This is a genomic window from Streptodolium elevatio (assembly GCF_053592165.1).
In genome coordinates, this window is record NZ_JBSFVE010000013.1 from 146,525 (window position 1) to 201,938 (window position 55,414).

Here is a 55,414-nt window from a genome sequence, read left to right on the forward strand (position 1 = left end):
AATCCCCGGTCGCGGCAAAGCGTGCCGTCCCCAGCGCTTCCCCCTGCGCCCTTTCGAGGAGTCCCCATGGCTTTGAACATCTCCACCGTCGTCCTGCTCGGCGTGATCATGTTCCTTTTCATCCGCAAAGGCGGCATGAAGATCTGGCACGCCGTCGTGTGCGTGCTGCTCGGCTTCTACGTGGCCGGCACCGCCATCGCGCCGAGCATCCGGACGAGCGGCAACAGCGTCGCGAACCTCCTGGGCAACCTCAACTTCTGAGGGCCCCGCGGCAGGCACGGGTACGCCGGGTCCCACCGGCGTACCCGGCACGCCGCCCCCCCGCGAGTACGGCCCGCCCGACCCCCCGACCCGACCCACCCGGCTTATCCGGGTCACACGACGAGGCGCAGCCGCTTCCCGGCCGTGCCGACGTCCACCCGCTCCCCCCACGACAGGACAAGGCGGTCCGCCTCGATCCCGTCGCCGAACGCCACCAGCCCCTCGGACTCGACGGTCAGCGACAGCGTCGCCGACCCGTTCAGCGTGCCGTGGGTCAGGCCGGTTGCGGTGGTGGGGGAGGCCCACGCCTCGCGTACGAACCACGCCAGTTGCTCCTGCGTGGGCGTGGGCAGCGCGGGCGCGCCCGGGCGTTCGCGCTGCACCGAGCCGCACCATCCGGTCGACCCTGTCCCGGTGCCGACCAACACCCCCGAGGACGCCTGCCGTTCGGAGCGTCCGTCGGGGGTGGTGATGCGGTAGCGGGCGGTCTGGTGCGTCGGGTGGCCGAGGAACACCTCGTTGAGTGCGGTGAGGGTACGCCCGTCGTCGGTGCGGGCCTCCGCCATCGTGCGCATCTCGCAACGCGCCCGGCCGCCTTCGACCTCGGCGAACAGCCGTACGCAGTCGTCGGCTTGATGCCGGGTCAGCAGTCCCTCGCCGCCCGGGTCGGCCTTGACCCCGATGACCGGCTGCCCGTCGAGGTACTTGGCGACGTTGGCAACCAGGCCGTCCTGGCCGACGACCACGACAACGTCGTGCTCGTCGAACAGGAAGCGGTCGAGGTCGCCGCGCTCCACGCTGCCGCGCCGCCAGTGCGCGGGCACCGAGGCCCCCGCGCGGGCCAGCGCGTCCTGGACGACGTCGGCCCCCTTCTCCAGACTCGACGAGCTGAGGCCTTTGTTCTTGAGGAAGAACCGGCCCTGGTTGACCGTGCCGTGCCGGTTGATCAGGTCCTGCAGTGCGGACTGGCGGTGTACGAACACCGCCCTGGGCACCTGGGCCATCAGGCGCGGCCCTGGTTGATCGGGTCGTCGTTGTACGGGCTCTGCGGATTCTGCGGGCTTTGCGGACTCCGTGGACTCCGCGGGCCTTGCGGGCCGAGGGCGTTCGGAGCCGCCGGGCCGTCGGGGCCGGGCGGCCGCGACCCGCCGAGCCGGGCGAGCGCTCCGCTGATGAGGTCGGGCGTGATGTTGAGCGTGCCGATGTTCGGGAACTGCTCGGCGAGTTCCTGGGCCGCGAGGGCGAGCAGCACCGCCGGATCGGCGTTCGCGTACGCCGCGACATGCGCGGCATGCGCCTCCGCCTCCGCGGCGCCGAGTACGCGCCGGTTCTCCGCCGCCGTCGCGGCGGCCAGCCGGTCGCGTTCCGCCCGCGCCTCGGATTCGATGCGGGCCGCGGCGGCCGTCTCCTCCGCGCGCCGACGGTCGTTGAGGCCCTTGCGCTCGACCAACTGCTCCTCGCGCCGGGCCAGTTCGATCTGGTTCTGGAGTTCGTTCTCGGCGATGGCCCGCTCGCGCTCGACGGCGAGCGCACGCCGCTCGAACCCGGCGGCGTCGGCGGCCTGTTGCACGCGCTCGCGGGCCGGCGCCTGGAGGGCGCGCTCCAGGTCGGCGTCGGGGCGGATCGAGGTGATGCGTACCCCCAGGACGGAGACGCCCGAGTCGCTGAGCCGCGCGTCCTCGGCCAGGCCCGTGGCCACGCGCGTGCGTACCTCGGTCAGTCCGCGCGTGACCGCCTCCGTCAGGTCGAGCCCCGCGAGGGTATCGACGGCGTGCTGCTGCGCGCTTTCGGTGAGCAGGGACGCGAGCTGGTCGAGGGGAGTGGACCGCCATTGGCCGGTGCCGGGGTCGACGCCGAAGTCCAGCCGGGTGGCGGCGACTCCGGGGTCGGTGATGCGGTAGGTCACGGTGCCCTGCACGGTCGCGTCCTGGAAGTCGCGCGTGCGGACGTGGAAGAGCACCGGCAGTTCGCGGTCGTCGATCGGGACCTCGCTGAGCGCCGCGATCAGCGGCCGGAACCAGAACGCGAGCCCGAGGCCCTCGTGGACGACCTCGCCGCGGCTCTGGTGGCGTACCCACTGGACCGGATCGGCGCGCAGGTGGCTGACGAACGGGCGGCGCTGGATGTGGACCATCGGAACTCCCCCGGGGGCGGGTGGACGGATCAGGCTGATCTCATGTCGTCATGATGACGATAACCAGGGCGCGTGTTTCTCGTCAACGAGACGAATTCGGTCGGCGGTCGGTTCCGGTCACCGGGTCCAAAGTCCCGCCCGGCCGGGACCAACGACCGGGGCAGGCGCTCAGATGTGGTGATACCCATCGGAACGGGTACGCGTCCCGCTGTCCGCCAAGACGCGCGCACCCTGCGCCGACCTGTGCGCCCGAGCCGTGGAGGAACACGTGAACACCGCAGTCGAGACGGCCAAGCCGTCGATCCCCGGTCCCGCAGGGGCCTCCCCGGGGCTCGTGGTCGTCGGTACCGACGGATCCGATCCCGGCATGCGCGCGGTCATGCGGGCCGCCGCCGAAGCGGTACGCCGCGGCGCGATGCTCCGCATCGTGCACGCGGTACGCGTCCCCACCGCCGCGCCCCCGCACCCCAAGGGCAGCCCCGAGGGCCGCGAAGTGCCCGACGCCCCCGCCCAACAGGCCGCCGCCCGCCTCGTCGAAGCCGCCGCCGCCCGCGTCCTGCACCGGCACCCGGAACTCTCCGTCGAGGGCGATGTCGGCGTCGGCCTGCCGGGCGACGTCCTCCTCGAAGCAGCCGGAGAAGCCGAGTTGATGGTCGTCTCGTCCCGGGGCCGCGGCGGGTTCGCGGACCTGCTGCTGGGCTCGGTGGCCCGCTTCCTGGCCGCCCGCACGCCCTGCCCGCTCCTCGTCGTCCGCGGCGAGCACGGCGATCCGAGCGAGGACGGCGACCTCGTCCTCGACGGGGGCAAGGTCGTCGTCGGCATCCAGGGCGAGGGCGACGCACCGACCGCCCGTGCGGCGTTCGGGGAAGCGCGGCGGTGGGGGCTGCCGGTCTTCGCGGTGCACGCGTACGCCTGGCCCGGCTACGTCGGCCTCTCCGGCCCCAGTCCCGAGGACCTCAAGGCGGTCACCGAGGCGCACGCCGTCTGCCTCGACAGTGCGCTCGGCCAGGTCCGCGGGCTCTACCCGGACGTCCTGAGCACCGAGCAGGCGGTCCTCGGCGACGCGGCCGGCACCGTCGTCGAGGCCAGCTCGGACGCCGCGGTCGCGGTCGTCGGGGTACGCCACCGCAACGGCCTTTTGCGGCACTGGGTCGGCCACGTCGCCCACGCCGTCATCGAACACGCCCGCTGCCCGGTCCTGATCGTCCCCCTGGCCTGACCGCCCCTCCCGCCGACCCGGCCACCCGCGGCCGCCGACCGGCCCACCGTCCCCCGTCGGACCCTTCCTCCGGACCTTCCGGCCCGGCCGCCCGGTCCGACTGTCCCGGTCCGGCTACCCCCGGCCCGGCCACCCCGCCCCGGCCAACCCCGGCCAGGCCCCGCCTTCCGTCTGGCCGACACCCTCCGGAGCGCATCCGCCGGTACACGTTCCCCCGGTCCTTCGCGGGAGCTTTCAATCAGTGATTGAAAACTCTCGCGAACCGTGCTGTCATGGCCGCCCATGAGCACCCGCGGCAGGACCACCGGAACCACCGGCCGAGAGCGCGTACCGAACGGTGCGACGGCCGCGACCCGGGCGCGCCTGCTGGCCGAGGCCGAGCGCCTGTTCCTCGCGCAGGGCTACGAGAAGGTCTCCGTGCGCGCCGTCAACGCCGCCGCCGGCATGAACCCGGCCGCCGTGCACTACCACTTCGGCTCCAAGGAGGCCCTGGTCGTCGCGCTGCTCCAACAGCGCCTCGGCCCGCTGTGGGCGGACGGCCTCGACGCGCTCGGCGCCCGCCGCGCGGCCGGCTGGGTGCCCGAGGCCGCCGAACTGGCGGCGATCATCGTCCGCCCGTTCGACCGGCTCGTGCGGACACCCGACGGCCCCATGCTGCTGCACCTGCTGGCGCGCGTTGTCCTCAACAACGACAAACTCCCTTGGAACGAGCCGTGGTTCGGCCACCGGCCGTGGCGCGAACTGCTCCAGCTCATGCGCCCGGACCTCGGCGCCGACGCGGTGCGCGACCGCTGGCGGCTCGCGTTCACGCTGCTGCTCCAGACGTACGGCGAACCCCTCGCGCCCGCCGACCGGCTCGGCGCCACCCCGCCGCCCGACCCCCGCCAAGTGGTCGCCTTCATCGCCGCCGGGCTCGACGCCCCCGACCCGGCGGCCGACGACCGTCCCGGCGCGCCCGGCGGCACGTCCGCCGGTGTGCCCACCGATCCGTCCACCGCCCCCGGTCCCACCCCCGATCCCGCCCCCGAAGGGTGAACGCCTTGACCACGCCCATCGACACCCCCGCCATGCGCACCCCCGCGGACGCCGCACCCGACGTCCTCGCGCCCGCCAAGCTCGGGCCACTGACGCTGCGCAACCGCATCATCAAGGCCGCCACGTTCGAGGGCGTCACGCCGGACGCACTCGTCACCGACGCGCTGATCGACTACCACGTCAAGCCCGCTGCGGGCGGCATCGGCATGACCACCGTCGCGTACTGCGCCGTCGCACCCGAGGGACGCACCGACCGGCACCAGATATGGATGCGGCCCGAAGCGGTGCCCGGCCTGCGCCGCCTCACGGACGCCGTGCACGCCCAAGGCGCCGCGGTGTCCGCCCAGATCGGCCACGCCGGCCCGGTCGCCAACGCCAAGTCGAACCGGCTGCCCGCGCTCGCGCCCGGCCGGCTCTTCAGCCCGATCAGCATGAAGACCAGCAAGGCCGCGACCGAGGAGGACATCCGCCGGGTCACCGAGGCGCACGCCAACGCGGCCCGCACCGCGGTCGAGGCCGGGTTCGACGCCGTCGAGATCCACCTCGGCCACAACTACTTCGCAAGCGCGTTCCTGAGCCCGAAGCTGAACCGCCGCAAGGACGCGTACGGCGGCGCGCTGGAGAACCGAGCCAAGGTCGCCCGCGGCGTCGTGCGCGCGGTGCGCGACGCGGTCGGCGACCGCATCGCGGTCACCGCCAAGCTCAACATGGCGGACGGCGTGCCGGGCGGCATCTGGCTCACCGAGAGCCTGCAGACCGCGAAGTGGCTGGAGGAGGACGGCGGCCTCGACGCCCTCGAACTGACCGCCGGAAGCTCGCTGTTGAACCCGATGTACCTCTTCCGCGGCGACGCGCCCATCCCGGAGTTCGCGGCCACCTTCCCGCAGCCGACGCAGCTCGGCATCAAGCTGATGGGCAAGAAGTTCTTGATCGCGTACCCGTACCAGGAGGCGTTCCTGCTGGAGTACGCCCGGCAGTTCCGCGCCGAGATGAAGCTGCCGCTGATCCTGCTCGGCGGCATCACCAACCGCGAGACGATGGACCTCGCGATGGCCGAGGGCTTCGAGTTCGTGGCGATGGGCCGGGCCATCCTGCGTGAGCCCGACCTGATCAACCGGATAGCCGCCGACGAGTCCCGACGGGCCGTCAAGTCCCTGTGCATCCACTGCAACAAGTGCATGCCGACCATCTACAGCGGTACGCGCTGTGTCGTCGTGGACCCGGAGCCGCCCCGCACTTGAGGCGCGTTACGCTCGGCTACTCGGGACCAGCGGGTCCGACGGGCGCCGGGAGCGGCTTCATCGGGAGGGGCAGCATGTCGAGGACGCCACGGGGGAGTTCGCGCCGACGTGTGCGGGTGTCCGAAGCGGCCGCGGCCGCCGCGCTGTTCGCGGTGTTCGGTCTCACCGGATGCGCCGACGGCGGAGCCGAGGACCTGGTGAAGGGCAAGAACGAGGACGAGGCCGCGGCGTCGGCCACCGCGAAGGGCGACGGAGGCAAGGGCGGCGACGCGGGCAACGGCGGCACCCGGCCCAAGGTTTCCGGCAGCCCGGCCCCCGACGGCACTGGCGACGACTCCGGCTCGGACTCCGGGTCCGACGACCAGCCGGGGGCCACGGTCACCGACAAGGCGGTGCCGGCCTCGAACGCCGTCTCGCCGATCGACGGCGTCGTCGCGTACACCGTCGAACGCACCCACGAGAAGCGGCGCGTCGTCTATGACCTCACGCCTCCCGCGGGCGGCGTGCACAATGCGCGCTGGCTCAACTGCGGCATATACCGGACCGAGCAGGACGCGAGCATGGCCGTGCACTCGATGGAGCACGGCGCGGTGTGGGTGACCTACCGGCCGGACCTGCCGAACGACCAAGTGGCGGAACTGGAGACGCTGTTGGGCGGCCCCTTCGTGCTGTTGACGCCGTACGACGGTCTCCCCGCCCCCGTGGTCGCCAGCGCGTGGGGCGTGCAGCTCGCGTTGGAGTCCCCGGCGGACCCGCGCCTGGCGCAGTTCGTGTCGTACTACCGCGAGGGGCCGCAGACGCCGGAGCCCGGAGCGCCCTGCACGGGCGGGGTCGGCAGCCCGCGGTGACGACGGCGCGGCGTGGCGCGGCGGGCCGGGTGCGGCCCGCCTCCGCCCACGCCGCGCGCCGACCGTACGCCCGCCCGGAACACCTCGGACCCGCCGGTCACCCGGCGTCGCGGTCCGGCCGACGCCTCAGGCCAGGTAGCGCGTCAGCGACTCGATGATGCAGGCGGGCTTGGTCTCACCCTCGATCTCGACGGTGATCTTGATGGTCACCTGGATTCCGCCGGGGACATCGCTCACCGCCGCGATCTCGGCGCCGCCCCGGATGCGCTGGTTCACCCGCACCGGGTTCGGGAAGCGGATCTTGTCGACGCCGTAGTTGACGCCCATCGAGATGTTCTGGACCTCGACGATCTGCGGCAGGAAGAGGTTCGACAGCGACAGCGTCAGGTAGCCGTGCGCGATCGGCGCCCCGAAGGGGCCCTCCTTGGCCTTTTCGACGTCCACGTGGATCCACTGGTGGTCCCCGGTCGCGTCCGCGAACAGGTTGATGCGGTCCTGGGTCACCTCCAGCCACTCGCTGTAGCCCAGGTGCTTGCCCAGCGAATCCTTGATCTGCTGCAGATCCGTGAACGTGGTGACGGCCATGAAATCTCCCTGACGAACGGTCTCCGGCACCCCTTGTATAGCAAGCACGGCGCATCTGACGGTCCGCCAGGTGGCGCTTGTCATACGGGAATCCGGCGCACCGACGACCCGGCACCCGGCCTCGCCCGGCCTGGGACCTGCCCGGCTCCGTCCCCACTCCCGACACCCACGGCCCGATCCGCGTACCGGGTCCGCCCGACCCCGCACGCGGATGATCACGTTCGGTCGTCGGCGACCGATGAGTTTCGGTGGTTGGGGCGGTCTGCATAGGTGGGCCGGGATGTTCACGGCGGCCCGTGACTTGCCGCGTCCCGGCCGGTCCGCACACGTGTGCGGTTCCGGGTCGGCCGCGGCCTCGGCGGGAAGTCGGCGGAAGGGGTACGACGGTGAAAGTGCGTGTCGTCGCGGGGGCGGTGGTCGTGGACATCGGCGCGTTGGTGCGCGCCGATGTCCCGGGCCTGTGCGCGCGGGTGGACGAAATGCTGGCCCGGGTGCCGGGTGCCCGCCTGGTGTGCGACGTAGGGGCGGACTGCCGGGCCGATCTCGCACTGGTCGACGCGTTGGCGCGGCTCCGGCTGCTGGCGCGGCGCCGCGACCGGGCGTACCAGATCAGGGACGCCCCGCCCGCACTCACCGACCTGCTGGGACTCGTCGGCCTGCGCGGCGCCGTACCGGTCACGGGGCCGCCGGGGTTGCCAGGGCCGCTGAACCGCGCCCCGGCGGCCTCGGACCGCGCGCTACGACTCCAGGCGGTCCGGGAGCCCGAAGAGGGGGAACAGGTGCTCGGTGTCGAGGAACGAGTTGAGGCCGACGATCCGACCCTCTGAGATCTCGATGACCTGAAGCGCCCACGGCTCGTGCAGGCCGGGCCCGGCCGGACGGTACTGGCCGAACGCGGGTGTGCCGTTGGCGGCGACCACCGGGATCATGCGCGATCCACGGCATCCGTTGCCGACGCCGAGCATCCAGGCACGGACCTCGTCCGCGCCGCGCAGCCACAGCTCGAACGGCGGCATGGACAGCGTGACGTCCTCGTGCAGCAGGGAGGCCAGGCCGTCGAGGTCGTAGCTCTCGAACGCCTTGACGTACTTGGCCAGCAGCTCCCGCTGCGCCTCGTCGTCGGGCTCCTCGAGGTCGGTCGACGCGACGTCGACCGCGGCGAGGGTGGCACGGGCGCGTTGCAGGGCGCTGTTCACGGAGGCGACCGAGGTGTCGAGCAGTTCGGCGACCTCGGACGCCTGCCACGCCAGCACCTCGCGCAGGATCAGGACGGCGCGCTGGCGGGCCGGCAGGTGGTGGAGCGCGGCGACGAACGCCAGGCGCACCGAGTCGCGCGACACCACCACGTCGGCCGGGTCGCCACCGACCAGCACCTTGTGGTCGGGAGTCGGCGCGAGCCAGGTGTTCTCCGGATGCGTCGTCAGCGTGGGGTTCTCGGCGGACCCGACCGTCGTGAAGTCGGTCGGACGCGCCTTGCGCTCCTTGCCGTTCAGCATGTCGAGGCACACGTTGGTGGCGATCCGGTACAGCCACGACCGCAGGGCCGAGCGGCCCTCGAACCGGTCGTACGCGCGCCACGCACGCACCATCGTGTCCTGGACCGCGTCCTCGGCCTCGAAAGGCGAACCGAGCATGCGGTAGCAGTAGCCGGTCAACTCCACCCGGTGCTTCTCGAGTGCGAGTTCCAGCGTCGCGGTTCCGTCGGCGTCGATCACGATTCCGAGCTTAGGACGGCCCACCGACAAACGGCCCCCGGATGTGCGATTGACAACGCGGGGGCCGCCGGACGGCAACTCAGTGCCACCGTTTCGAGGCGTTTCGCTACGCTGTGCGCTCTTCCTCCGGGACGGGCGCCCAGGCGACCCCGTTGATGTGGCTGCCTCCGCCCACGAACAGCGTGTTCCCGGTGACGTACCGAGCGTCGTCGGACGCCAGGAAGACGGCGACCCCGCCGATGTCGTCCTCCGGGTCGCCCATGCGTCCCATGGGGTTGCGGGATTCCGCCTCCGCGGCGCCGGTCGGGTTGATCTTGGCGTACGCCGCGAACGCCTCGGTCTTGGCGCCGGGGCAGATGACGTTGGCGCGGATCTGGTGCGGCGCCCACTCGCGGGCGGCGGTGCGCGTCAGCGCGCGCAGTGCCTCCTTGGCGATGTTGTACTCGGCGGTGAACTGGTGGGCGTTCACGCCGTTGAGCGAGCAGATGTTGACGATGCTGCCGCCGCCCGCGCCGCGCATGTGCGGGAACGCCTCGCGCATCGTCCACCAGCCGGACCACAGGCCCATGTGCAGCCCGTGGTCCAGGAGTTCGTCGGTCTTGTTCTCCAGGCGGTTGATGCGGCCGCCGCCCCAGGCGTTGTTGACCAGGACGTCGATGCGCCCCCACCGCTCGACCGCCGCGGTGACCAGGCCCGTCGCCTGCTCCTTGACCGTGACGTCGGCGGGGACGACGAGCACGTCCACACCGAAGTCCTTCCTGATTTCCTCGGCCGCCGCCTCCGCGGCCTGCGGCCGGATGTCGTTCACGAGGATTCGTGCGCCCTCCGCGGCCATCTTGCGCGCGATGCCGCGCCCGATTCCGGCCCCCGAACCGGTGATGACCGCGACCCTTTCCCGCAGTCGTCCCATTGACCCGCCTCCCGTGCCCAATTATTTGACTTAGTTAAGTTCCTATGACGCTGCGTCAAGATCCGCAAGTACCTTGAGGACGCGGTCGCACGGCAACCGCGAAACCCCGGGGCCGGGAGGGGTGGTCCGCGCCTGGCGACGACAGCCCGGCTCGGGAAGGTGGGGCTGCGGGCGGGCGCCATACCTTACTATCTTTAGCAGGATAGAACCGCTCGTCAGAGCCCGTCAGACGGGAACCGGGACCCACATGCGTCAGCGGCAGATGCGCCAGCCCAGGCTGGCCGAGATGGTCTCCGACGACCTGCGCGAGGAGATCCTCGCCGGACGCCTGCGCCAGGGCGAGAGCCTGCCCCGGCAGGAGGACCTGATGGCGCGGTTCAACGTCAGCGGCCCCTCGGTCCGCGAGGCGCTGCGGATCCTGGAGACCGAGGGCCTGGTGACGGTACGCCGCGGCAACGTCGGCGGCGGGACGGTGCACCTGCCGACCTCGGCGCGCGTCGCGTACACCCTCGCCCTGGTCCTGGAGGCGGAGCAGGCACCGCTCGCCGACCTCGGGTCCGCCGTCATCGAACTGGAGCCGATCTGCGCCGCGCTGTGCGCTCAACGCGCCGACCGCGCCGACTCCGTCGTCCCCGCGCTGCGCGAAGTACTCGCCGAGCAGCGGGAGATGACGGGCGACGCACCCGCCTTCAACGAGGCGGCACGGCGTTTCCACGAGGTGCTGGTGGCCGGCTGCGGCAACGCCACGCTCTCACTCGTCGTCGGCGGCCTGGAGCAGGTGTGGTCGCGGCACGAGGAGGAGTGGGTGCGCGAGGCGTCGGCGGCCGGTTCGCAACCCGCGCGCGAGGCGTTCGACGCAGGCCTGCGCGACCACGAGAAGCTGGTCGACGCCATTGAGGCGGGCGACTCGGCCCGCGCGTCCCGGATCGCCGGCCGGCACCTGGACGCGACGCAGCGCTACACGGGCCGCGAGGACGCGGCCCGCAGAGTGCGGTCCCGACTCGTGCGCTGAGGCGCGCCGGTCCGTCGGGCCGCCCGACCTGGAGGCGGATATGCGCGAGGCGGTCATCTGCGAGCCACTGCGGACACCGGTGGGACGGTACGGAGGGGCGTTCCGCGACGTCTCCGCCGCCGAGTTGGGTGCGACCGTGGCACGCGAACTGGTGCGCCGCACGGCGCTGCTCCCCGAGCAGGTCGACGACGTCATCCTCGGCCAGTGCTACCCGAACGGCGAGGCGCCCGCGATCGGCCGGGTCGTCGCACTCGACGCGGGCCTGCCGGTGGAGGTGACCGGCCTTCAGATAGACCGGCGCTGCGGATCGGGGCTCCAGGCCGTGCTGTACGCGGCGATGCAGGTGGCGGCCGGGGTGAGCGACCGCGTGCTCGCGGGCGGCGTGGAGAGCATGAGCCAGACCGCGTTCTACTCGACGCAGATGCGCTGGGGCGCGCGCGGCGACGGGATCGCGCTGCACGACGGGCTGGCCCGGGGCCGGGTCACCGCAGGGGGCCGCAACTTCCCAGTGCCGGGCGGGATGCTGGAGACGGCGGAGAACCTGCGGCGGGAGTACGGGATCGGCCGGGCGGAGCAGGACGAACTCGCATACACCTCGCACATGCGCGCCGTCGCGGCGCAGAAGTCCGGGGCGTTCGCGCACGAGATCGTGCCCGTCACCGTTCCCGGCGGCCGCAAGGGGGATGTGCTGGTCGACACCGACGAGCACCCACGGGCCGACACAACCGTCGAAACCCTCGGCCGCCTGCGGCCCGTGATGGGGCGTCAGGACGCGGAGGCCACGGTCACCGCGGGCAACGCCAGCGGACAGAACGACGGCGCCGCGCTGTGCCTGGTGACCCACCGCGACGAGGCCGAGCGGCTCGGCGTGCGCCCGTACGCCCGCCTGGTCGCCTGGGCGGTGGCCGGGGTCCCGCCCGCGACGATGGGCATCGGCCCGGTGCCGGCCACCGCGAAGGCCCTGGAGCGTGCCGGGCTGACGCTGGCGGACATCGACCTGATCGAGCTGAACGAGGCGTTCGCCCCGCAGGTTCTCGCGTGCACGCGCGAATGGGGCTTCGGCGAGGCCGACTTCGACCGGCTCAACGTGAACGGCTCGGGCATCTCGCTCGGCCACCCGGTCGGCGCCACCGGCGGGCGCATCCTGGCGACCCTGCTACACGAGATGCGGCGGCGCGACGCGCGGTATGGCCTGGAGACCATGTGCATCGGCGGCGGCCAGGGGCTGACCGCCGTCTTCGAACTGCTGTAGCACCCGGCCCGCGCTCCGGCCGGCGTCCCACCCGGCTCTCCCACCTCGGCCCTCCAACCTCGGCTCTCCGGGACCGCACTTCCGCTGCGCGCATCTGGATCATTCACGCCGCACGCGCGAGGATGCCGCCGCACGGCTCGGCATGTGCACAGTACATATGCAGGACACGGCCCCACATGCAGTACACGACTCCGCACGACTGGCACACCGCAAGGAGAAACGATGGACCCGACGCCTCGTCAGGTACGGTTCTCGGCCCTCGAGTACGGGACCCGCAACCAGCAGGGCGCCCCCCTCGACGTGGTCGCCGACCGCTGGGACCCGGACGGGCCGCCGCAAGGCACCGTGCTGCTCCTGCACGGCGGCGGGCAGGCTCGGGGCTCGTGGACCCGCTCCGCCGCCGCGCTGGCCGCCCACGGCTGGACCGCGCTGGCGCTCGACCAGCGCGGACACGGCGACAGTGACTGGGCCGCCGACGGCGACTACACGATCGACGCCTTCGTCGCGGACGCCCGCGCGGTGGCCGACGCCGTCGCCGCGGAGCAGGGCCGTCCGCCGGTCCTGGTCGGCGCGTCGCTCGGCGGCTGGGTGTCGCTGCTCGCCGAGGGCGAGGCGCCGGGGCACGCGCGGGGGCTGGTGCTGGTCGACATCACGCACCGGACGGAGCGTCAGGGAGTGGACCGCATCCGCGACTTCATGCTCGCGCACCGGTCGGGCTTCGCCTCGCTCGACGACGTGGCCGACGCGCTGCACGGCTACCAGCCGGACCGGCCCCGCCCCACCGACCCGGCCAAGCTCGCCCGCAACGTACGCCGGCACGCCGACGGCCGCTGGTACTGGCACTGGGACCCGGCCTTCATGGGGAGCCTCGGCGCCGATGGCGGCCGCGGACCCGAGGTCACCCCCGAACGCCTCGCGGACGCGGCCCGGAAGGTCGCGGTGCCGACCCTGATCGTCCGCGGCCGCCAGTCCGACGTGGTGAGCGTCGAGGCGGTACGCGAAATGCTGGCGCTGATACCGGGGTCCACGTTCGCCGACGTCGCCGACGCGGGCCACATGGTCGTCGGCGACGACAACGACGTGTTCACCGGTGCGCTGGCCGGACTCCTCGACTCCGTGGCCGCCCTGGGTTAGCATCGGCCGCGCTCTTCTATTCTTATAAAGATAGAGATCTAAGGCCCCTGGAGGCAGTCGTGCGCAAGGACGACATGATCCTCATCAGCGTGGACGACCACATCTGTGAGCCGGCCACGATGTTCGACGCCCACGTCCCCGCCCGCTACCGCGACCGGGCGCCACGCGTCGTCCTCCGCGACGACGGCGTCCAGCAGTGGATGTACGGCGACGCGCGCGGCCGCGACCTCGGCCTCAACGCGGTCGCCGGCAAGCCGCCGGAAATGTTCAACATCGACGCCAGCCGCTACGACCAGATGCGCCCCGGCTGCTATGACGTGCACGAGCGCGTGCGCGACATGAGCGCGGGCGGCCAGCTCGCGGGGCTGAACTTCCCGAACTTCACCGGGTTCTCCGGCCAGGTGCTGTGGCAGGGGCCGGACCGCACGGTGAACGAGGTGATGATCCGGGCGTACAACGACTGGCACGCCGACGAGTGGTGCGGGGCGTACCCCGACCGCTTCATTCCGTGCGGCATCCTGCCGCTGTACGACGTCGAGCACGCCGTCGCGGAGCTGCGCAGGCTCGCGGCCAAGGGCGTGCACGCCGTGACGTTCTCGGAGAACCCCGAGGCGCTGCAACTGCCCAGCATCCACACGCGCTACTGGGACCCGCTCTTCGCGGCGGCGTGCGACGAGGGCACCGTCCTGTGCCTGCACGTGGGTTCGTCGTCGCGGCGGGCGCCGTCGTCGTCGGACGCGCCGGCGAGCGTCAACATGACGCTGTCGTCCACGATGTCGACGTTCTCGCTCGTCGAACTCATCTGGGCGGACCTCTGGGAGCGCTTCCCGGACCTGCGGTTCTCGCTCACCGAGGGCGACATCGGGTGGATCCCGTACTTCCTGTGGCGCGCCGAGCACGTGCAGCGGCGGCACTCCGGCTGGACGAAGGCGACCTTCCCCGAGGGGCTTTCCGGTCCCGCCGACGTGTTCCGCAAGCACATGCTGTGCTGCTTCATCAGCGACGCGGTCGGTGTCGACCTGCTGCACCACTTCAACACCGACAACGTGTGCTGGGAGTCGGACTACCCGCACTCGGACAGCAGTTGGCCCAGCGCCCCCGAGGAGCTGGAGACGCTCTTCGCGGACCTGCCGGACGAACTCGTGGACCGCATCACGCACGGCAACGCGATGCGGCACTACCGCTTCGACCCCTTCTCGACCCGTCCGCGCGAGCGCTGCACCGTCGCCGCGCTGCGCGCCGAGGCGCAGGACGTGGACACCGTCACGCACGTCGGCCGCCGCGCCGACGACCGGGACCTGGAGAGCTGGAGCCGGCTGACCACGGGGCGCGCGCCGCAGCCGACCACCGCTCCGGCGGACGCCTCCTAGACCGGCACGGCGCGCACGGCAGGTGTGTCGGGAACGGCTCCCTGATACGACAAGCACGACAAGCACGTCAGGTACCACAGGTGCGACGGCAGAACAGGCACGACAAGCAGCACGCGCATCACCGGCAGAACAGGAAGAACAGGCAGAACGGGCAGAACAGGCACAGCAGGTACGACGGTTCGACAAGGAGCGGCACGTGAGCAACACCGACAACGCGGCAACCCCCGCGACCCCCGCCATCCGCACCGGGGCGCGACTGCGCAGCCAGGTCTGCACGACCGAGGTCATCGTGGTCCGCCCGCCGGCGGGCGGCGTCGACCTCACGTGCGGCGGGCGCCCGATGGTGGCCATCGACGCCGAGGTACGCGAAGGCCTGGCCCCGGAAACGGAGTTGGCCGGTGGAGCGCTGCTGGGCAAGCGCTACACCCTCGCGGCGGACGACACGTTCGAGGTGCTGGTCACGAAGGCCGGCGCGGGCACCCTCGCCGACGGCGGCGAACCGCTCGTGGTCAAGGAGGCCAAGGCGCTTCCCGCCAGCGACTGACCGGACCGTGCGCGCCGCCGGGGGGTGTGCACGCAACGGCGGGCTCGGCGGCGGGGGGACCGCCGCCGAGCCCGCCGATTTCCGCGGCCCCGGCCCGGGGTTCGAGGGTGGGTCGTCGTGACGTCCTAGGCGAACGGCACCCAGGCCCGCTGGCCGAGGTCGTCCAGGTCGTTGACCATCACGCCGCCGGAGGAGACGGTCCACAGCGCGTCACCGATCACCAGCGAACGCCGCATGGAGTCGGCCGACGGGTGACTGATCCGCCCCACCTCGACGAAGGAGCCGCCTTGCAGTCGAAGGACCAGCGCCTGGGTGCGGGCGGGCGCGAAGTCGGGTGCGACCGCACCGGTGCCGCCGTCGGTGGTGCTGCCCGCGGACGGCGGGGCTCCCGGCCGAGTGGTGCCGTACCCGGCCTGCAGCGGAATCACCAGGGTCCCGGTGGCCGGCCAGTACAGGAACGCGTGCGGGTCCATCTCCGCCTCGGAATTGCCCTGCGAGACGGTGAAGTTCGCGATCCGGGTCGGCGCGGCCAGGTTCGCCACGTCGAACAGCGAGACCTGGGTGCCCAGTCGGGATCCCGAGTCGGTGGCGTCCTGGCCGACGCCGATGAGCTTGCCGCCGTCCACCGGGTGCAGGTACGCCGAGTAGCCGTTGATCTTCAGCTCCCCGACCACCCTGGGTGCCGTCGGGTTCGCCAGGTCGAGGGTGTAGAGCGGGTCGGTGCGGCGGAACGTCACGACGTACCCGACGGCGCCGGTGAACCGTACGGCGTAGATGCGCTCCCCGCGCCCGAGACCGTCGACCCGGCCGACCTGGACGAGTTCGGTGCCGTTGCGCTTGAGCACCGCCACGGCGCTCTCGGTCGCCAGGATCGGCGCCATCTCCGGCGCGACGACCGTGTCCGAACCGGAGTTGCCCGAACCCGACCCCGACCCCGAACTGCCCGAGCCCGACGTGTTCGGGACGGACTTGCCCGTGCCGCCGGAGCTCCCGCTCTTCGGCTGCGCGGTGGCACCGGGCTGACGCTGCAGGGTGGTGGCGACGCGCAGGTGGTTGTCGAACTCCGACAGCGAGTACTGGTTGAGCAGTTCGCCCTCGACGTCGCCGGACGCCACGTGCCGCGGCGCCGCGGTGCCCGAGATGTCGAACTGGTAGAGCGCGGTGCGGCTCGACATCATCGGTCCGCCACCGGGCTTGGACTTGGTGGTGTAGTACGGGTGGTAGTTCGCCGCCACGTAGAGGTTGCCGGACGACGCGTACACGGTGTTGGCGTCCGCGGCGATCGTCACCGGGCTGCCGGTGCCCAGGTCGCGCGCGAGGTCGAAGGACAGGACGCTGACGGTGGACGCGCCGGAGTGGCCCGGTGCCCCCGCCTCGGTGTCCGGCCGGCTGACGTTGCCGCACTCCACGAGCCGACCGCTGTTGGTGCGGTCCCCGGTCTTGAGGGTGTAGCCGGGCAGCCAGTCGTCGACCGTGGTCTTGGCGACCGCCTTGGTGTACTTGGACTTGTAGTCGTCGCCGCCCGGGGAGTCGACGACCGGGCCGCGCGGGTACGAGCGGATGACCACGCGCGCCGTGGCGCCGATCTGACGGGCATCCACATAGGAGCCGTCGACGGCGAGTTCGCCCAGGACCCTGGGTTGGCCGGACAGGTCGACGAGGACCAGCTTCGACCGCGTGGGCGGTGCCGCGATCCGGCTCGACGAGGTGGCCTCGCCGCCGGTGGGCATGTCGTACGCCACCTTGTCGCTCGGCATGATCACCAGCGCGCGGTCGCCGGACAGCAGCATCTCGGTCGCGTACCCGCCGGGCAGCGCGAGCTTGCCGGTCTGCGCGCGGCTCGTGACGTCGACGACGCGGAGCGTTCCGTCGGCGACCGTGACCACCCGGCGCCCGTCGGTCTTGACGAGGTCGGGCTCGTCCACGCCCTGCTCGTGCACGTTGGTGCCGGAGTAGCCGGGCGCGGTGCTTCCGTCGCCCGGGGCCTTGGCCCCGCTCTCGGCGTCCTGCGGTGCGGCGCCGGGCGGCGCGGCGGGTGCCGCGGCGGACCCGTTGGCGAAGTCCTCGGCCGACCGGTCGCCGGTGAGGCCGGGACCCGGCTCGCCGGCCGCCTCCATGACCGGGGGCTGCGCGGCCCGGGCGAGCGCGCCCTTGCGGAAGTCGTCGAGCAGCGCCTCGCACGAGTCGTACGCGGAGAGCTTCAGCATCTTGGCCCGGAAGTCCGCGGCCTCGCCGGTCAGTCCGGCCGATCCCGGCGGCGGGGCGGACAGCGAGGGCTGGATCTCGGGCTCGTCCGAGCCGGAGGTGCAGGCGGTGGCGACCAGGCCGACGCTGATCGCGAGCCCGGCTATCGCGCGCCGCCGGGGGCGGCGTCCGGGCGTTGCGGTGGACCGGCCCGGGGACGCGCCCGCCGGTCCGAGGGTGCCGTCGTCGTTTCGCATGGCGGTGTGACGGGGCGGGCCGGGGATCGGTTCCCGGGTCCGGTCCAGGTGGCGGAAACCCGGCGGGATCCGCGGATCGGGCCGGCTGCGGACGGGCGTGCGGAGCACGGAGAGCAGAGGCGGAGGAGTGTGCCGTGGGTGTGAGCGGAATCGACGAGCGCGAGGAATTGCGCCGGACCGTACGGGCGTTTCTGGCCGAGCACGCGGACGAGGCGGCGCTGCGGCGGGCCATGGAGTCGACGGTCGGCCACGACCCCGACGTGTGGCGGCGGTTCGCGGGGGAGTTGGGGGTCACCGGGCTCGCGGTGCCCGAGGAGTACGGCGGAGCCGGCGGGATCGCGGAACTCGGCGTCGTGTGTGCCGAGGCGGGCCGCGTGCTGATGTGCGGCCCGTTCCTGTCGACCGCGCTCGCCGGGCAGGTCATGGTGGCCTCGGGCGACGCCGAGGCCTGTGCCGCGTACCTGCCGGGCATCGCCGCGGGGGAGACCGTCGCCACGGTGGCGGTCGCCGAGGCCGACGGGCGGTGGCGTACGTCCGCCCACACCTCCGCCCACACATCCCACACGTCCGCCGCGCGGCAGGGTGACGGTGGTTGGACGCTGTCCGGCACCAAGTGGTTCGTCACCGACGGGATGACCGCCGACCTGGTGCTCGTCGCCGCGTCGACCGACGACGGCCCGCAGGTGTTCGCGGTACGCACCGACGCGGTCGGCCTGACCCGGCGTCCGCTCGCCACCCTCGACCTGACCCGTCGTCAAGCCCGCCTGGACCTCGACGCGGTGCCCGCGCGCCGCGTCGCGGCCCCGGACGGCGCCGCACTCGTCGACCACACGCTGGACGTGGCCGCCACCCTCTTGTCGATCGAACAGGCGGCAGGGGCACGGTGGTTGCTGGAGGCCACCACCGCGTACGCGCGTGACCGCGTGCAGTTCGGCAGGCCGATCGGCTCGTTCCAGGCCGTCAAGCACAAACTCGCCGATGTGCTGGTCTCGGTGGAGTCCGCGCATTCGGCCGCCTACCGCGCGCTCGACACGTGGGCCACCGGCGACCCGGAGTTCCCGTTGGTCGCGTCGCTGGCCAAGGCGTACTGCTCGGAGGCTTACCTGCACGCCGCCCACGAGGCGGTGCAGTTGCACGGCGGCATCGGCTTCACCTGGGAGCACCCCGCCCACCTCTACCTCAAGCGCGCCCGGTCGACCCACGAACTGTTCGATCCGCCGAGCGTGCACCGCGCCCGGATGGCCGAGCTGCTCAGTGTGGAGAGCGGCCTTCCCCATTGAAGATGCAATCATTATAAAGATAGCCTTGCGGCGGTGCGTCACGCAGGAGGTAGAGCATGCCCATCACGGATGCCGCGATCGATCGACTCCGTGCGCGTATCGGTGTCCCCGAGCCGCACACGGTGCCGCCGCACTACCGGCTGCCGGGCATCGACGCGTTCCGGCACGTGGCCGAGGCGTACGGCGACGACAACCCCCTCTGGTGCGACCCGGATTACGGCGCGCAGACCCGCTGGAAGGGCCCGATCGCGCCGCCCGCCCTGGTCGGCGGGGACTCCCTGATCGGCGAGGACGAGGTCGCCGAAGTCGCCGAGGAGCAAAAGGCGTTGATGAAGGGCGACCCGCTGCGCGGCGTGCACGCCTTCTACTCCGCGAGCATGCGCGAGTGGTGGGCGCCGCTGGTGCCCAACCGCCGGGTGTTCCGCCGCAACGCGCTGGTCGGCGTACACGACAAGGCGAGCGCATTCGCCGAACGCGCCGTGCACGAGTGGACCGGTCAGGTTTTCGGCGACGAGACCGGGGCGCTGCTGAGCGGCCAGTACCGCCTGATGATCCGCACCGAGCGGTCCAAGGCCCGCGGCACCGGCCGGGAGAAGGCCGTCGAACCCGCCTCCTACACCGAGGAGGAGATCGCCGCGATCGAGGCGCAGTACGAGGCGGAGCGCCCGCGCGGCGCCGAGCCCCGCTGGTGGGAGGACGTCGAAGTCGGCGACGCCATAGGCCCATTGGTTAAAGGGCCCTTCACCGTCACGGACACGGTCTGCTGGCACGTCGGCATGGGCATGGGCATGTACGGTGTCAAACCGCTGCGCCTGGCGGCCGCCAACCGGCGCCGCATCCCGCGCTTCTACCACCGCGACCCGCAGGGCATCCCCGACGTGATGCAACGCATCCACTGGGACCCGGAGTTCGCCAAGCGCTCGGGCAACGCCACCACGTTCGACTACGGCCGGATGCGGGAGAACTGGCTCATCCACCTGTGCACCGACTGGATGGGCGACGACGCGTGGCTGTGGAAACTCGACTGCGAGTTCCGCGCGTTCAACTACACCGGCGACACCCAGTGGCTGCGCGGCACCGTGGTCCGCAAGTACCTGGCCGAAGGCGGCCGCCCGGCGGTCGACCTGGACCTCGCGGCGGTCAACCAGCGCGGCGAGACCACCACCCCCGGCCACGCCACCGTGCTGCTGCCCAGCCGCGAGCACGGCGCCGTTCGCCTGCCCGACCCGCCCGGCGGCGCCACCGACCTCACCGGCGCACTGCACGCCGCCGCCGAGCAGTTCGCCGCCCGCGACCGCGACGAGGAGACCCCGTGAACGACGCCTACCGGCCCGTCCCCGGCCTCGACACCGCCCTCGACCCGGCCACCGGGATCCTGCGTCTGACCCTCGACCGGGTCGAGAAGCGCAACGCGCTCGACGACGTCATGGTCGCCGGCCTCATCGCCGCCCTCGACGCCGCGGGCCACGACGAAGCCGTCCGAGCGGTCCTCCTGTCCGCCCAGGGCCCGCACTTCTGCACCGGCGCGGACATCGTGCAGCGCAACGCCGCCGAGGAGACGCAGGGCGAGGGCCGCAAGCCGCGGGTCGGCAGCATCCAGCGCCGCCTGCCCGCCCAGGCGCACCGGCTCATCCCCCTCGTGCTCACCGTGCAGGTTCCCGTCGTGTGCGCGGTACGCGGCTGGGCGGCCGGCATCGGCCTCGCCCTCGCCCTCGCGTCCGATGTGACCGTCGCCGCCGACGACGCGCGGTTCTGGGCACCGTTCTCGGCCCGCGGCTTCACCCCGGACAGCGGGGTCACCTGGCTGCTGCCCCGGCGGATCGGCGAGGTCCGGGCGCGCAAGATGCTGCTGCTCGGCGAACGCGTCCCGGCCGATGTCGCCGACACCTGGGGGCTCGTCGACCGAGTCGTGCCCGCCGACGACCTCGACAAGACCGCTGCCGACCTCGCCGCACAGCTCGCCGCCGGGCCGACCGTCGCTCTCGGCCTGACCAAGTGGCTTATGCACAACGGTGCTTCGGCGACCCTCGACCAACAGTTGCGGGACGAGGGATTCGCCATGGAACTCTCCTCGCGCAGCCGGGACTTCCGCGAGGGCATGGCGGCGTTCATCGGCAAACGGCCCGCGAACTTCGAGGGACGGTGACCGCGGTGGCCGACCTCGTCGACGACGACGGCAGGTTGCTCCTCCCCGACCCCGCCCGGGTCGCGGAGACGGTCGCCGCGTGGGTGGAACGGTACGTACCCGCCGCGTGGATCGCCGCCGCGCCGCGCGGCCGGGCCGCGATCCGCGAGGTCCGCTCCCGCGCCGAATACGAGGCCTGGTACCCGGTCTTCGGCCGCTCGGGCCTCGTCGCCCCCACCTGGGAGCCGGAGTACGGCGGCCTCGGTCTGACCCGCGAGCAGGCGCGTGCCGCCGACGAGGTGCTGCGCCCCTACAACCTCGGCCGGCTCAACCCCCTCGGCCTCGGCAACGCGGCACCGGCGATCTTCGCGCACGGCACCGACGAGCAGAAGCTCCGGTTCCTGCGGCCGATCGTGCGCAACGAGGAGTTCTGGTGCCAGCTGTTCAGCGAACCCGGCGCCGGATCGGACCTCGCCTCCCTCGCCACCCGCGCCGAACAGGACCCGGCGTCGGGCGACTGGCTGGTGACGGGGCAGAAGGTGTGGACGACTTGGGGCTTCCGCGCCGACTTCGGAGTGCTGCTGGCCCGTACCGACCCCGACCGCACCAAGCGCAAGGGGCTCACGTACTTCCTGCTGGACATGCGTCAGCCCGGTGTTCAGGTGCGGCCGTTGCGGACGATGACCGGTGAGTCGGAGTTCAGCGAGGTCTTCCTCGACCGGGCCCGGATCCCGGACGCGTACCGCATCGGCGCGGTCGGCGACGGCTGGAAGGTCGCCGGCGCCACGTTGTCGGGGGAGCGGCAGATGGTCTCCGGTGCGGGGTCCGGCGGGGTGGACCGCATCGGCGGGTCCGGCGTCGCGCACCTGCTCGCCCTGGCCCGCCGAATCAGCGCCGAAAGCCGCCGCGGCGGCTGGGACGACCCGGTGGTACGGCAGGAGTTGATGAAGCTCTACAGCGAGGAACGCATCCGCGCCTGGACCAACGACCGCGTCCGCGACGGCGTCAAGGCCGGACGCGCACCCGGCCCGGAGAGCTCCATCGGGAAGGTCCACCAGGGCGAGCTGAACCAGCGCATGCAGGCCATGGCCGCGCAACTTCTCGGTGCGTCGGGGCAGGCTTGGGAGACCCACGACCCCGACGCGTCTTATGAGGACACTCTCCCGCACGAGGTCAAGGGCATGCTGCGCAGCCGCGCCAACACCATCGAAGGCGGCACCTCCGAGGTCAACCGCACCATCCTGGCCGAACGTGTCCTGGGACTGCCCCGCGAACCCGATCCCTGGCTCCACACGCCCTGGCGCGAGATCCCCCGGAGCTGACCCATGACGGCTGCGACCACGGGCACCACATCGGACCGGCGCTACACGCGCTTGGTCGTGGAACGCGAAGGACCCGTCGGCTGGCTGGTCTTCGACCGGCCGGACCGGGGCAACGCCATGGACGCCGCGATGCTGGAGGAACTGGAGTATGCATGGCGGGAGTTGGACGACGACCCGGACGTACGGGTCATCGTCAACACCGGCAACGGCGCCGCGTTCCAGACCGGACTCGACGTCGCGCAGCTCGCCCGCGACCCCGCCGCGCTGCGCGAGCAGTCCCGGCGTACGAAGCGCTCCGAGCTACGCCTGACAGGCCATCACAACAAGGTCGCCAAGCCCGTCGTCGTCGCCGTCAACGGCGTGTGCGCGGGCGGCGGACTGCACTTCGTCGCCGACGCCGACGTCGTACTGGCGGCGTCCGACGCGGTGTTCCTGGACCCGCACGTCACGGTGGGGCAGGTGTCCGCGTCCGAGGCCGTCACTCTCGTACGCCGCGCCGCGTTCGAACCCGTCATGCGCATGGTGCTGACCGGCCGTCACGAACGGCTGTCGGCCCGGCGCGCGCACCAACTGGGCATCGTCGGCGAGGTGGTCGAACCGCCCGAGCGACTGCGGGACGCCGCCCGGGAGTTGGCCCTGACCATCGCCCGCAATCCACCCGAACGGCTCGCGGCGGCCAAAGCCGCGTTGTGGCGGGCGCTGGAACGACCAGGTGAGCCCCGGCCTCCGTCGGAGCCTCCGGCAGAGCTCCTGACAGAGCGTCCGACAGAGCTTCTGACGGAGCATCTGACCGAGCCGCAGACAGAATCTCCGACGGAGCCTCCGACCGAGCCGCCGGCAGATGACGCGCGAGAGACCCGCAAGGGCGACGAAGGGACGACGCGGTGACCTACCCCGATCTGGAGTACCTGAGGTTGGAGCGGCGCGGCCCCGTGGGCTGGCTGGTCAACAACCGGCCGGACCGGCTCAACGCCATGAACAGCGCGATGCGCGACGAGTTCGCGGTGGCCTGGAAGGCACTGGACGCCGACCCCGAGGTCCGGGTGATCGTGCATACCGGGGAGGGGCGCGCCTTCCAGACCGGGGTGGACGTCGCCGAGATCGCCGGGGACGGCGTCGGCATGGAGCGCTACCGGCAGTCCATGGAGGACTTCGACGTGCACTTCACCGCCTGGCACCAGGGGGTGGAGAAGCCCGTCATCACGGCGGTCAACGGGCTGTGCGCGGGCGGCGGGTTCCACTGGGTGGCGGACGCGGACATCGTGATCGCGGCATCCGACGCCCAGTTCTTTGACCCCCACGTCTCGGTCGGGCAGGTGGTGGCGATCGAGGCGATCGGGCTGCTGCGCAAGATGCCGTTCGAGGCGGTGATGCGGATGGCGCTGACGGGCCGTCACGAGCGCATGTCCGCCCGGCGCGCCTTCGAACTCGGCATGGTCGGCGAGGTGGTCGACCCGCCCGAGCGGCTGCGCGACGTGGCGCAGGAACTCGCCGAGAAGATCGCCCGGAACTCGCCCGCCGCGATGGCCGCGACCAAGCGCGCCCTGTGGGGCGCGCTCGAACTCGGCCTCACCGACGCCTGCAAGGCCGGCGCCAAGGAACTCGTCTCCATGTGGGGCCACCCGGACCAGGAGGAAGGCCCCCGCGCCTTCGCCGAGAAGCGCGAGCCGCGGTGGGCACCGCCCCTGGCCGGGAACGACGCGGAGACATGAGCGGCCGCCAAGAGGCCGCCGACCGCCCCGACTTGCCGTCCGGAGGTGCCGCGTGCGGCTGACCGACCTGCTGGCGCCGCGCGAGGACGACGCGCGTACGACGGCCGTCTACACCGACACCCGCGAGGTGACCCGGGCCGCGCTCCGTGACGCGGCGTGGGCGCTCGCGGGGGTGCTGCGCGGAGCGGGCGTACGCGAGGGGCAAGCGGTCGCGGTCATGCCCGGCGACGGCGCCGAGGCGATCGCCGCGCTGTTCGGAGTGTGGCGGGCGGGCGCGGTGTACGTCCCGCTCAATCCGCGCCTGACCGACGCCGAGGTGGAGCGCGTGCTGGCCGAGGTACGGCCCGCGCTGGTCGTCACGGACCGGGCGGGCGCCGGACGCTTCCCGGGCCACCCGGTCGTCCTGGCCGACGCCGCCCCGTCCGGCGTGCCCGGCACGGCCGATAAACCGGTCACCACCGACAGGCCCGGCACACCCGGCACACCTGGCGCGCCCGGCACACCCGGCGCGCCCGACACGGCCGAAACCGGCGGTGTGCGGGCCGCGTTCACGTGGTCCCCGCCCGTCCCGGCACGCAGCCCCGAGCCCGGCGCGGACCTGGCTCCCACGCACGACCCGGACACCGCCCTCATCCAGTTCACCTCCGGAACCACCGGACGCCCCAAACCCGTTCTGCTGCGCCACAGCGGAATCTCGGCACTCCTGGAGCCGGTTCTCGCACGCCTGGTGGGATCCGGGCGCGCCCGCCCGGCCGTACCGATGCCCAACCTCATCCCCACCTCTATGTCCCTGTGGGCGGGCATCTACAACGTGCTCTTCGCGTTTCGCGTCGGCGCTCCGGTGGTGCTCATGGAGCGGTTCGACACCACGCGGTTCGTGGCGTACGTCCGCAGGTTCGGGATCCGCTCGGTCGTGCTGCCGCCCGCCGCGATGGTGATGCTCACCGACGACGAGGCCATCGGCGACCTGGCACCCCTGCGGTACGTGCGGAGCATCACCGCACCCCTGTCGCCGTTCCAGGCCCGCCGGTTCCGCGACCGCTTCGGTGTGACCGTGCTCAACTGCTACGGCCAGACCGAGATCGGCGGCGAGATCGTCGGCTGGAACGCCGCCGACGCCCGCGAGTTCGGCGAGTCCAAACTCGGTGCGGTCGGCCGCCCGCACGACGGGGTCGCGCTGCGCATCGTGGACGCCGAGGGCGGTGAGGCCGGTACCGGTGGTTCGGGTGAGCTGTGGGTGCGGACACCCGCGATGGCATCGGGCTACGCCGACGGGGGCGGTCTCGGCGAACGCCTCACCGCCGACGGGTGGTTCCGCACCGGCGACGTCGGCCGGGTGGACCCGGAGGGCTTCCTGTGGATCGACGGGCGGGTCTCCGACATGATCAACCGCGGCGGCCTCAAGGTGTTCCCCGCGGAGGTCGCAGAAGTTCTGCGGCTGGCCCCGGGGGTCGCCGACGCGGCCGTGGTGGGGATCCCCGACGACCGCCTCGGCGAGGTGCCCTGCGCCTTCGTCGTGCCCCGGGGACCGCGCCCGCCCGACCCCGCCGAACTCGACGCATGGTGCCGGGCGCACCTCGCCCCCTTCAAGGCTCCGGTTCGGTATGTCACGGTGGACGCCCTGCCCCGCAACGAGGTCGGAAAGGTCCTCGCCGACCGGCTTGCGGCACTCGGAAGGACACACCCATGAAGCAGACCGTCGCCCATCTCGTACGGTCGGCCGCCGACCGCTACGAGGACGCCGAGGCGGTGGTGGACGGCGACGTCACGCTGACCTTCCGTCAGCTCGGGGACCAGGTCCTCGACTTCGCGCGGGCCGCGATCGCGCACGGGGTCCGTCCCGGTGACCGGGTGGCGATCTGGGCGCCCAACTCGGCGCGGTGGCTGGTCGCCGCGCTCGGCACCATCAGCGCGGGCGCCACCGTGGTGACCGTCAACACGCGCTACCGGGGCGAGGAGGCCGCCGACCTGCTCCGCCGTTCCGCGGCCGTGGCGCTTTTCGTGCACCAGGACTTCCTGGGGTACGACTACTTCGGCGCGTTGCGCGACGCCGCCGGGTCAGCTGCTTCCGGGGCAACTGACGTCGCGCCGACTGCCTCTGGGGCAAATGCCGCCGCGCCGACTGCCGCCGCGGCGGCTGAGACCGGGTCGGGTGCGCCGGCTGCGGATGCCGAGGACGCTGAAGGCACCGGGGGCACTGAAGGCACCGGGGGCACCGAGGGAACTCCCGTACCGGGCCTGCCTTTGCTGCGGTACGTCGTCGACATCTCCGGCGCCGGTCCGCGCGTGGACGGTGACGGGCCTTCGCCGTGGGACGACTTCATGGCGGCGTACGACCAGGTGCACGAGGAACAGGCACTCGGCGTCCTCGACGGCATCCGGCCGACCGACATCTCGCACATCATCTTCACCTCGGGAACCACCGGGCGCCCCAAGGGCGTTCTGCTGCACCACCGGGCGCTGGTCCGGCTGTACGCGGCGTACAGCGGCATCTGGGGCATCCAGGAGGGCGACCGCTACCTCGTCCCGCTGCCGTTCTTCCACACCGGCGGCCAGTCCGCGATCCTGTCCTGTCTGATCCGCGGGGCCACCATCCTGCCGCTGCCGGTCTTCGACCCGGCGACCGTGCTGGAGCTGGTGGACCGGCTGCGGGTGAGCGTCCTGATCGGCGCCCCCACGGTGTTCTCCGCGCTCCTGGACCACCCGGACCGGTCGCGGTACGACCTGTCTTCGCTGCGCCTCGCCGCGACCGGCGCGGCCGTCGTCCCGGTGCGCCTGGTGGAACGCTGCCTCGCCGAACTGCCGTTCACGAACTTCATCACCGCCTACGGGATGACCGAGTGCCACGGCACCGCCACGATGTGCCGCGACGACGACAGCCCGGCGACGGTGGCCGCGACGAGCGGCAGCGCGCTGCCGTCCGTCGAGGTGCGCGTCGTCGACCCCGAGGGCCACGACGTCGGGGTCGGCGAACCGGGGGAGATCTGGGTGCGCGGCTACAACGTCACGCGCGGCTACCTCGACGACCCGGAGGCCACCGCCGAGGCGATCGACCTCGACGGCTGGCTGCACACCGGCGACATCGGACACCTCGACGCGCGCGGCAACCTCGCGATCACCGACCGGCTCAAGGACATCTACATCGTGGGCGGGTTCAACGTGTCGCCCGCCGAGGTGGAGCAGGTGATGGCCCGTCATCCGGCGGTGTCGGAGGCCGCGGTCATCGGCGTGCCGGACGACCGGATGGGCGAGGTGGGGCGCGCTTACGTCATCCCGCGCCCGGGGGCCGAGGCCGACCCGGAGGAGATCGGCGCGTGGCTGCGGGCGCGGCTGGCGAACTTCAAGGTGCCGCGCAGCATTGCCGTCGTGGACGTGCTGCCGCGCAACGCCACGGGGAAGGTGCAGAAGACCGAGCTGCGGGCCGCGTACCGCGATGCGGCGGCCGACCCGGTCGCTGACCGAAACTGATCGCATTCCGGCCGTTGCTGAACAGTGTGCGGAGGCAGGCTGGGCGGAAACGGACGCAAACGTTCCGCCAAGATGGCACAGAACACACCCAAGACCCCCGGTTGGGGTCTTTCCGTACGGTCGTGGCGTCGCTAGCATCCCGAGCGTTCCCGCAACCCCGTGACGTCCCCGTCTTGGCACGGTCGTACGCCCCGGCACCAGGGGGCAGGTGACGGAAGGGCTCGCTCGGATCCCGCCGGAGGCCGGCCATGCCGTACCGCTCTGTCGTGTCGCCCCTGCACGAGGTCGTGCAGGTCCCGCCGCACCCGCGGTTACGTCCCGGCGTGCAGTTCTACCGGGGCTTCCGCATCCACGCCGGGCGACCGCGCGAACGCCTCGAACTCCCGGTCGGGTTCGCGACCCTGCTGCTCGGCTTCGACCACCGCATCACCATCGGGGCCGTCGGAGCCGGCCGGGCCGCCGACCCGGCGGGCGCGCCGCGGAGGACGTACACGTCGCTGCTGGCCGGCATACGGACGAACTCGGTCATCGGGGTGCACTCGGGGACCGTGCACGGCATCGAGGTGGTCATGCTGCCGTGGGCGGCGTACGCGATGTTCGGCGTGCCCATGCACGAACTCACCGAACGCCTCGTCGACCCCACCGACGTCGCCGGGACCATGATGCGCCGCCTCACCGACCGACTGGCCGAAATCCCCGACTGGCCCTCGCGCTTCACCGAACTCGACCGCTCCCTGCTGCGCCGCGTGGAGGACGGCCCGGGGCCCGCGCCCCGCATACTGCGGGCCTGGGACCTGCTCGTCGGCTCGGCGGGCACCATGCCGATCGCCGACCTCTCGCGTGAGCTGGACTGGAGCGAACGGCAGTTGGAGCGACGCTTTCGCGAACAGCTCGGCCTCGCACCCAAGGCCGCCGCACGCGTGCTGCGCCTGCAACACGCGATGCGACTGCTCGTCGCGGGACGCCCGCCGGCCGAAATAGCCTCGCGCGCGGGCTTCTACGACCAATCGCACCTGAACCGCGAGATCCGCACGGCGACCGGCATGACACCGGGCGTGTTCCTCAGCCGCACACTGCACGCCCCGGCGGCCGCGGCCCGGGTCGACGGGACGGTGACCACCCTCGTCCTCCAGGCGTGACCCGCGTGACTCCGCAGCGTGGCACGGCGAGTTACGCGCCCGGCCCGCCGACCAGCAGCGGGCGCAGCAGGCCCGCCGGATCGGCGCTCGACGGCAGGTCGCTCACCTGGCCGTCGCCCACCTCGACGATCCGCCGGACACCGTCCGCGCGTCGGGCGAGATCGGTCGTCACGAACGAAGCGCCGAGCGCGCGTACGGCCGCCCGTACGGCAGGCGTGTCCAGAACGTCGGGAAGCGCGTCGGCCGGGGTGTCCGGAGCATCCGGATGCGGCGTCACCAACACCGGCTCCCCGTCGACCCACCACACGCGTGCCTCGGGCCCGGTGAACTGCTCGAAGGCACGGAGCACGACGCCGCCGACCAGGAACTCGCCCTGGCCGTCCAGGAACGCGCCGACCACCGACGCCAAGTTCGCGGTGTCCGTCAGGTCGGGTACGAAGCACGCTGTGTGCCACTCGTGCTTGCGGGACTTGACCCAGTCCTTCACGATCCCGGCCCCGGGAGGCAGGGCCGCCGCCTCCGCGGCGAGCCGGGCTGCGGCCGGGAGTTCGCGGGGGAGTCCGCCGGGAGGGAGGGGGATCATCCGGCTCGCCGGGGTGTGGTCGCGGAAGTGTTCGTACCAGCCCGGGAGTTCATGGGCCGATTGATAGGCGGCAGGGGAGGTGAGCGGCCGGGCGCCGCGGGACCGCAGCGCGGCGTCGAGCGCAGCGTAGGCCTCCGACGTGACCATCCAGCCCCGGTACCGGACATCGCCGAGCCCGCGCGGTACGCGGGCGACCGCCTCGGACACGTCGCCGCGTACCGCCGCATCGTGGTCGAGGTACGCCACCGCGCAGCCGAGTTCGCGCGCCGCGGCCGCCTCGCGGGCGAAGTGCGGGTCGGCCCGCCGCGGGTTGAGCGGGTCGCAGGGCAGCAGCAGGGCGGTCGGCATTCCGCCACGATAGCCGCGGCGTCCGCCCAGCCGCGGTGCGTCCGCGGTCACGCGGTGCCCCGAGTAAGCGACAGCAACTCCCGCGCCGGACCCGTCGGGTGCGTGCCGTGCGGCCACACCGCGCGCAGCGAACGCGACAACGCCAGGCCCGCGACCTCCACCGCGACGAGACGGCCCGAGGCGATGTCGTCGGCGACCGCGAGCGAACTGAGCACCGCGGGCCCGGCACCCGAGACGGCGGCAGCCTTCAGCGCGGTGGTGGAGGCCAGTTCGAGCAGCGGGTCGGCGGCCAGCGTGCCGTGCCGGGCCAGCGCCGCGGCCAACACCTCGCGCGTCCCCGACCCGGGCTCGCGCTGCACCAAAGGCGTTGCCGCGAGTTCCGCCGCCGGGAGCGGCGAGCGGCGGCGCGCCCACCGGTGCCCGGGCGCGACCACAACGGTCAGCCGGTCGTGCGCCACCACTGCCGAGTCCAGGCCGCCCGGCGCGCGTACGCCCTCGGTGAACCCGAGGTCGGCCTCGCCGGCCAGCACGCGCGCGGCCACATCGGTCGAGTTGCCGACCCGCAGCGACACCGCGACACCGGGCAGCGCCTCGCGCAGGGCGACCAGCCAGCGCGGCAGCAGGTACTCCGCGACGGTCAGGCTCGCCTCGACGCGCAGTCGGGTGTTGTGGTCCTCGCGCAGGGCGGCCAGCCCGGTGTCGAGTTCGTCGGCGGCGTCCAGCAGCGGCCCCGCCCACTCGGTGACCAGTACACCGGCCGGGGTCAGCACCGAACCGCGCGGCGTGCGCTCGAGGAGGGGCACCCCGGCCAGGCGTTCGAGCGTACGCATGCGCGCGCTCGCGGCGGGCTGCGAGATCCCCGCCTCCGCCGCGGCGCGGCCGAGCGAGCCCAGCCGCGCCACCGCGAGCAGCAGTTCGAGTGCGGGCAGGTCGGGCATGCGGGAAGAGAGGGGCACGGCACCAGCGTATGAGACCGGTCATAAGGCCGCCTTATGACCTCATCGACGCGAGGCCGCTACCGGGGGCCACCCCGCCGGACCAGGCTGGAGCCATGAGCACGACCGCCGTGACCCGCCCCCGCCTCCTCCGCGAGCTCGACCGCCCCGCCGACGCGTTCCGCGGCATCGGCCCCAACTGGTTCGCGGCCGTCATGGGCACCGGCATCGTCGCCAACGCCGCCGCCACGCTGCCCGTGCACATCACCGGGCTGCACACCCTCGCCTTCGCGGTCTGGCTGCTCGCCGCCGCGATGCTCGCCGCCCTCGTCGCGGCGACCGCCGTGCACTGGACCCGGCACCGCGAGACGGCCCGGGGACACGCACTCAACCCGGCAATGGCCCCCTTCTACGGCGCGCCGCCGATGGCCCTGCTCACGGTGGCCGCCGGCACCGTCACCTTCGGCCCCGACCTGCTCGGCACCTCGACCGCCCTCGGCATCGGCACGGTGCTGTGGACGCTCGGCACGCTCGCCGGACTCGCCTCGACCGTGCTCGTCCCGTACCTCATGATCACCCGACACACGCTGAACCTCGAAAGCGTGTTCGCCACCTGGCTCATGCCGGTCGTGCCGCCCATGGTCTCCGCCGCCACCGGCCCCCTGCTGATCCCGCACATCGCGAACGGGCAGGCCCGCCTGGGGCTGATGCTGGCCTGCTACGCGATGTTCGGCATCAGCCTGCTCGCGACCCTCGCCCTGCTGCCACTGATCTGGACCCGGCTGCTCCTGCACCGCATCGGGCCCGCGGTCATGGTGCCGACGCTGTGGATCGTGCTGGGGCCGCTCGGCCAGTCGGTGACCGCGGCCAACACCCTCGGGTCAGTCGCGCACCTGGCCGTCCCCGCCGAACAGGCACGTGCGTTCGAGGCGTTCGCCGTCGTGTACGGCGTGCCGGTGCTCGGCTTCGCCCTCCTGTGGCTGGCCCTCGCCGCGGCGATCACGCTGCGCACGGCCCGCACCGAACTCCCGTTCGCCATGACGTGGTGGGGCTTCACCTTCCCGCTCGGCACCTGCGTCACCGGCGCCGCCGGCCTGGCCGCGCACACCGGCTCGACGGCGTTCAAGGCACTGGCCGTGGCACTGTACGCGGCACTCGTCGCCGCATGGGTCGTCGTCGGCACACTCACCGCGCGCGGCTGCCTGACCGGAAGCCTGTTCCGAGTCACCCGGCCGGTCACTGCGCCGGGTGCTTCCTCCACCGCCTCGCCCGTCGCCTCGCCTGTCGCTTCGCCTGTCGCCCGGTTTGTCGGTGAGCCGGTTGCTTCGCCCGTCGCTCCGTCCGTTGCCGCGCCTGTCAGTTAGCCGGTTGCTCCGCGTGTCGCCCCCCGTGCCCGTTTGACCTGCTGGCCGGCCGTTTCGGGGATGACCGTGCGGATCCCGCGCCGATGCAGGCCTAGGGCGCGGTGTGCCCGTCGGGGTCGGCGACGGCAGTCCCAGGGGGTTGCCGACGTTCCACACGTGAGGCGATCAACGGGCCGAGAACCCGGGTGCCTGGGCCCACACGGCCGCCGGGCCCGGGAAGTTGGTCCGAGTTGTGCACCGTGAGGGGTTCACCGCAGTGCGTGCAAACTGCGACGGCGTTGGTGTCCCGTCCGCAGGTGGTGTGCCGTATGCGCGTCGGCGGCCCGGCGGGCTCGCCGTACCAGCGGTCGCCCCAGGCCATGAGGGCCAAGAGCACCGGGTACAGGTCTTCGCCTTTCGCGGTCGCCCGGTAGTGCTCTCGGGGCGGGTGGTCCTGGTAGCGCTCCCGGGTCAGTACGCCCTCGTCGACCAGCCGCGCCAGACGGGCGGCGAGGACCTTGCGGGAGACCCCCAGGTCGTGCGCGAGGTCATCGAAGCGCGTGACCCCGGCCAGCACGTCTCGCATGATCAGCGCAGTCCACGCGTCACCGAAAAGGTCGGTGGCTCGCGCGATGGAGCAGGCCACGTCGGCCAGCGGCTTCCTGGTCATGGCAGGCAGCCTAGCCAGGTTCCCTCTGGGAACCTAGGCTGTCGCTGACGAGTTCCTTCAGGGAACTCACCTTGTCAACGGGAGGCACTGTGGCCCATCCCCCGCTCGTCGAACTCGATTCCCTCGCGCCCAACGCCATCGACGGTCGCCACATCCGTGCGGTCACGTTTCAAAAGGTCCGGATGACGTACATCGAGGATGTCCTTGCCCGGCATCCCCTCGCGCCGGGCAGCCCGGTGCTGGTGATCGGCAGTGGGCGCGGCCTCCTCGCCAGGGCCCTCGCCGGGCGCGGGTTCTCGGTGACCGCCGCGGATCCCTCGCAGCGCGCCACCGACGCCGCTCTCGCCGCGGTCGACCAACCGACACCGCCGGTGCGCTACCTGACCGCGACGGCGGATGAGCTGGCTGCGGCAGGCGACACGTACGCCCTGGTCTACGTCGCCGACACTCTGGAGGTCTCCGAAGACCTTCACGAGGTGACTTCGGCCATCGGCGCGTTGGTGCAGTCACGAGGCCTGGTGATCTATGACACGGTGAACCGCACAGGCATCGCAAAGTTGGTGTACCTGGGCGCCTTCCAGAAATTTCCTCCGACACGCATCATGCCGCCGGACCGCTACACGTCCGCGAGGCTGCGTCCGCCGAGTGCCGTAACCGCCGCACTGGCATCCGAGGGATTCCGCGACCAGGAAATTGGCGGCTTCAAGCCTGTGAGTGGGTGCGCGCTTGTTGCAGCCACCCTCGCCCGCCGCCGCGGCAAGATCGACGACGAAGAGATCGCACGACGCGTGGATTTCGTCCTTGCCCCAAGCTCCCCGCCGAAGGTGACCTACTTCGGCCACGCTCGCAAAGCCTGACTCCCGGCAGGTTGATTGGGCGGTGCACCTCGTCGCGGCGGGGGCCGGGTGCGCTGGCTGGAGGGTCGGCCATGATGGTGCCGAGTCACGGCAGCTCCGAGGAAGGCGGCTTGGCATGACCTATGGCTACATCGGCACGATGAAGACCCAGCCCGGCATGCGCGACGGCGTCGTGGCGATCCTGCTCTCCGGAGTCGAGAGTCTCCGCGAGCTCGGCTGCGAGAGCTACGTCGTCAGCATGGCCGCCGATGATCCGGACACGATCGTGGTCATGGAGGTCTGGCAATCGAAGGACCACCACGACGCATCGCTGCAGTTGCCCGAGGCGAAGGAAGCGATCGCTGCCGCCATGCCCATGCTCACCGGCGAATTCGGCGGGCGAGAGCTGGTTGTAGCGGGCGGCCTCGGCGCTGACGACTGACGGATCACGGGTGGAGCCGAAGGAAGATGGCAGCGACGTAGCGGGCGCCTGGTAGTTCGTGGCGAGTTTGCCGGTGCAACCGTTCCGGTGAAAGGCCGCGGTGCGCGCGCCGCGACCCGCCGTGGCAGGCGCCTGAGGCAGGCCACCCGAGGTCTGTGCCGTCCACCGCTCCACATGCCGGTCAGGACCCGCCGGTCAGGCCATAGGCTGACGGCCATGAAGTCCCTGGTGCCGACGCCGCCCGAGGGGTCGGCGCTGGCCGAACCGGGTACGCGTCGTGCGCTGCGCGGATACCGGCTCCGGGCCTGGTCGCTGATCCTGCTCGGCGGAGCGCTCTACGCCGCGGCCTGGATCCTGGAGCGGCAGACGGACCTGCCGCCGGTATGGACCCTCGCGACCATCCTCGCGGCGGGCTGCGCCGGGGTGTTCGGCCTCGTGACGCAAGTGCAGGCCGCGCGCATGCACCGCGTGCTGGCCCGCCACCCGTGGGTCGCCTGTGCCTGCCGCTTCCACGCGCCCGCCACGTATCCCACCGCGGGGAACCAGTCGGTCGTGGTGCTCATCGACCCCGCACGCGACGGCGCGCAGCACGTGCTCGCGGTCGTCGCCACCGCACGCCGCGCGCGCCGGCTCGCGCCGTGCGACGGCTCGAAGGTGTGGTTCGCGGGCGATCCCGCGCGCGGCGGCGTCGTCTCGCCGCCCGGCGGCGGCCACTTGCTGTGGACCCGACCGGTGCTGCTGCGCCCGTGGAGCCGCTACGTCAAGCAGCAGGCAACAGGCACCAACCCCGCCGGAGCCTGACCGACGCCGGCCCCCCCGCGCCGAGCGCACCTCTACGACCGCACCAGGCGTGCGATGGCGGCCGAGGCTTCGCGTACCTTTTCCTCGGCGTCCTCGCCGCCACCCGCGATTGCCTCCGACACGCAGCACGCCATGTGCTCGTCCAGCAGAGCGAGCGCGAACGACTGCAACGCCCGTGTCACCGCCGACACTTGGGTCAGGACGTCGATGCAATACGTGTCGTTCTCCACCATGCGCTGGAGGCCGCGTACCTGGCCCTCGATGCGGCGCAGCCGCTTGAGCACGTCGTCCTTCTGATGGCTGTATCCGGTCATCGCCCGCCCCCTCCGCCGCGCAGCCGCCGAGCCCGCCCGGGCCCGGCCGGCCCCGCCGTGACCCCAAGTGTGCCCGTCCGCCCGGGAACGCGACGACCCCGCGGCGGAACACTCCGCTGCGGGGTCGCGCGGTTTCCGGGACGGCCCGGCCGCGGCTGTCAGTACGACAGCCCGTGGCCGAACTCGTAGACCGCGTCCGTGCCGTCGCTCGGTACGTCCGAGCGCTGCGCCTCGACGTCGGCCATCGAACGGGGGAGCTGGAACGGCAGTCGGCCCTCGGGCGTCCGGCGCCCGAACAGCACGTCCAGCAGCGGGCCGTCGGCCGCGCCGTAGTTGGCCACCAGCGCCGCGGACGCCTCGGCGATCTCCGGGATGACCGCCGGGCGCTCCAGGTAGATGTCGACGACGGTCGGCACCTTGCCGCACAGTTCGAGGATGCGGGCGAGCTCCGCTTCGCCGAAGGCGAGCGAACCGGAGTGGAAGAACGCCTCGAACGGGCCGTTCGCCGGGTCCCACGGGGTGCGCGTGCGCAGGATCGCCACGTCGGCGTCCTCGGGCGCGGCGACGACGGTGCCGTACGCGGCGGCCAGCTCGGCGTCGACGCCCTCGACGTACACCTTGGTGCCCTGCGCGAGCGGCAGGACCGGGGCGTCCGTGCCGTTCTTGAGCAGGGTGACCGACCGGGCCTGCGCGACGAGGCCCAGTTCGAGCGACTCGGGGGTGCCGACGATCGCGTCCGCGGCCTCGACGTCCACGAACGGGTTCTCGAACAGGCCGAGCACGAACTTCTCGCGCAGCAGGCGGCGCACCGAGACGTCGATGCGCTCCTCGCTCACCTTGCCGTCGCGCACCAGGGCGATGACGAGGTCGGGGCAGGCCTCGCCGCCGAACTGGTCGCAGCCGGCCTCGATGACCTTCTGCACGCGCTCGGGCTCGGTCAGGTGCTCGACGCCCCAGGCGCGGGCCGGGTACGCCGTACCGAAGATCTCGGCGTCGCTGATCAGGCCCCAGTCGGTGCACACGATGCCGTCGAAGCCCAGTTCCTCGCGCAGGAGGCCGGTGATGACACCCTTGTTGAAGCCGAAGGCGACCTCTTCCAGGTCGGTCCCGACCGGCATGCCGTAGTACGGCATCATCTGCGAGGTGCCCGCCGCCAGGGCCTTCTTGAACGGCTCCAGGTGGTAGGCGAAGTTGTCGCCCGGGTAGACCTGCTCGCGCCCGTCGGCGAAGTGCGGGTCGGTGCCGTCCTTCTGCGGTCCACCGCCCGGGAAGTGCTTGGTCATCGTCGCCACCGAGTCCGGGCCCAGCTCCCCGCCCTGCGCGCCCTCGATGTACGCCGCGACCATGCGCCCGGTCAGCTCGGCGTTCTCGCCGAACGTGGCGTTGATGCGCGCCCAGCGCGGCTCGGTGGCCAGGTCGATCTGCGGGTGCAGCGCGACGCGGATGCCGACCGCGAGGTACTCGCGGCGCATGATGTCGGCGAAGTCGCGGACCAGCTTCTCGTCGCCGATCGCCGCGAGCCCGCACGTCTCCGGGAACTGCGAGAAGCCCCCGGCCAGCATCGCGGTGCCCGGGTTGTCGGTGAAGTGGTGGCGCGGGTCGGTCGAGATCGTGACCGGGATGCCCAGGCGCGTGCCCAGCGCGATCTCCTGGACCTTGTTGTGCCACGCCGCTATCTGCGTCGGGTCGGCGCCGCCCATGAGGTTGAAGTGGTTCATCCGCCGCGCCTCGACCATGTCCCGCACGGTCGGCGTGCCCATGGGCGATTCGGCGGCGTCCTCGATGAGCTTTCCGTCCTCGCCCATCACGGCGATGGTCTGGAAGAGCAGGCCCGCCTTCTCCTCCAGCGTCATGCGGCCGAGCAGGTCCTCGACGCGCTCCGCGACCGGGAGCGAGGGGTCCTCGTACGGCGCGGTGGCGCCGCCGCGGAAGGTGTTGCGGGCCGAGTCCGCGCTGGTCTGGGTCATCTTCACTGCCTCCTGGGCGGGGTCGAGCACGTGGGCGCGACGGGGACGGCCCACCCACACATCGTCCCATGAAAACCTACTGACCACTAGGTTTTAGCACGAGGCGGCACGGGGGCGCCCGGGCCACCCGTACAATCGGCGGGTTGAGTGGCGCACGACGACCGGGTGGAGGGGGCGCACACATGGTCGACGCCGTGCGCGACCTTTTCGGCTGGGCGGCCGACACGGTCACGGGCATCCTCGACGCGCTGCGCGACTGGCTGACCCACGGAGCCTGGACCGAATACCCGACTCCCGTCGTCATCACCTTGTTCATCGTCATCTGCGCGCTCTGCGTGGCCTTTTTCGTCCCCAAGACGCTGCTGGCCCCCGCCGCGGGCGCGCTGTTCGGCGCGGTCACCGGCACCGCCGTGGCGATGACCGGCACCGTCCTCGGCAGCGTCATCGCCCTGGGCGTCGGCCGCCGCATGGGCCGTGACCGGGTACGCGGCTGGATGCACCGCAAGCAGGCCCTCGCCGACCTGGACGCCCGCCTGACGCGGCACGGCGTACTGCCCGTCGTCGTGCTGCGCCTCGTGCCGGTGATGCCGGGCTTCGTGGTCAACTACGGCGCGGCCGCCACCGGGATCCGGGTACGCCACTTCGTCGTCGGCTCGGTGATAGGCCTGCTGCCGGCCACGATGGTCCAGGTCGCGGCGGGCGCATCGGTACGCAACGGGCTCTCCACGACGGTCGTCGTGATGGCCACGGTCGGCGTCCTGCTCATCGCCGTGGCGACGCTGTACTTCCGCGGCCGGGGCAAGGAACTGGCCGAAGGGCACGCGGACGGATCGCCGGACGCGATTGCCGAGACCGGCGCGCGGCCCGACACGGACTCCGCGACCGAGCGCGGGCGTGGCGACGCGCAGGTGGACGACCCGGCCGCAGTGCCGGCTGACCGCCGACCCTGAGCCGAACTGTCACGCCTGAGGCTCGTCCGGATCCGAACCCGGCGCCGACTTCCCGGGCGCACCCGAGGAAGAGTCCGCAGGCGAATCCAGGGCAGAGCCCGGGGCGGAATCCGGAGCCGCCGCGGCACCCCTGCGGCGCTGCTTGATGCGGTCGAGCGCGACCGACACGCCCGCGCCCAGGAAGACCAGGTTGAAGACGATGTTCACCATCACCACGACGCGGGCGGACTGACCCGACGGGATGATGTCGCCGTAGCCCACGGTCGCCGTCGTCACCAAGGTGAAGTAGAGCCCGTCCGTCCGGGTGACGAGCCCGCTGAACTGCCCGTCGTCCTGCGCCAACCGGTAGTAGACGGTGGCGAAGAAGACCATGCTCACCACCACGGTCAGCAGCAGCCCCTCCGCGCGGGCCGGCAGCGAACTCCGGTTGTCGCGGGTGATGAGGAACAGGATCATCACGGCGAGGCCCAGCACGCACAGCGCGAAGACCACGGCCCGGAGCACGAACGACGTGTCCTCGGTGTCGTCCGGCAGCACGTAGTACGCCACGACGACCACGACCAGTGTGACGAGCGCCCGCAGCGCCACCCACCAGCCCGACTCGGTCGTCCTCGCCCGCGCGCCCATGCTCCCTCCAAAGCCGCTTCCATGCTGTGCCCGGCGGACCGATCCCGCCACACCAGCACCACGCCACTCTCCTGTTGCGGGCCTCCGGGGCCCGGGTTTGACTGATCATCAGGACGCCACCGGGGGATTCCGCGATGCCCGTGGCATTCGAGGTACTCGAGGCATCCGGGGTATCTGCGGTACTCGCTGTACGCGCGGTTTCCGGGGCGTTCGTCATGCCCGTGATGTCCGTGATCCCGGAAGGCGGCGGAGGCACGATGGATCTGGGACCTGTCGACTACATCGTGGTCGAGTTCCCCGGCAGCAAATTCCGAGGCGAGATCGGGCCCGCCCTCGCGGCCCTGGTCAACAGCGGCACGATCCGCATCCTCGACCTCACCTTCGTGCGCAAGACGGCGGACGGCGAGACGACCCATCTGGAGCTGGACGCCCTCGACCCCGCCGACGTCGCCGCGTTCGACGACGTCGACGGCACCATCGCGGGCCTCCTGAACCAGGAGGACATCGACCTCATCGCGGCCGACCTGCCCGCCGACTCGTCGGCGGCGGTCATCGTCTTCGAGAACACCTGGGCCGCGCGCATCGCGACGGCGATCGGGCGGGCGGACGGCCGCGTCGCGGCGTTCGAGCGCATCCCCGCCGAGACCGCGGAAGCCGCCCTGATGGCCGTGGCCGCCCAGGGCGCCTGACCGGCACGGGACGCGTCGCGGCCGCCACGGCCGCAGCCGCCACGACAGGCGAGACAGGCACGACTGGCACCACAGGCACGACACGCCCGACAGGAGCGAAGCCATGCTGATGCGAGGACCCATGATGGCCCGCCGCGGCCCCGGGCTGCTGGGGGCCGCGGTACGCACCGCCGTGGTCGCGGGAACGGCCTCCGCGGTGAGCGGACGCGTACGCGAGCACCAGGCGAACCGGATGGCCGAACAGGACGCCGCGGCGCAGTACCAGGCGGAGCAGCAGCAGGCCCAGGCGTACGCTCCGCAAGGCCCTTCCGCCCCGCCGCCGCCCGCCCAGCAGTCCGCCCCGCAGTCCCCGGCCGGCGACCCCGTCGTGGACCAGCTCGAACGCCTCGCCCGGCTTCGCGACCAAGGCGTTCTCGACGACGCCGAGTTCGCGGCGCAGAAGGCCCGCATCCTCGGCGGCTGACGTGGACGCGCTGGTCTCCGGCGGCGCGTTCCCCGCGCTCATCGCCGCCTGCCACGTGGCGTGGGGCGGCGTCGGGCGCGCGATGCGCCGCGGACGCCGCCCCGTCGAGGTGCGGGTGTGCCGGCGGCCCGGTCAGCCGTCGTAACCGAGGTTGAACGTGTCCGGGTCGGGGCCCGTACGGCGGCCCCGGTCCAGGTTCGCGATCGCCTCGTTGTCGGCCTGGTCGAGGTCGAAGTCGAACACCGCGATGTTCTCCGCGATGCGCGACGGCGTGACGGACTTCGGGATCACGATCGTGCCCTGCTGTACGTGCCAGCGCAGCACCACCTGGGCGGGCGTGCGGCCGTGCTTCTCGGCGATCCCGGTGATCACCGTGTCGGTGAGCAGCGCGCCGCCCTTCGCCAGCGGGCTCCACGCCTCGGTCCGCACCCCGAACTCGTCGTGGAAGGACCGCAGTTCGCGCTGCTGGAGGTACGGGTGCAGCTCGATCTGGTTCACCGCGGGGACCACGCCGGAGCCGTCGAAGAGGCGTTCGAGGTGCGGGATCTGGAAGTTCGACACCCCGATCGCGCGGATCCGCTGGTCGGCGTACAGCTTCTCGAACGCCTGCCACGTGTCGATGTACCGGTCGGCGGCCGGCATCGGCCAGTGGATGAGGTACATGTCGACGTACTCCAGCCCGAGCTTCGCCAGGCTGTCGTCGAACGAGGCAAGCGTGGTGTCGTATCCCTGCCGGCGGTTCCACAGCTTGGTGGTCACGAACAACTCTTCGCGCGGGATGCCGGAGGCGGCGATCGCGGCGCCCACGCCGCTCTCGTTCTCGTACGCCGAGGCCGTGTCGATGCTGCGGTACCCCGCGTCCAGCGCGGCGCGCACCGCCACCTCGGTCTCGGCCGGAGGCACCTGCCATACCCCGAAGCCGAGTTGCGGGATCGACACGCCATTGTTCAGGGTGATGCTCGGAACGCTGCTCACGGGTGGTTCCTCCGGACGTTCGGACACGTGGTCTTCCGATCATGGCCAATCGACCGCGCGAACTCCGGCATCCCGCGCCGGAGAACCCCCGGCGGAAGCAATCCGCGTTCGGTCCCGGGACGACGTCGGCCCCGGTGCCTGGCAAGGCAAATGCGTTGCCAGGCACCGGGGCTGACGGTGAATCAGGTAGCAATCCCGGGAAATCCCAGAGAATCCCGGGTAACCCCGGAGAATTCCCGGGCCGGACACCGGGAGATTCAGCCGATCAGAAGGCCCATGCTCCGCGCCCGGTTCAGCCAGTCGGGGTATTCCTCCATCATCAGGTCGAACAGCGCCTCGTCCGTGAGGTTCGCGGGGTCGGTCACCGCGAAGAACGCCGCATTGTCGGTGTAGCGGCCCTGAAGGTTGTCGAGTTCCTCCAGGAACGCGAAACCGCCGGTGAGCTTTTCGATGAGTTTGTTCTGCAGCCGCTCGGACAGTTTCGGCTTCTTCTTCGGCCCGGTCTGCACGGTGGCCGACGGGTCCACCTTGTCGACCGCCTTCGGCGACGGGCCGATGCCCATGAACTGCCAGAAGATCGGCTCGTAGCTGGAGTACGTCACCTGCTCGCGCGTCAGCTGCTCGGTGCTGGTCATGCCGTCCGTGATGAACATGACGTACACCGGAACGCGGTCGGCGAGGGGCGCGTGCCGCGGGCCCGACGTCTTGAAGTAGCTCTCGCGCAGCAGCCGCATCGCCGCGGCGTAGTCGGTGCCGCCCTCCAGCGGGTAGCGCTGGAGCATCTGGTTCGTCCAGCCCTGGTACTGCTTGAGGTTCAGCGTGCCGGCCTCGTGCCCGTTCTGGCCGAACAGGAAGACGTCCACCTCGCCGTTGTCGTCGAAGCGCAGGCCGAGCGACAGCACGCGCTCGACGAGCGCCTGCACCTTGCCGGACTGGAAGAGGTTCTGCATCGACGCGGAGATGTCCAGGCACAGCGCGACGCGCGCGGTGTGCTCGCCGAGGCCGCGCTTCTCCAGGCTGACCGCGGCCTTCTTCGTCAGGTCGAGGAGCCGCCCGTGGCCCTCCTCGCCGAGACGTTTCTCCATGTTGACGAGCTTCTGCTTCTTCAGGCTGACCGCACCCGACGCCGGGGCCGCCTGCTGCGTTGCGGGCTGCTGCGGCGCGGGCGGCGCCACGACGGGCGCGGCCGGCGCCGTCGGGAGCGTGCGCACGGCCGGGTTCGGGGCCGTCTGCACCGCGGACGGCGGCATCGGCGGCGGCGTGTACCCGGCCGCCGGGGCGGCCGGTGCCTGCGGGGCCGCGGGGGGCTCCGGCTCGGCGTCCACCGCGATGCCGAAGTCGGTGGCCAGGCCGGCCAGGCCGGACGCGTACCCCTGCCCGACGGCGCGGAACTTCCACGCGCCGTTGCGCAGGTACAGCTCGCCGAACAGGAACGCGGTCTCGGTCGTGGCGTCCGCGATGTCGAACACCGCGTGCTCGCGACCGGCCTCGTCGAGCAGCTTGAGGGCCAGGCCGGGCACCTGGCCGAACGTGCCGCCGTCCGCCGACGCGCCCACGACGATGCGCACGACGTCGGCCGGCACGCGGCTCAGGTCGACTCGTATGGCGTCGGTCGCGGTGCCGTCCGCGCCGGTCTGCTTGCCGGCGTGCGCGACCGCGCCCGACGGGTGCGTGGGCTGGTTGTAGAAGATGAAGTCTTCCTCGCCGCGCACCTTGCCCGTGTCGGCCAGGAGCAGGGCGGAAACGTCGACGTCCGGCGCACCGCCGGTCCGCCAGGAGACCACCGCACGCAGCGAGGTGGTCGGGACTGGGATGTTCGCGCCTTTGGACATCGTGGTCATGCAGCACATCATGCCCGTTCGGCGGCCCTGTCGGGCGACCGGTCCCGCCATCTCGGCGTGCCTCGTCCGCACGGTCGACACCGGCCTCCTACGTGCGGCCGATGAGCCGCGGCCGACGGGCTGCCCGCCCCGGTGTGCCACCTCCGCCGCGCCACTTTTGCCGCGCTATTTCCAGCGGTCGAACGGCCGGTCGAGGACGTACCGGCCGTCCGTGCCGCGCAGCAGCACGCGCGTCTCGCCGTTGCCCGGGTTCGACAGGCACTCGAACTCCTCGACCGACCAGTGGAACCAGCGCATGCAGAACAGCCGCATCGTCAGGCCGTGGGTGACCAGCAGGACGTTGCGGTCCGGGCCGTACCGCACCGCGTGCCGGGCGAAGTCGCGGTGCATGGTTTCCAGGAACGAGCTCACCCGGTCGTACACGTCCGCGCCGCTCTCGCCGTGCGCGAAGCGGTAGTAGAAGTGCCCGTACGCGTCCCGGTCCGCCCGCTGGCGCTCCATGTCGACGAGGTCCTGGATGTTGCCCCAGTCCTGCTCGCGCAGCCGCGGCTCCTCCTTGGCGCGGGTGCGCTCGGGGTCGAGGCCCAGCAGCCGGAAGGTCTCGCGGGTGCGGCGGTACGGCGACACGAACGCCGTCACGTGCTCGGTGCCGAACAGCGCGCGGAGCTCGCGCCCGGCTTCCTCGACCTGCTCGCGCCCGCGCTCGGTGAGCTCCAGCGCGTGGTCCGGCACCCGCTCGTAGATCATCGGGTCGACGTTGCCCTGCGACTCGCCGTGCCGGACCAGGACGATGCGCTTGGGGCGCGCGGCGGTGTCGATCATGCCCGGACTCTACGGCCCCGGGCCCGCTGCGACACGCCCCCGGCACGGCTGCGACCTGCGGCGATTCCCATATTTCGCGGTTGGCCGGGTGGGTGTGCTAACGTCTTACTCGTTGCAGTTGTGGTTCCCAGCGAAATCTGTGTGCACCTGTCGAGTTGTAACGACAGGTGCATTTTTTGGTTTCGGTGGATGTTTTCGGTATCGGTGCTTGCGCCGTTTCCCGAATTCAGGGTGATCATCACAGCGACACCGGATCCGCGAGGTGCGGATTCGTGGACCTTCCCCTGAAGGAGAGAAATATGGCTACCGGTACCGTCAAGTGGTTCAACTCGGAAAAGGGCTTCGGCTTCATCGCGCAGGACGGCGGCGGCGACGACGTCTTCGCCCACTTCTCCGCCATCCAGGCGAACGGCTTCCGTGAGCTCGTCGAGGGCCAGCAGGTCGAGTTCGACGTGGTCCAGGGCCAGAAGGGCCTGCAGGCGGAGAACATCCGCACGATTGGCTGAGCCTCCCGCTCACTCACCCGCAGGGGCTCGTACCGGCGTTTCGCCGGTACGAGCCCCTGCGGCGTTGTGCCGCCTTCCCCGCAGTTGCCGCGCCGCCGTACCGCGTATGCGCTACCGGTCGCTCTCCGCGGTCTCGCTCTCCTCCGTCCCGCGCACCAGCTCGGCCAGCTCGGCGTCCACCTTGCGGGCGTGTTCCTCCGCGTCCGCGCGCGCCTTGCGCGGATCCCAGCGCCCGGCCATCAGGAACACGGTCGGCAGGAACAGCGCCTGGCACGCGATGGTGAACCACCACCACCGCTCCCACTCGTCCGGAGCCCGCTCCTGGGCCGCGAGGACGTCAGGGGCGTACTTGTCCAACGTGCGCAGGGCCTCCGCCTTCTCCTGGACCTGGAGGAGCTTCTCCAGCCCCACGGTCTGGATGGCCCTGGCCAGCAGCTCCGGCGGGATGTCCTCCTGCCGGGGGTACGCGTCCAGTTCGGCGAACAGCCCCGGGTTGGCCTGCACCGTCTCGGCCGCGGGACCCGCCTCCGCGGCGGCGGCCTGGACCTTCGCGCTGTCGTTCACCAGCGGGGTGACCGCCGTGACGATGATCGGGGTGAAGATCGCCGACACCGACACGATGACGCGCAGCGTCCAGCCCCACACCGCCAGGCCGATCGCGGTCGCCGCCGGGTTGTGCCGCTCGACCGTCTCGGTGAACGCGGCCATCCACGGCGCGAAGGTGAAGCCGCTGAACACGCCGATGCCGACCAGCAGCCAGGCGGAGTGGTAGTAGCCCGTCCCGGGGTCGTCGGTGCGCATCAGGAACAGCAGGGTGAAGAACACCGTGCCGACGCCGCCCAGGATCATGAACGGTTTTCGCACCTTGAGCAGGTCGGACACGATGCCGACGAACACCAGCGACAGCGCGTTGGCCACCCAGTACCAGTTGGCCAGGGCGTTGGTCCGCTGTTCGGAGTAGCCGAACACGGTCGCGTAGTACACGACCAGGTTGCCGACCGCCGAGTAGTAGAACATCAGGTGCAGGCCGATGCCCACGGCCGGGCCCACGATGTCCGGCCGCATCATCTGCCGCCACTGGCCCTTGAGTATCTGCTCGGTGTCCAGGCCGCGGGCCTTGGCCTCGACGAGGGCCTGGTCGCGCAGGCTCACCATCAGCTGGTCGCGTAGCGGCGGCGACAGCTCGCGAAGGCCGAAGAAGGCGATCACGAACACCCCGAGGCCCGCGTACCCGGCGAACCGGAACTGGTCCTCCCAGCCGTGGGTGTCCAGGGTGTGGCTGGTCACGATCGTCGTGGTCAGCGAGCCGATGACCGGGCCCAGCGTCCAGAAGCCCATCGCCGCGGCCCGGCCGATCTGCGGCGAGAAGTCGCGGATCAGGGCGGGGGAGGCGACCAGGACGATGCCCTCGACGAAGCTCACGATGGCCATGTAGACCATCAGTTGCGTCTTGGACTCGGCGTTGGGCACCGCGAAGACGATGAGCAGGCCCACCAGGAGCAGGCCGTACACCACGAGGTTCGCACGGCCCCAGCGGTCCGCGAGCCCGGCCAGCAGCGACGCGAAGGCACCGGCCAGGTTGCCCACCACGGAGATCATCGTGGCGAACATGTACGTCATGCCGAACTCGGAGATCAGGGACGTCGACACCGAGTACTGCACGTACAACTGGTAGTACAGGACGATGCCGGCCAGGGTCGAGATGAACAGGTAGAAGACCCGCGGGCCGGTCCCCGGATAGCGGTCGAGCTGCCGATTCCACAGTGGCCCCAGGGGATTTCGGGGCGGAGCGGCCGCCGCGGCGGGCTCGGGTTCTCTTGCGCCGGCGTCACCCCTCGGCGACGTGGTTTCGGACATGCGGCCTCCTCGGAGCGCCCGGGACATGAGCGGTGCGGATTGCCGAACTGATCGGTGCCAAATGCGTGATGCGGCATGCACGGTGCGAAGAGCGGAGGCGAGCGTAGTGCCGGGCGGTTACACGTACCAGAGGCATAGCTAACGTTCGATCGGTAATTTGCCCGGTCGGTACGTTCCGGCGCTCCGGGCGGCTCCCCGCGGACCCGGTCCCGCTATTCGGGCACCACCAGCGCGGGCCTGCGCGGGTCGTCCCAGCGCACGACGAAGTCGGCCGACTCCTCGGGGAAGCACTCCGCGCGGTAGCGGTCGTACGCCGGCAGCGTCCACCGCGCGTCGGCGTCGGTGCGGCGTTCCAGCGCGCCCGGGGACAGGCTCAGATGCACCGTCAGATCGATCGGAAGGCCACGCCCGATCAGCAGCGCACCGTCGAGCAGCAACACGCCGCCCGGCGGGAGTTCGACGTACGCGGCGCGGGTGGCCCGGTCGCGCCCGACGTCCCACAGGCTCGGTAGCACCCGCCCGTCGCCGCCCGGGCCCAGGGGATCCAGCACCTCGCGCTGCAGGCCCTTCTCGTCGAGCCACGACCAGTAGAACGAGTCGGCGTCGTGGCGCCCGTGTTCGAGCCGGACCGACGCGGGGCGCAGGAAGTCGTCGGCGGACACCCGCTGCACGGGGTGCCCGGCGGTCCGCAACGGCGCCACCATCGCATCGGCGAGGACGCCCGGCGCCGCCGCCGCGGCACCGTCGACCGCGACGCGCAGCCATCCGCCCTCCGGTACCCGGCCGGCCACCACCTCGGCGAGATACTCGGCCAGCGCCGCGGGAGTAAGGGGACGTACGCGCACACCCCCATCCTGCCCGCTCGCCCCGCCCATACGTCGAGCGGCAGGCGGCGGGGCGGCGTCGCGATGCCTCTACCGCGGCTGCCAGGTCACCGCATCGGCCCGGATTGTCCGTCGGCTTATGCTTTCGAGATGAACGATCCCTCCGCCCTCCCGCCCGCCGAGTTCGGGTTTCCCGGCGCGCTGCGCGACAAGCTCGTGGCGGCGATCCTGGCGGGGGAGAAGACGTCGACGACCGGGCTGCTCGTCGACTACGAGGTCTGCGGCGAGTCGCTGCCCGTCGTGGGTGCGCGCCGCGCCGTCGTCGACTCGGACATGCGGCCGGTGGCGGTCATCGAGGTGACCGAGGTACGCACCTTGCCGCTGCGCGACGTCGACTGGCCGCACGTCCGCGACGAGGGCGAAGGGGACGACTCCATCGCCTCGTGGCGGGCGGCCCACGAACGGTTCTGGCACAGCCCGGAGATGCGCGAGGCGCTGGGCGACCCGGGCTTCGAGGTCGACGACGAGACCGTCGTGGTGGCCGAGCGCTTCCGCCTGGTCGAACGCCTCCAGGGCCCGGACGTGTAGTGCTGTGACCGGAAGGTTCACCGCTTCCGCCACAGCACTAGAAGTTCTGCTGGTAGACGATGAAGCCGCGGTTCTGGGCGACCTTGTCGTAGAGCTTGCGGGCGGTGTCGTTGTGCGCCTGGGTGTGCCAGTACAGGCGCGCGCAGTCGTGCGCCCGCGCCCAGTCGGAGACCGCCGCGATCAGTGCGCGTGCGACGCCCTTCCCGCGTACGTCCTCCGCGGTGAACAGGTCCTGGAGGTAGCACACGTCCGCGGACGTGGTGCTCGCGTGCACGAGGAAGTGCGCGATGCCGACGAGGCGGCCGTCGAGTGTCGCGCCCAGGGCGTGGATGCGGGTGTCGGCCTGGAACCCGGACCAGGCCCGGTCGAACGCCTCCGGCGGCAACACCCTTTCGTAGAAGGTGTTGTAGCCGGTGAACAGATCTTCCCAGGCGGGCCGGTCCTCGGGTGTCAGCTTGGCGATACTGATCATGCGCTCGATCCTCGGCCCTTCGGTGGTCGGTGGTCGCGGTCCAGATCGGTTGGTTCGGTCACGTCGGGGGCGAGCCGGGTCGGTACGTCCCGCTCAGTCCGCCCAGCGCGGCGGGCGGTGTTCCCTACGGGCGCGCATGCCCTCGGCGGCCTCTTCGGAGGCGAAGAGCTTGGCGGACAGGCGTACCGTCGCGGCGCCGTCGGCGGCCACGCGTTCCGCGAGCGCGGCGTTGAGCAGCTTCTTGGTCTCGACCAGGCCCTGACGGGACGCCAGGCGCAGGCCCGCGAGCAGGTGTTCGGCTGCGGCGTCGGTGCCTTCGACGCCGTCACCGGCCAGCGTGAGCAGCCCGATGCGCGCCGCCTCGGTGCCGTCGAACTCCTCGCCGGTGAGGAAGTACCGGCCGGCGGCGCGCGGGTTCAGGCGCGGCAGAGTGCTCAGCGAGATGATCGCGGGCGCGAGGCCCAGGCGAACTTCGGAGAACGCGAACGACGTCGACGCGGGGGCCACCGCGAGGTCGCACGCGCCGACCAGGCCCAGGCCGCCGGCGCGGGCGTTGCCGCGCAGGTGGGCGAGCACCGGGACGGGCAGCTCGATGATCGCCGCGAGCAGGCCGAGCAGCCGCTGCGTACCGCGCTCCATGCCGCCCGCGGCGGCTTCCTTGAGGTCGGCGCCGGCGCAGAAGGTCGGGCCGGTGTGGGTGAGGACGACCGCGCGTACGGACGCGTCCGCGGCGACGGCGGCCAGGTGCGCGTCCAGTTCGTCCATGAGCGCCGCCGACAGCGCGTTGCGGTTGGCGGGCGAGTCGAGCGTGACGGTGGCGATCGCGGCGTCGTGGGTGCGGGTCACCAGGGGCATCGGCATACGTCCTCGGGGTGTCGGCTGGGCTTCGGCGGGCGGGTCGACAGGGGCCGGCGGGAGTCGGTGCGGGGCTGCACAGGTCGGTGCGGGCCCACGCAAGGTGGAACGGCCCGTTCGGGGCGGTCGGCGCGCAGTGGTCAGCGGCCCGCCGCGGCGAAGGCGCCGAGGGCGAGAGTGCGCAGGAGGGCGGCCATCGTGTCGGGGCCGGGGGGACGCGGCCCGCGGTGGCCGGCGGCGGCGCTGTGCGGGGTCGAGTTGAGCAGTCCGAACACGGCGTGCACGGACGCGCGGGCCTGTGCCTCGGTGGCGGGCTGTGAATCGCGCGTGAAGCCCGGGTAGGCGTCGACGACCACGCCCACCCATATCTCCACGTACGCCCGCTGGAGCCGCCGTACCTTGCGCTGGTCGGCCTCCGGCAGGCTCGCGAGGTCGCGGTCGTGCAGCACGATCAGCGCGGGCTCCGCGAGGGCGAAGTCGACGTGCCGGGTGATGAGCGCGTCCAGCCGGTCGGCCGGCGCGCCGTGCTCGTCGACGCATTCGCGGCCACCGGAGAGCAGCCGTTCGCTGATGCCGATCAGCAGCTCGGCGAGCATCGCGTCCTTGCCGCGGAAATGCCGGTAGAGGCCGGGCCCGGTGATGCCGGACGCCGCGCCGATCTCGTCGACGCTGACGCCGTGGAAGCCGCGTGCCGCGAAGAGGCGCGCGGCTTCGCGCAGGATTTGCGCGCGGCGCGGACTGGTGACCTGCTCGACCGACATGGCCCCCATGCTAGACACGGATGTGAACGATCGCTAACGTCGGGTCCATCAAGTTCTGTTAACGCTCGCTAACAGGCGGCCGGTGGCGGGACGAGGCGACACACGGAGGCGGCGGCATGCGGGCAACCCCCACGACCACCGGCGTCCGCGCGAACGGAACCGCCGCGCGCGCCGGTGCGGCGCCCTCGGCGGGGCTGGGGCCACGACTGGGCACACGCGCGGACGGACACGGCGAGGCGTACCGGGCGAACACGCTCGCCCACATGGGTGAAGTCGCGGAACTGCGGCGACGGCTCGCGACCGCGGCCCTCGGCGGCGGCGAGACCGCCCGCGCCCGGCACGTTGCTCGCGGCAAGCTGCTGCCGCGCGAGCGCGTGGACACCCTGCTCGACCCCGGCTCGCCGTTCCTGGAGGTGGCCCCGCTCGCCGCCGACGGCCTGTACGACGGGGCGGCACCCGCGGCGGGCGTCGTCGCGGGCATCGGGCGCGTGTCGGGGCGCGAGGTCATGGTCGTGGCGAACGACGCGACGGTGAAGGGCGGCACGTACTACCCGCTGACCGTGAAGAAGCACCTGCGGGCGCAGGAGATCGCGTACGAGAACCGCCTGCCGTGCGTGTATCTGGTCGACTCCGGCGGTGCCTTCCTGCCGATGCAGGACGAAGTCTTCCCGGACCGCGACCATTTCGGCCGCATCTTCTTCAACCAGGCGCGTTTGTCGGCCGCGGGCATTGCGCAGATCAGCGCGGTGCTCGGGTCCTGTACGGCCGGCGGGGCGTACGTCCCGGCGATGAGCGATCAGACCGTCATCGTGCGCAACCAGGGCACCATTTTCCTGGGCGGCCCGCCGCTGGTGAAGGCCGCGACGGGCGAGGTCGTCACCGCGGAGGAACTCGGCGGCGGCGAGGTGCACGCCCGCACGTCGGGCGTCGTCGACCACCTCGCCGAAGACGACGCGCACGCGCTGCGCATCGTGCGCGACATCGTGGCCGGGCTCGGCCCGCGCGCACCGCGGCCGTGGGACGTCGCCCCGGTGGAGGAACCGGCCGTCGACCCGGTCGGGCTGTACGGCGTCGTGCCGGCCGACAACCGCACGCCCTACGACGTGCGCGAGGTCATCGCCCGCATCGTCGACGGCTCGCGCTTCTCGGAGTTCAAGGCCGAGTACGGCGCGACGCTCGTCACCGGCTTCGCGCGCGTGCACGGCCACCCGGTCGGCATCGTCGCCAACAACGGCATCCTGTTCTCCGAATCGGCGCTGAAGGGCGCGCACTTCATCGAGCTGTGCGACCAACGGGCCATCCCGCTGCTGTTCCTGCAGAACATCACGGGCTTCATGGTCGGCCGGGCGTACGAGAACGGCGGCATCGCCAAGCACGGCGCCAAGATGGTCACCGCCGTCGCCACCACGCGGGTTCCCAAGTTGACGGTGGTGGTGGGCGGTTCGCACGGGGCGGGCAACTACTCGATGTGCGGCCGGGCGTACTCGCCGCGCTTCCTGTGGATGTGGCCGGGCGCCAAGATCTCGGTCATGGGCGGCGAACAGGCCGCCACCGTGCTGGCCACCGTCAAGCGCGACCAACTCGCCGCGCGCGGCGAGGACTGGCCCGCGGAGGACGAGGCGGCCTTCCGGCAGCCGGTGCTCGACCAGTACGAACGGCAGGGCAGCGCATACTACGCCACCGCCCGGCTGTGGGACGACGGGGTCATCGACCCGCTCGACACCCGCACCGTCGTCGGTCTCGCGCTGACCGCGTGCGCCAACGCCCCCCTCGCCGACCCCGGCTTCGGCCTCTTCCGGATGTGAGCCGCCGCATGTTCGACACGGTCCTCATCGCCAACCGGGGCGAGATCGCCCGACGCGTGGCCTCGACGCTCGCCGACAAGGGCATCCGCACGGCGGTCGTCCACACCGACGCCGACGAGGGCGCGCCGCATGTGCTGGAGGCGGACGTCGCCGTACGCGTGCCCGACTACCTCGACATCGCCGCCGTCGTCGCGGCGGCAGTGCGGGTGGGCGCCGACGCGATCCACCCGGGCTACGGATTCCTCGCCGAGAACGCGGAGTTCGCGCGTGCCGTCGAGGCCGCCGGCATCGTCTTCGTCGGACCGCCTGCGACGGCGATCGAGTTGATGGGCGACAAGATCCGCGCGAAGCAGACGGTCGCCGCGTCGGGCGTGCCCGTGGTGCCCGGCAGCAGCGGCGCGGGCCTCTCCGACGCCGAACTCGGCGACGAGGCCCGCAAGGTGGGCTTCCCGGTGCTGCTGAAGCCGTCCGCGGGCGGCGGCGGCAAGGGCATGCATCTCGTACGCGACGAACGGCAGTTGGCGGACGAGATCGCCGCAGCGCGGCGCGAGGCGGCGGGCGCGTTCGGTGACGACACCCTGCTCGTCGAACGCTGGATCGACCGGCCCCGGCACATCGAGGTCCAGGTCCTCGCCGACACCCACGGCAACGTCATCCACCTCGGCGAACGCGAATGCAGTCTCCAGCGCCGCCACCAGAAGATCGTGGAAGAAGCCCCCTCCCCGCTGCTCGACGACCGGCAGCGCGCCGCGATGGGCGCCGCGGCCGTCGAGGCGGCTCGCTCCTGCGGGTACGTCGGCGCGGGCACGGTCGAGTTCATCGTGTCGGCGGACCACCCCGACGACTACTACTTCATGGAGATGAACACCCGCCTCCAGGTCGAACACCCCGTCACGGAACTCGTCGTCGGCCTGGACCTCGTCGAGTGCCAGATCGACATCGCGGCCGACGGCGAACTCCCGTTCGCGCAGGACGAAGTGGCGCTGCGCATGCGCGGACACGCGGTGGAGGCGCGCATCTACGCCGAGGACCCGGACCGGGGCTTCCTGCCGGGCGGCGGCCGCGTCCTCGTGCTGGACGAACCCCGGCACCTCGCACGCGTCGACTCCGGGCTCGCGGAAAGGGCCGAGGTCGGCACCGGCTACGACCCCATGCTCGCCAAGGTGATCGCGCACGGGGACGACCGCGACGAGGCGCTGCGCATCCTGCGTACGGCGCTCACCGAGACGACGGTGCTCGGCGTGCACACCAACATCGGCTTCCTGGCCCGCCTGCTGGCACACCAGGACGTGGTGGCGGGCCGCCTGGACACCGGTCTGGTCGAGGCGGCGATGCCGTCGCTGCTGCGGGGGGACACGCCGCCGACGGTCGCGGTCCTGGCCGCGTTGCTCGCGCACGCGGCCTTGGAACCGGGGGCGGGGGCGGGCACGGGATCGGGGCCGGAGCCGGGCGCGTCGGACGGATGGACCGATCCGTTCTCGGTGCCCTCGGGCTGGCGCCTCGGCGAACACGCGGCCACCGTCCACCGGTTCCGCGTCGAGGGCGCCGAACCGACCACGGTGCGGGTGCACGGGCGGGGGCGGCACACGGAGGTGTCGTACGACGCGGAGGAGAGCGCGGTCGAACGTACGGCGGTGCCCGCGCACATCGTGATCGTTGGGCCCGACCAGGTGCGGCTGACGTACGACGGATTGGCCGAGACCTTCCGCTACGCCCTTGCCGACGACGGCAGTTGGTGGCTCTCACAAGGAGCGGAGACGTGGCGGGCCGCCCCCTATGACCCCGTGGCGTCGGGGGCGGGGGCAGGGGGTGTGGCGGGGGACGGCACGCTGGTGGCCCCCATGCCGGGGACCGTCACCGTCGTGAAGGCGGCCGCCGGGGAACGGGTGACGGCGGGTCAGGCGGTCGTGGTCGTCGAGGCGATGAAGATGGAGCACGCGGTGACCGCGCCCTTCGACGGCACCCTCGCGGAACTGCGGGTGGACGTGGGGTCCCGGGTCGCGCTGGACGAAGTCCTGGCGCTGGTCCACCCGGAGGAGGGCGGCGGCGCGGAGAGCGGCACCGAGGCCGGCGGCGCCGACCGGGACGACGCCGTTCGGAGCGGGGCAGTCGAAGGCGAGGACAAGTCATGAACGCTCTGCCCATGGTCGTCCCGGAGGCCGGCCTTCCGGCCCGCGTCACGATCCACGAGGTCGGGCCGCGCGACGGGCTCCAGAACGAGTCGGCGATGGTCCCCGCCCATGTGAAGGCGGAGTTCATCCGGCGGCTCGCCGGGGTCGGGCTCACCACGATCGAGGCGACGAGCTTCGTACCGCCCGCCTGGGTGCCGCAACTGGCGGACGCGGCCGAGGTGTTCGCGGAGATCGAGGACCTCGCCGCGGTGGACCTCCCCGTGCTCGTGCCGAATCAACGCGGGCTCGACCGGGCCCTGGAGCTGGGCGCGCGGCATGTCGCGGTCTTCGCCAGTGCCACCGAGACGTTCGCGCAGCGGAACCTCAACCGCGGGCTGGAGGAGGCACTCGACATGTTCGCGCCCGTCGTGGCGCGCGCGACCGCGTCGGGCGTCCGTACCCGCGGCTACCTGTCGATGTGCTTCGGCGACCCGTGGGAAGGGGCCGTCGACCCCGCGCAGGTGGTCGACGTCGGCGTACGCCTCATCCAGATGGGCTGTTGGCAACTCAGCCTCGGGGACACCATCGGCGTGGCCACGCCGGGCCAAGTGACGGACATGATCGGCCGGTTCGCGGATGCCGGTATCGACACCGACCGGCTCGCCGTGCACTTCCACGACACGTACGGCCAGGCACTCTCCAACACGCTGGCCGCGCTCCGTACGGGCGTCGCGACCGTGGACGCGTCGGCCGGCGGACTCGGCGGCTGCCCGTACGCCAAGAGCGCCACCGGCAACCTCGCCACCGAGGACCTGGTGTGGATGCTCACCGGGCTCGGCGTCGACACCGGCGTCGACCTCGGCCGCCTCGTCGCCACAAGCACGTGGATGGCCGAACACCTGGGCCGACCCAGCCCGTCCCGTACCGTCCGCGCACTCGCGGGCGATCAGCAGAGGTAGGCGACGATCATGCTCGACCACAGACTCGACGACGACCTTGAGCTCCTGCGGGCGACCGTGCGGGAGTTCGCGCGCGACGTGATCGCGCCGGTGATCGGGGACTACTACGAGCGGCACGAGTTCCCGTACCCGATCGTGCGCGAGATGGGGAAGATGGGGCTGTTCGGCCTGCCGTTCCCCGAGGAATACGGCGGCATGGGCGGCGACTATCTGGCGCTCGGCGTCGCCTTGGAAGAACTGGCGCGCGTGGACTCGTCGGTCGCCATCACCCTGGAGGCAGCGGTCTCACTGGGCGCCATGCCGATCCACAAGTACGGGACCGAGGAACAGAAGCGGCAGTGGCTGCCGAAGCTCTGCTCGGGGGAGATGCTGGGGGCCTTCGGACTCACCGAGCCCGACGGCGGGTCGGACGCCGGAGCGACACGTACGACGGCGCGCCGCGACGACGCCACCGGCGAGTGGGTCATCAACGGCAGCAAGAGCTTCATCACCAACTCCGGGACGGACGTCACGGGACTGGTGACAGTCACCGCCGTGACAGGCACGAAGCCCGACGGCGGCAAGGCGATCTCCACGATCATCGTGCCCGCCGGCACGCCGGGCATGACCGTCGCCCCGCCGTACTCCAAGGTCGGTTGGAACGCCTCCGACACCCACGAACTGTCCTTCAGCGACTGCCGCGTGCCGGGCGAGAACCTGCTCGGGGAACTCGGCCGCGGCTACGCCCAGTTCCTGGGCATCCTGGACGAGGGGCGAATCGCCATCGCCGCGCTGGCCACCGGCTTGGCGCAGGGCTGCGTCGACGAGTCGGTCCGCTACGCCGGCGAACGCAAGGCGTTCGGACGGCCGATCGGCGCCAACCAGGCCATCGCGTTCAAGCTTGCGGACATGGAACTGCGGGCGCACACAAGCCGGTTGACGTGGCGCCACGCGGCGTCCCGGATGGTCCACGGCGAGTCGTTCAAGCACGAGGCCGCGCTCGCGAAGCTGTACACGTCCGAGGCGGCGGTCGACAACGCCCGTGAGGCGACGCAGATCCACGGCGGTTACGGCTACATGAACGAGTACCCGGTGGCCCGCTTCTGGCGCGACTGCAAGATCCTCGAGATCGGCGAGGGCACGTCCGAGGTGCAGCGGATGCTCATCGCCAGGACGCTCGGCGTCGGGGAGGCCCTGACCCCGCGCTGACATCGGCCGCCTTGTCGGCCATTCCCCCACTCCCCAAGCGATCGGCTCAGGCCGCCGCCGTCTCGTGGTTGCCCCCCTCGGCCACGAGGCGGCGGAGCGAGGTCACTTCGCCGGGAGCCATCCGGGCGGCGTCGG

54 protein-coding genes are annotated in these 55,414 nt (G+C 72.0%); 34 read left to right on the forward strand and 20 right to left on the reverse strand.

All coding sequences use genetic code 11. From position 1 onward, the window contains the following. The first annotated feature begins 66 nt into the window (after positions 1-66). Positions 67-261 (forward strand): DUF2304 domain-containing protein, encoded by a 195-nt coding sequence (locus ACWD12_RS23830; RefSeq protein ID WP_358363673.1) that lies wholly within the window; start codon positions 67-69, stop codon positions 259-261. Between the two features lie 113 nt (positions 262-374). Here the strand turns inward: ACWD12_RS23830 and ACWD12_RS23835 are convergent, their stop codons facing one another. Next, positions 375-1,265: a hypothetical protein gene (locus ACWD12_RS23835; protein WP_450101225.1), complete on the reverse strand. Its 891-nt coding sequence runs from the start codon at positions 1,263-1,265 to the stop codon at positions 375-377. Beyond that, positions 1,265-2,395 (reverse strand): SPFH domain-containing protein, encoded by a 1,131-nt coding sequence (locus ACWD12_RS23840; RefSeq protein ID WP_450101226.1) that lies wholly within the window; start codon positions 2,393-2,395, stop codon positions 1,265-1,267. The genes ACWD12_RS23835 and ACWD12_RS23840 overlap by 1 nt, the downstream gene beginning before the upstream one ends. A 268-nt stretch (positions 2,396-2,663) precedes the next feature. On the opposite strand from ACWD12_RS23840, the gene ACWD12_RS23845 reads away from it, so the two are divergent. The 4 genes from ACWD12_RS23845 (at position 2,664) to ACWD12_RS23860 (ending at position 6,738) form a co-directional block, all read left to right on the forward strand. Further along, entirely contained in the window at positions 2,664-3,614 is a 951-nt protein-coding gene (locus ACWD12_RS23845; RefSeq protein ID WP_450101227.1) for a universal stress protein, read from the forward strand. Positions 3,615-3,896: 282 nt separating this feature from the next. Further along, on the forward strand, positions 3,897-4,649 hold the full coding sequence (locus ACWD12_RS23850; protein ID WP_450101228.1) for a TetR/AcrR family transcriptional regulator: 753 nt from the start codon (positions 3,897-3,899) through the stop codon (positions 4,647-4,649). Between the two features lie 32 nt (positions 4,650-4,681). After that, the gene (locus ACWD12_RS23855; protein ID WP_450101321.1) at positions 4,682-5,890 is read left to right on the forward strand and encodes an NADH:flavin oxidoreductase; all 1,209 of its coding nucleotides are present in this window, start codon (positions 4,682-4,684) and stop codon (positions 5,888-5,890) included. Between the two features lie 74 nt (positions 5,891-5,964). Beyond that, positions 5,965-6,738, forward strand: coding sequence for a DUF3105 domain-containing protein (locus tag ACWD12_RS23860; protein ID WP_450101229.1), 774 nt, complete (start codon positions 5,965-5,967; stop codon positions 6,736-6,738). Positions 6,739-6,864: 126 nt separating this feature from the next. On the opposite strand, the gene ACWD12_RS23865 is transcribed toward ACWD12_RS23860, so the two are convergent. Continuing rightward, positions 6,865-7,323, reverse strand: a complete 459-nt coding sequence (locus ACWD12_RS23865) for a MaoC family dehydratase (RefSeq protein WP_358363663.1) — start codon at positions 7,321-7,323, stop codon at positions 6,865-6,867. 386 nt (positions 7,324-7,709) lie between these two features. Here ACWD12_RS23865 and ACWD12_RS23870 point away from each other — a divergent pair, with 386 nt between their 5' ends. After that, positions 7,710-8,150, forward strand: coding sequence for an STAS domain-containing protein (locus tag ACWD12_RS23870; RefSeq protein WP_450101230.1), 441 nt, complete (start codon positions 7,710-7,712; stop codon positions 8,148-8,150). Here ACWD12_RS23870 and ACWD12_RS23875 read toward each other — a convergent pair. Together ACWD12_RS23875 and ACWD12_RS23880 are read right to left on the reverse strand one after the other, a co-directional pair. Further along, entirely contained in the window at positions 8,061-9,038 is a 978-nt protein-coding gene (locus tag ACWD12_RS23875) for a sigma-70 family RNA polymerase sigma factor (protein ID WP_450101231.1), read from the reverse strand. The genes ACWD12_RS23870 and ACWD12_RS23875 overlap by 90 nt on opposite strands. Before the next feature lie 106 nt (positions 9,039-9,144). Continuing rightward, entirely contained in the window at positions 9,145-9,948 is an 804-nt protein-coding gene (locus ACWD12_RS23880; protein ID WP_450101232.1) for an SDR family NAD(P)-dependent oxidoreductase, read from the reverse strand. Between the two features lie 247 nt (positions 9,949-10,195). Between ACWD12_RS23880 and ACWD12_RS23885 the strand changes: the two genes are divergently transcribed. The 5 genes from ACWD12_RS23885 to ACWD12_RS23905 all read left to right on the forward strand — a co-directional run bounded on the left by ACWD12_RS23885 (position 10,196) and on the right by ACWD12_RS23905 (position 15,260). Beyond that, positions 10,196-10,960, forward strand: coding sequence for a FadR/GntR family transcriptional regulator (locus tag ACWD12_RS23885; protein WP_358363655.1), 765 nt, complete (start codon positions 10,196-10,198; stop codon positions 10,958-10,960). A 40-nt stretch (positions 10,961-11,000) separates the two neighbouring features. Beyond that, a complete protein-coding gene (locus ACWD12_RS23890) occupies positions 11,001-12,212 on the forward strand; it encodes an acetyl-CoA C-acetyltransferase (RefSeq protein ID WP_450101233.1) in 1,212 nt (403 codons plus the stop codon). A gap of 222 nt (positions 12,213-12,434) precedes the next feature. Further along, positions 12,435-13,346 carry an alpha/beta fold hydrolase gene (locus tag ACWD12_RS23895; RefSeq protein ID WP_450101234.1) on the forward strand — a complete coding sequence of 304 codons (912 nt, stop codon included), beginning with the start codon at positions 12,435-12,437 and terminating at the stop codon, positions 13,344-13,346. 59 nt (positions 13,347-13,405) lie between these two features. Beyond that, positions 13,406-14,716: an amidohydrolase family protein gene (locus ACWD12_RS23900; RefSeq protein ID WP_358363650.1), complete on the forward strand. Its 1,311-nt coding sequence runs from the start codon at positions 13,406-13,408 to the stop codon at positions 14,714-14,716. 196 nt (positions 14,717-14,912) lie between these two features. Next, positions 14,913-15,260 carry a hypothetical protein gene (locus ACWD12_RS23905; RefSeq protein ID WP_358363648.1) on the forward strand — a complete coding sequence of 116 codons (348 nt, stop codon included), beginning with the start codon at positions 14,913-14,915 and terminating at the stop codon, positions 15,258-15,260. 125 nt (positions 15,261-15,385) lie between these two features. On the opposite strand, the gene ACWD12_RS23910 is transcribed toward ACWD12_RS23905, so the two are convergent. Beyond that, the gene (locus ACWD12_RS23910; RefSeq protein WP_450101235.1) at positions 15,386-17,701 is read right to left on the reverse strand and encodes a beta-propeller domain-containing protein; all 2,316 of its coding nucleotides are present in this window, start codon (positions 17,699-17,701) and stop codon (positions 15,386-15,388) included. A 134-nt stretch (positions 17,702-17,835) separates the two neighbouring features. On the opposite strand from ACWD12_RS23910, the gene ACWD12_RS23915 reads away from it, so the two are divergent. The 9 genes from ACWD12_RS23915 (at position 17,836) to ACWD12_RS23955 (ending at position 28,747) form a co-directional block, all read left to right on the forward strand. Further along, the gene (locus ACWD12_RS23915; RefSeq protein WP_450101236.1) at positions 17,836-18,981 is read left to right on the forward strand and encodes an acyl-CoA dehydrogenase family protein; all 1,146 of its coding nucleotides are present in this window, start codon (positions 17,836-17,838) and stop codon (positions 18,979-18,981) included. Positions 18,982-19,037: 56 nt separating this feature from the next. After that, a complete protein-coding gene (locus ACWD12_RS23920; protein ID WP_450101237.1) occupies positions 19,038-20,297 on the forward strand; it encodes an FAS1-like dehydratase domain-containing protein in 1,260 nt (419 codons plus the stop codon). After that, a complete protein-coding gene (locus tag ACWD12_RS23925; protein ID WP_358352166.1) occupies positions 20,294-21,127 on the forward strand; it encodes an enoyl-CoA hydratase/isomerase family protein in 834 nt (277 codons plus the stop codon). Before ACWD12_RS23920 ends, ACWD12_RS23925 begins: the two co-directional genes overlap by 4 nt. A 5-nt stretch (positions 21,128-21,132) precedes the next feature. After that, positions 21,133-22,428, forward strand: coding sequence for an acyl-CoA dehydrogenase family protein (locus tag ACWD12_RS23930; protein WP_450101238.1), 1,296 nt, complete (start codon positions 21,133-21,135; stop codon positions 22,426-22,428). 3 nt (positions 22,429-22,431) lie between these two features. Then, the gene (locus ACWD12_RS23935; RefSeq protein WP_450101239.1) at positions 22,432-23,316 is read left to right on the forward strand and encodes an enoyl-CoA hydratase/isomerase family protein; all 885 of its coding nucleotides are present in this window, start codon (positions 22,432-22,434) and stop codon (positions 23,314-23,316) included. After that, positions 23,313-24,140, forward strand: coding sequence for an enoyl-CoA hydratase/isomerase family protein (locus ACWD12_RS23940; protein ID WP_450101240.1), 828 nt, complete (start codon positions 23,313-23,315; stop codon positions 24,138-24,140). The genes ACWD12_RS23935 and ACWD12_RS23940 overlap by 4 nt, the downstream gene beginning before the upstream one ends. A gap of 52 nt (positions 24,141-24,192) precedes the next feature. After that, positions 24,193-25,830 carry a class I adenylate-forming enzyme family protein gene (locus tag ACWD12_RS23945; protein ID WP_450101241.1) on the forward strand — a complete coding sequence of 546 codons (1,638 nt, stop codon included), beginning with the start codon at positions 24,193-24,195 and terminating at the stop codon, positions 25,828-25,830. Then, positions 25,827-27,608 carry an AMP-binding protein gene (locus tag ACWD12_RS23950; RefSeq protein ID WP_450101242.1) on the forward strand — a complete coding sequence of 594 codons (1,782 nt, stop codon included), beginning with the start codon at positions 25,827-25,829 and terminating at the stop codon, positions 27,606-27,608. Before ACWD12_RS23945 ends, ACWD12_RS23950 begins: the two co-directional genes overlap by 4 nt. 248 nt (positions 27,609-27,856) lie before the next feature. Beyond that, positions 27,857-28,747: a helix-turn-helix domain-containing protein gene (locus ACWD12_RS23955; RefSeq protein WP_450101243.1), complete on the forward strand. Its 891-nt coding sequence runs from the start codon at positions 27,857-27,859 to the stop codon at positions 28,745-28,747. 31 nt (positions 28,748-28,778) lie between these two features. Here the strand turns inward: ACWD12_RS23955 and ACWD12_RS23960 are convergent, their stop codons facing one another. Together ACWD12_RS23960 and ACWD12_RS23965 are read right to left on the reverse strand one after the other, a co-directional pair. Beyond that, on the reverse strand, positions 28,779-29,678 hold the full coding sequence (locus ACWD12_RS23960) for an ATP-grasp domain-containing protein (protein WP_450101244.1): 900 nt from the start codon (positions 29,676-29,678) through the stop codon (positions 28,779-28,781). Between the two features lie 47 nt (positions 29,679-29,725). Continuing rightward, positions 29,726-30,616 carry a LysR family transcriptional regulator gene (locus ACWD12_RS23965; RefSeq protein ID WP_450101322.1) on the reverse strand — a complete coding sequence of 297 codons (891 nt, stop codon included), beginning with the start codon at positions 30,614-30,616 and terminating at the stop codon, positions 29,726-29,728. A 113-nt stretch (positions 30,617-30,729) separates the two neighbouring features. On the opposite strand from ACWD12_RS23965, the gene ACWD12_RS23970 reads away from it, so the two are divergent. Beyond that, positions 30,730-31,977, forward strand: coding sequence for a TDT family transporter (locus ACWD12_RS23970; protein ID WP_450101245.1), 1,248 nt, complete (start codon positions 30,730-30,732; stop codon positions 31,975-31,977). A gap of 91 nt (positions 31,978-32,068) precedes the next feature. On the opposite strand, the gene ACWD12_RS23975 is transcribed toward ACWD12_RS23970, so the two are convergent. Then, the gene (locus ACWD12_RS23975) at positions 32,069-32,626 is read right to left on the reverse strand and encodes a winged helix-turn-helix transcriptional regulator (protein WP_450101246.1); all 558 of its coding nucleotides are present in this window, start codon (positions 32,624-32,626) and stop codon (positions 32,069-32,071) included. 89 nt (positions 32,627-32,715) lie between these two features. On the opposite strand from ACWD12_RS23975, the gene ACWD12_RS23980 reads away from it, so the two are divergent. The 3 genes from ACWD12_RS23980 to ACWD12_RS23990 all read left to right on the forward strand — a co-directional run bounded on the left by ACWD12_RS23980 (position 32,716) and on the right by ACWD12_RS23990 (position 34,705). Next, positions 32,716-33,483, forward strand: coding sequence for a class I SAM-dependent methyltransferase (locus ACWD12_RS23980; protein ID WP_450101247.1), 768 nt, complete (start codon positions 32,716-32,718; stop codon positions 33,481-33,483). 115 nt (positions 33,484-33,598) lie between these two features. After that, the gene (locus ACWD12_RS23985) at positions 33,599-33,904 is read left to right on the forward strand and encodes a putative quinol monooxygenase (protein WP_450101248.1); all 306 of its coding nucleotides are present in this window, start codon (positions 33,599-33,601) and stop codon (positions 33,902-33,904) included. Positions 33,905-34,120: 216 nt separating this feature from the next. Next, positions 34,121-34,705, forward strand: a complete 585-nt coding sequence (locus ACWD12_RS23990; protein WP_358352189.1) for a hypothetical protein — start codon at positions 34,121-34,123, stop codon at positions 34,703-34,705. 32 nt (positions 34,706-34,737) lie between these two features. On the opposite strand, the gene ACWD12_RS23995 is transcribed toward ACWD12_RS23990, so the two are convergent. Both ACWD12_RS23995 and ACWD12_RS24000 read right to left on the reverse strand, forming a co-directional pair. Then, positions 34,738-35,181, reverse strand: a complete 444-nt coding sequence (locus tag ACWD12_RS23995) for a metal-sensitive transcriptional regulator (protein WP_450101323.1) — start codon at positions 35,179-35,181, stop codon at positions 34,738-34,740. After that, positions 35,178-36,986, reverse strand: a complete 1,809-nt coding sequence (locus tag ACWD12_RS24000; protein WP_450101249.1) for a glycoside hydrolase family 3 protein — start codon at positions 36,984-36,986, stop codon at positions 35,178-35,180. Before ACWD12_RS24000 ends, ACWD12_RS23995 begins: the two co-directional genes overlap by 4 nt. A gap of 182 nt (positions 36,987-37,168) precedes the next feature. Between ACWD12_RS24000 and ACWD12_RS24005 the strand changes: the two genes are divergently transcribed. After that, entirely contained in the window at positions 37,169-37,936 is a 768-nt protein-coding gene (locus tag ACWD12_RS24005; RefSeq protein WP_450101250.1) for a TVP38/TMEM64 family protein, read from the forward strand. Positions 37,937-37,945: 9 nt separating this feature from the next. Here the strand turns inward: ACWD12_RS24005 and ACWD12_RS24010 are convergent, their stop codons facing one another. Continuing rightward, positions 37,946-38,563 (reverse strand): potassium channel family protein, encoded by a 618-nt coding sequence (locus ACWD12_RS24010; RefSeq protein ID WP_450101251.1) that lies wholly within the window; start codon positions 38,561-38,563, stop codon positions 37,946-37,948. 257 nt (positions 38,564-38,820) lie between these two features. Here ACWD12_RS24010 and ACWD12_RS24015 point away from each other — a divergent pair, with 257 nt between their 5' ends. From ACWD12_RS24015 to ACWD12_RS24025, 3 genes are all read left to right on the forward strand, one after another. Further along, entirely contained in the window at positions 38,821-39,252 is a 432-nt protein-coding gene (locus tag ACWD12_RS24015; protein ID WP_450101252.1) for a DUF6325 family protein, read from the forward strand. A 103-nt stretch (positions 39,253-39,355) separates the two neighbouring features. Then, positions 39,356-39,715, forward strand: a complete 360-nt coding sequence (locus ACWD12_RS24020; protein ID WP_450101253.1) for an SHOCT domain-containing protein — start codon at positions 39,356-39,358, stop codon at positions 39,713-39,715. A gap of 1 nt (position 39,716) precedes the next feature. After that, entirely contained in the window at positions 39,717-39,860 is a 144-nt protein-coding gene (locus ACWD12_RS24025; RefSeq protein WP_450101254.1) for a hypothetical protein, read from the forward strand. Here ACWD12_RS24025 and ACWD12_RS24030 read toward each other — a convergent pair. The 3 genes from ACWD12_RS24030 to ACWD12_RS24040 all read right to left on the reverse strand — a co-directional run bounded on the left by ACWD12_RS24030 (position 39,848) and on the right by ACWD12_RS24040 (position 43,353). Then, positions 39,848-40,690 carry an aldo/keto reductase gene (locus tag ACWD12_RS24030; RefSeq protein ID WP_450101255.1) on the reverse strand — a complete coding sequence of 281 codons (843 nt, stop codon included), beginning with the start codon at positions 40,688-40,690 and terminating at the stop codon, positions 39,848-39,850. The two genes, ACWD12_RS24025 and ACWD12_RS24030, sit on opposite strands and share 13 nt — an antisense overlap. A 257-nt stretch (positions 40,691-40,947) precedes the next feature. After that, positions 40,948-42,531 carry a VWA domain-containing protein gene (locus ACWD12_RS24035; RefSeq protein WP_358352202.1) on the reverse strand — a complete coding sequence of 528 codons (1,584 nt, stop codon included), beginning with the start codon at positions 42,529-42,531 and terminating at the stop codon, positions 40,948-40,950. Between the two features lie 165 nt (positions 42,532-42,696). Next, complete coding sequence (locus ACWD12_RS24040; RefSeq protein ID WP_450101256.1) at positions 42,697-43,353, reverse strand: histidine phosphatase family protein; 657 nt, start codon at positions 43,351-43,353, stop codon at positions 42,697-42,699. A 299-nt stretch (positions 43,354-43,652) separates the two neighbouring features. Between ACWD12_RS24040 and ACWD12_RS24045 the strand changes: the two genes are divergently transcribed. Then, positions 43,653-43,859, forward strand: a complete 207-nt coding sequence (locus ACWD12_RS24045; RefSeq protein WP_358352206.1) for a cold-shock protein — start codon at positions 43,653-43,655, stop codon at positions 43,857-43,859. Between the two features lie 111 nt (positions 43,860-43,970). Here the strand turns inward: ACWD12_RS24045 and ACWD12_RS24050 are convergent, their stop codons facing one another. Both ACWD12_RS24050 and ACWD12_RS24055 read right to left on the reverse strand, forming a co-directional pair. Then, positions 43,971-45,716 (reverse strand): MFS transporter, encoded by a 1,746-nt coding sequence (locus ACWD12_RS24050; protein WP_450101257.1) that lies wholly within the window; start codon positions 45,714-45,716, stop codon positions 43,971-43,973. A gap of 212 nt (positions 45,717-45,928) precedes the next feature. Then, a complete protein-coding gene (locus ACWD12_RS24055; protein ID WP_450101258.1) occupies positions 45,929-46,561 on the reverse strand; it encodes a uridine kinase in 633 nt (210 codons plus the stop codon). Between the two features lie 129 nt (positions 46,562-46,690). Here ACWD12_RS24055 and ACWD12_RS24060 point away from each other — a divergent pair, with 129 nt between their 5' ends. Further along, positions 46,691-47,128, forward strand: a complete 438-nt coding sequence (locus tag ACWD12_RS24060; RefSeq protein WP_450101259.1) for an ASCH domain-containing protein — start codon at positions 46,691-46,693, stop codon at positions 47,126-47,128. A 37-nt stretch (positions 47,129-47,165) separates the two neighbouring features. Here ACWD12_RS24060 and ACWD12_RS24065 read toward each other — a convergent pair whose 3' ends face one another. The 3 genes from ACWD12_RS24065 to ACWD12_RS24075 form a co-directional block, all read right to left on the reverse strand. Then, a complete protein-coding gene (locus tag ACWD12_RS24065; protein ID WP_450101260.1) occupies positions 47,166-47,600 on the reverse strand; it encodes an N-acetyltransferase family protein in 435 nt (144 codons plus the stop codon). A 93-nt stretch (positions 47,601-47,693) separates the two neighbouring features. Next, a complete protein-coding gene (locus ACWD12_RS24070) occupies positions 47,694-48,455 on the reverse strand; it encodes an enoyl-CoA hydratase family protein (RefSeq protein WP_450101261.1) in 762 nt (253 codons plus the stop codon). Positions 48,456-48,595: 140 nt separating this feature from the next. Continuing rightward, positions 48,596-49,225: a TetR/AcrR family transcriptional regulator gene (locus tag ACWD12_RS24075; protein WP_450101324.1), complete on the reverse strand. Its 630-nt coding sequence runs from the start codon at positions 49,223-49,225 to the stop codon at positions 48,596-48,598. A gap of 254 nt (positions 49,226-49,479) precedes the next feature. On the opposite strand from ACWD12_RS24075, the gene ACWD12_RS24080 reads away from it, so the two are divergent. From ACWD12_RS24080 to ACWD12_RS24095, 4 genes are read left to right on the forward strand one after another with little or no spacing between them, the layout of a single operon-like run. Beyond that, positions 49,480-51,021, forward strand: coding sequence for a carboxyl transferase domain-containing protein (locus tag ACWD12_RS24080; RefSeq protein ID WP_450101325.1), 1,542 nt, complete (start codon positions 49,480-49,482; stop codon positions 51,019-51,021). 8 nt (positions 51,022-51,029) lie between these two features. Beyond that, entirely contained in the window at positions 51,030-53,153 is a 2,124-nt protein-coding gene (locus ACWD12_RS24085; protein ID WP_450101262.1) for an acetyl/propionyl/methylcrotonyl-CoA carboxylase subunit alpha, read from the forward strand. Next, positions 53,150-54,091: a hydroxymethylglutaryl-CoA lyase gene (locus tag ACWD12_RS24090; RefSeq protein WP_450101263.1), complete on the forward strand. Its 942-nt coding sequence runs from the start codon at positions 53,150-53,152 to the stop codon at positions 54,089-54,091. The genes ACWD12_RS24085 and ACWD12_RS24090 overlap by 4 nt, the downstream gene beginning before the upstream one ends. A gap of 9 nt (positions 54,092-54,100) precedes the next feature. Next, positions 54,101-55,279, forward strand: coding sequence for an acyl-CoA dehydrogenase family protein (locus ACWD12_RS24095; RefSeq protein ID WP_450101264.1), 1,179 nt, complete (start codon positions 54,101-54,103; stop codon positions 55,277-55,279). The last annotated feature ends 135 nt before the right edge of the window (positions 55,280-55,414 follow it).

Excerpts from the sequence above, each read along its gene's own strand:
- ACWD12_RS23830 (WP_358363673.1), top strand. The coding sequence starts at position 67 with ATGGCTTTGAACATCTCCACCGTCGTCCTGCTCGGCGTGATCATGTTC.
- ACWD12_RS24045 (WP_358352206.1), top strand. The coding sequence starts at position 43,653 with ATGGCTACCGGTACCGTCAAGTGGTTCAACTCGGAAAAGGGCTTCGGC.
- ACWD12_RS23990 (WP_358352189.1), top strand. The coding sequence starts at position 34,121 with ATGAAGTCCCTGGTGCCGACGCCGCCCGAGGGGTCGGCGCTGGCCGAA.
- ACWD12_RS23835 (WP_450101225.1), bottom strand. The coding sequence starts at position 1,265 with ATGGCCCAGGTGCCCAGGGCGGTGTTCGTACACCGCCAGTCCGCACTG.
- ACWD12_RS24015 (WP_450101252.1), top strand. The coding sequence starts at position 38,821 with ATGGATCTGGGACCTGTCGACTACATCGTGGTCGAGTTCCCCGGCAGC.
- ACWD12_RS23840 (WP_450101226.1), bottom strand. The coding sequence starts at position 2,395 with ATGGTCCACATCCAGCGCCGCCCGTTCGTCAGCCACCTGCGCGCCGAT.
- ACWD12_RS23855 (WP_450101321.1), top strand. The coding sequence starts at position 4,682 with ATGCGCACCCCCGCGGACGCCGCACCCGACGTCCTCGCGCCCGCCAAG.
- ACWD12_RS24060 (WP_450101259.1), top strand. The coding sequence starts at position 46,691 with ATGAACGATCCCTCCGCCCTCCCGCCCGCCGAGTTCGGGTTTCCCGGC.
- ACWD12_RS24000 (WP_450101249.1), bottom strand. The coding sequence starts at position 36,986 with ATGACCCAGACCAGCGCGGACTCGGCCCGCAACACCTTCCGCGGCGGC.
- ACWD12_RS24010 (WP_450101251.1), bottom strand. The coding sequence starts at position 38,563 with ATGGGCGCGCGGGCGAGGACGACCGAGTCGGGCTGGTGGGTGGCGCTG.
- ACWD12_RS24070 (WP_450101261.1), bottom strand. The coding sequence starts at position 48,455 with ATGCCCCTGGTGACCCGCACCCACGACGCCGCGATCGCCACCGTCACG.
- ACWD12_RS24090 (WP_450101263.1), top strand. The coding sequence starts at position 53,150 with ATGAACGCTCTGCCCATGGTCGTCCCGGAGGCCGGCCTTCCGGCCCGC.
- ACWD12_RS23960 (WP_450101244.1), bottom strand. The coding sequence starts at position 29,678 with ATGCCGACCGCCCTGCTGCTGCCCTGCGACCCGCTCAACCCGCGGCGG.
- ACWD12_RS23865 (WP_358363663.1), bottom strand. The coding sequence starts at position 7,323 with ATGGCCGTCACCACGTTCACGGATCTGCAGCAGATCAAGGATTCGCTG.
- ACWD12_RS24050 (WP_450101257.1), bottom strand. The coding sequence starts at position 45,716 with ATGTCCGAAACCACGTCGCCGAGGGGTGACGCCGGCGCAAGAGAACCC.
- ACWD12_RS24065 (WP_450101260.1), bottom strand. The coding sequence starts at position 47,600 with ATGATCAGTATCGCCAAGCTGACACCCGAGGACCGGCCCGCCTGGGAA.
- ACWD12_RS23885 (WP_358363655.1), top strand. The coding sequence starts at position 10,196 with ATGCGTCAGCGGCAGATGCGCCAGCCCAGGCTGGCCGAGATGGTCTCC.
- ACWD12_RS23965 (WP_450101322.1), bottom strand. The coding sequence starts at position 30,616 with ATGCCCGACCTGCCCGCACTCGAACTGCTGCTCGCGGTGGCGCGGCTG.
- ACWD12_RS23910 (WP_450101235.1), bottom strand. The coding sequence starts at position 17,701 with ATGCGAAACGACGACGGCACCCTCGGACCGGCGGGCGCGTCCCCGGGC.
- ACWD12_RS23890 (WP_450101233.1), top strand. The coding sequence starts at position 11,001 with ATGCGCGAGGCGGTCATCTGCGAGCCACTGCGGACACCGGTGGGACGG.
- ACWD12_RS23880 (WP_450101232.1), bottom strand. The coding sequence starts at position 9,948 with ATGGGACGACTGCGGGAAAGGGTCGCGGTCATCACCGGTTCGGGGGCC.
- ACWD12_RS24095 (WP_450101264.1), top strand. The coding sequence starts at position 54,101 with ATGCTCGACCACAGACTCGACGACGACCTTGAGCTCCTGCGGGCGACC.
- ACWD12_RS23920 (WP_450101237.1), top strand. The coding sequence starts at position 19,038 with ATGCCCATCACGGATGCCGCGATCGATCGACTCCGTGCGCGTATCGGT.
- ACWD12_RS24080 (WP_450101325.1), top strand. The coding sequence starts at position 49,480 with ATGGGTGAAGTCGCGGAACTGCGGCGACGGCTCGCGACCGCGGCCCTC.
- ACWD12_RS24075 (WP_450101324.1), bottom strand. The coding sequence starts at position 49,225 with ATGGGGGCCATGTCGGTCGAGCAGGTCACCAGTCCGCGCCGCGCGCAA.
- ACWD12_RS23955 (WP_450101243.1), top strand. The coding sequence starts at position 27,857 with ATGCCGTACCGCTCTGTCGTGTCGCCCCTGCACGAGGTCGTGCAGGTC.
- ACWD12_RS23975 (WP_450101246.1), bottom strand. The coding sequence starts at position 32,626 with ATGACCAGGAAGCCGCTGGCCGACGTGGCCTGCTCCATCGCGCGAGCC.
- ACWD12_RS24085 (WP_450101262.1), top strand. The coding sequence starts at position 51,030 with ATGTTCGACACGGTCCTCATCGCCAACCGGGGCGAGATCGCCCGACGC.
- ACWD12_RS23895 (WP_450101234.1), top strand. The coding sequence starts at position 12,435 with ATGGACCCGACGCCTCGTCAGGTACGGTTCTCGGCCCTCGAGTACGGG.
- ACWD12_RS23935 (WP_450101239.1), top strand. The coding sequence starts at position 22,432 with ATGACGGCTGCGACCACGGGCACCACATCGGACCGGCGCTACACGCGC.
- ACWD12_RS23950 (WP_450101242.1), top strand. The coding sequence starts at position 25,827 with ATGAAGCAGACCGTCGCCCATCTCGTACGGTCGGCCGCCGACCGCTAC.
- ACWD12_RS24005 (WP_450101250.1), top strand. The coding sequence starts at position 37,169 with ATGGTCGACGCCGTGCGCGACCTTTTCGGCTGGGCGGCCGACACGGTC.
- ACWD12_RS24040 (WP_450101256.1), bottom strand. The coding sequence starts at position 43,353 with ATGATCGACACCGCCGCGCGCCCCAAGCGCATCGTCCTGGTCCGGCAC.
- ACWD12_RS23985 (WP_450101248.1), top strand. The coding sequence starts at position 33,599 with ATGACCTATGGCTACATCGGCACGATGAAGACCCAGCCCGGCATGCGC.
- ACWD12_RS23860 (WP_450101229.1), top strand. The coding sequence starts at position 5,965 with ATGTCGAGGACGCCACGGGGGAGTTCGCGCCGACGTGTGCGGGTGTCC.
- ACWD12_RS24035 (WP_358352202.1), bottom strand. The coding sequence starts at position 42,531 with ATGACCACGATGTCCAAAGGCGCGAACATCCCAGTCCCGACCACCTCG.
- ACWD12_RS23970 (WP_450101245.1), top strand. The coding sequence starts at position 30,730 with ATGAGCACGACCGCCGTGACCCGCCCCCGCCTCCTCCGCGAGCTCGAC.
- ACWD12_RS24020 (WP_450101253.1), top strand. The coding sequence starts at position 39,356 with ATGCTGATGCGAGGACCCATGATGGCCCGCCGCGGCCCCGGGCTGCTG.
- ACWD12_RS23850 (WP_450101228.1), top strand. The coding sequence starts at position 3,897 with ATGAGCACCCGCGGCAGGACCACCGGAACCACCGGCCGAGAGCGCGTA.